Genomic DNA, 57,671 nt, shown 5'->3' with positions numbered 1-57,671 from the left:
ATTCAGCCCCGTGAATCCGGGGCTTTTTCATTCAGCATAGATGAATATATCTTTATGGAATGTATAGCTGTAAATGATATTTCCTACGGGCGAGAGGCTGAAATATGGCCGCGGGATTATTCTATGCTTGCTCGTCGAGTTCAATTTCTACGTTTTAATGATATCCATGTTCGATTGGTGAGTAATAATGCCCGGATAATCATAGGCTACATTGCGAAGTTTAATCCGAGGGAAAATTTGATTCTGGCTTCGGATAAACCTAAAGGAAATAAGCGAATTGAAGTTAAATTAGAGTCTCTGGCAATACTTGAAGAATTATCAGGTAATGACGTTTTTAATCTTTCGCTGGTGCCGGCTGACGAATTTAATCTTCAGCAATATACTCCATCAAGAAGAGATTATTTCTCGATTTGCAATAAGTGCTATAAACAGGGAGTCGGTATCAAAATCTATATGAAGTATGGACAGGTTTTGACTGGCAAAACGACAGGCGTAAATGCGTGTCAGGTTGGTGTGAGGACATCCAATGGCAATCATATGCAAGTTATGTTTGACTGGGTGAGCAGGATCACGTCTTCGGATTATGCTGAATAACGCATACGGTAATAAAAAATTCCGTGAGAAAATATTGCTCCTGGAGGAACAGAGACCATTCGACAGCGCATAGATAGTTTCGCCGCTGCTCGTGCCACTACGGCCAGGACGCTTAAAGCAGCTGACAGAAAAGAATTGATCATTAAAGCTTCGCAAAGAAGGTCTGCTGAATCTTCGCAAATCTATGGATACCGTAGCCCAACATCCTGGCGTCTCACGGGCAACTGCTTATCTTTATGCTCGACAGTCTGACTGCGAGCTTTGTCCCAGCCAGGCAGGACTCTCAGTGAGTGTTCTATTTTCTTTGACTCTCGTATTCCAATTCTTTCGGGAGTTATTGGTGAGACTTTTGGCGTTTTGCCCTGTCACCCATCGCGTCATTTGACGTCAATGCCCGTGAGGCTCTCTACAATCCTCACCAGGCGGCAATAGATGTAAAAAAGCCCGCAGAGCTTGTGCTGTGCGGGCTTAGTGAACTTCATTGAACGTCAATGTATCAATATTTGGTGGAGCTGGCGGAGTCTGAATTGGTTTTATAACTATTTGTTTTATATGTGCTAATAATCAATTCAATTTTCATTTTGGTCCCATTGTTGGTCCTAAAAGAAAATGTCAGGTTTTTTGCAAGGGAGGGGAGAGGAGGTTACAGCAGGAGGCTCTTTGTCTACGAGATTAGCATTTTGCTTTCCTTTAGTCTGCTCTGTATTTAAGCGTTTATTTCACGTCAGTTTTTAGCAAGCCAGTAGAGCGTCTTGCTTGCAAAATATCCACTACGGAAAGATACGGGCTCTGTTCTTGCCATGAAAATCCCTTTCGGTCGATACGGACAAGCCCGTATTTTTCGACAAGAAAGTTCACCGCATCGCTGAGCGATACTCCAGCATTAATATATTCCTGAATAACTGTTTTATCACTGAACGGCGTGTCGTTTAGCGTCAGGCCATAGTGTTGATCCAACAGGCGTGTCAGTAACATTTGCCAGACAGCCACGGGCGACAGACAGGGCTTCGTCGCCCGCGAAATTGTAGCAGGTAGAGTTTTCATGTTTGCTCTCGTGAAATTCGTTAGCGTTGAGTGGGATAGACGGCGATGTATACATAGCCGCAACTGCCAAGAGTGTCGGCTTCGCAGGTGAAACCGTTGTGATACAGGATGACGCAGTGGGCATGGCGGGGATTCATTTCACCAGTGGTCAGCATCGATTCCATCTGGCTGATAAAGTGCGGGAATGTTTCATCCAGCCTCCGGCATTCGGCGTCACTGAATTTACCGGTGATACTGGCCCGGTCAGCCAAATAATGCAGTTGGTTCCCCTCCTGTACCAGACGGGCTCCCAGACGCGGCGTGGTATCCCGCTGCAGGCCCCATGTAATGTTGCTCATTTATAACCACCTTTATTGTCAGTTCAGAGTGATACTCATCAGACAGGCATAGGGCTCGTTGCGGTCCTGGCGGCGTTCGGCGTATACCGCCAGCACGCCGGGAATGTCAGGAACGGCCAGACCGGTGTAATGACAGACACTGCCGTGCCACTGATATCTGCCGGTGCAGTATCGAAAAATGCGTGAGGCCGGATGCTGACGGTAAATTGTCATCGCCCGGCGTTTACTGATAATTTTCATGTAATACCTCAAAGCAGACCATGTTCAGCGAACGACAATATCTGCGTACCACCGACGATAAGGTGGTCAGGCACACGGATATCAACGAGCTGAAGCGCCTGTACCAGACGCTGCGTTATGGTCTTATCTGCCTGGCTGGGCGAGGTGTCGCCGGAGGGATGGTTATGAGCCAATATCACTGCTGCCGCATTGAAGTACAGGGCGCGTTTGACCACCTCACGGGGATGTACCTCGGTACTGCTAATGGAACCGGCAAACAGGGTTTCGTGGGCAATCAACTGGTTCTGCTGGTTCAGATACAGCGCCATAAACTCTTCGCGCTCCAGCCCCGCCATTTTCAGTTTCAGCCAGTCACGGGCAGCCTGAGTGGAAGTGAATGCCACGCCTGTTTCGCGCAGGTGTCGATCAAGCAGCGTTAAGGCGCGTTTTACCGTGCGTTGTGCGGTTAGTGGTAGTGCCGGAGTCAGTGGGATAAGTGACTGTTCCATCATAAGTATCCTTAATCAATAATGCGCAGAATGGCGCTAGATTCAGGGTGCTGCAGGGCGTAATCTCTCAGCAGGTAATAGTGTTCAGTCATGGCATCGCATTCGGTGCGACAGGCGTGCTGGCTGTATTCAATCAGGCAGACAGCGATACCTGCGGCTTCCGCGCTCATTTCCGCACCATTGCCGTTCATGCCGTTGAACAGATGCCATTTATCGTCACCTTCAGCATCAGGAGCCATAAATGCGCCGCCATTGCTGAGCGTATAAAAGGACCAGATACCACCGCTGTACTCATCACAAAAGCGCTCCATCCAGGCGAAAATACGCGGTTCCAGCGTTATCCATTGCGGAATAGCGCCAAAGTATAGCGGCCAGAAATCGAGGCGCTGTTCGTCAGGTACTGGTGTTGCAGTGAGGTCAAATTGAGGTTCATTAGCGGACATCAATTCGCATTGAGTTTGTATCGTCATGGATATTCTCCGTCAATAAAAACGCCAGCAACGATGGCTGGCTTATGGGAAATAAAGGACATACAGGGATGATGAATGGGTGTGGTCAGGAGGAGGCTCTGAGGATGCCTGACTTGTGGATATAACGGTTAAGCCCTTCACCGGCATCCGGTTCAAAGCACCACGCCCGCCAGATCATTCGACCCTCAGAGTCGCGAACCACCAGGCGGAAATGACTGCGCTGGTCATCTTCAATAGCGATGTTTTGATACCGGCGGGTAACAGCTTCAGCCTGCTGTCGCGTGAAAGCTCCCGGTGGCAGCATGTGAGAACGAAAGCGCAGAGGTTCACGTGTACAGTCCGCAACATTGCTGACCGGCGACACTTCACCGGCAAACAGGGCATTGCACAGCGACGATTTTCCCGCCCCTGTTTTCCCCATAATGCCGATAACTGGCTCGTAGTTTGTGAGCTGACGAATTTGCTGCATGACCCGTTCTGAGGCCCATTCAGGTAAGCCCTTAAGTGAGCCCTGCAAGGGCTGCAACCCTCCCAGATTATTCATGATATCTCCTGAAACAAAGAAAATAAAAACGGCGAATCCTTATGGATTCGCCGTTATAGTGATATGTTCAAGATAATGATATATATTTGAAAAGTTTTGGAATGCGTTCTCTTTGCGAACGGTATAAAATTTCTGGCGTTCCCTTTCATAATCACATTTTTTAGGATCAGGCAGGCACAATCTATGCAATGTCTGAGATAACTACATCCATTTTTACTTGACTACCACCAACAAAAATTTAGTGGTGCAGGAGAAAACGTGAAGTATCAGATAGTAGGTGGTGCAGGCCTGCACCGCAGCGAAACCAAAACAGTTGATATGATGGTTAAGCAGTTACCAGATAGTTGGTTTGGCTATGCTGGCTTGGTTGTTACTGATAGCCAAGGATCGATGGAAATCGATACGCTAATTATTACTGCTGACCGGTTGCTATTAGTCGAGCTTAAAGAGTGGAATGGTAACATCACATACGAAGGGGGGAAGTGGCTGCAAAATGGTAAGCCACGAGGCAAAAGTCCCTATCAGATCAAGCGTGAGCATGCACTGCGACTAAAAGATTTGTTGCAGGAAGAGCTATCTCGTAAGTTGGGTTACTTTTTGCATGTTGAGGCTCATGTAGTGCTGTGTGGCACTGCAGGTCCTGAGAACTTGCCGTCAAGTGAGAGTCGCTATGTTCATACTCGTGATGAATTCTTGACTATAGGCAACCCCAAAAATTACGAAAAGCTGGTGCAAGACACTAACTTTTCTCACCTTTTTGAGGGGGGGAAGCCTCGGCCAAATTCAGATGAGGCATTACCGATCATTAAGTCCTTCTTTGAAGGCCCAAAAGTCAGGCCTTTACCACTTAAAGAAAGCGGTTATCTTGCGAACGATAAGCCATTCTTTAGTCACCCTCACATGGTCTACAACGAATTCAGGGCTACCCACAAAGATAATAGTCAACACAGAGGTCTGCTACGTCAGTGGAACTTTGATGCCTTGGGTGTAGCAAACGCAATGCAAACATTGTGGACTGAGATAGCTCTGCGTGAGACCCGAGTAGGTCGCTTAGTTCGTCATGGCAGTGCAACTATGCAGGATTATATGTTGCGTGCGGTAAGGGAACTATCCGAGGAGGATATAACTGATGATGCCCGTGAGCTGTATGAGTTACGCCGTAGTTTTAGCCGATTGGATGAGATACTAGATAGCGAAGCTGACGGATGGAGTAAGTCTGATCGTATTGATCGCGTTCGTGCATTATTGGCTCCATTTTCTGAATTACATAGCCTAGGTATCGGCCATTGTGATATTGACCCGCACAATCTATGGTACGCAGGGGATCAAAAGAGCATTGTCGTTACTGGTTTTGGCGCAGCCTCGCTGGAGGGACATAATAGCCTGGAGGCATTACGTCCGACATTGCAAAGTGCTCCATATACTTTGCCCGAAGATGCTTTTGAAGAGGCAGTTGAGCCCTATCGCCTAGATGTATTCATGTTGGCTGTAATTGCTTATCGTATTTGTTTTGCAGGCGAATCATTACTAACTCCTGGACAGATGCCTGAATGGCGAGCTCCATTAACTGATCCTTTTAGCGGTATTTTAAATAGCTGGTTTGAACAAGCTCTTAACCTTGAGCCAAGTAAACGCTTTCCACGTGCGGACATAATGCTCAATGAGTTTAATGCGGCTACTAAGGAACATAGCCAAGAATTTGATGAAGCTAACCAGATTTATCAAGAGTTAAAGCAAAACAAATTCTTTCGCGAAGGGATGAACAGCGTTGGCGTGTTAATTGAGTTTCCTCCGCTTCCTGAACAGTTGTCTATGGTTTACCCTGCTCTTGCTGCTATTGCTACGACTGGCAGCATCAGTTATCACTGTGAACAAGGTGGGAAAGCCCTGCAGGTAAAATTGTGGGATGGCGTGATTTTGAATCCTCAGCAACCTGGTGTTAACCGCCGTATCCACGCTTTTAAGCAGAGAATCGATAAGATTACGCATATAAATCTGCCAACTCCTAAGGTGCAGTCCTGTGGACTATTAGGACAAGGCGGCTTGTATGTAGTGAGCGAGTATGTGGATGGTCTACCGTGGTCACAGTTTATTGCTGAGAACGTGTTAGAACAATCCCAACGTTTCACAATTGCGGAGACTTTGATCAACACCATTCATGCTTTTCATGAAAAGCAGTTACCTCATGGAGATCTTTGCCCAGAGAAACTGCTGGTACAAGTCGGGGAGCAGACAGCAATTACCCTGATTGGATTGCTTGAATTCAGTGATGAATTAACTGCAGATAATCGCTACCAGCCAGATAATCCTGAAAGTACTGATGCTTTTGGGCGAGATTGCTTTGCAGTATATCGTATGGTGGAGGAGCTATTTAGTGATGATATGCCAGTACTGGTGCAAGCTGAGTTAGAACGTGCAAAGCAAACCGTTGACGGTATACCTATCGCGCTCGATCCTTTGCTGCAGTCACTTCGAGCACCGGAACAAGCTGATATTAAGCAAGTTGTGGAGTCTGAGTCACAGGATAAGGTAATTCCTGTTTGCTGGGGCGCAGATGATTGGCCGCAAGAAGTGAAGCTTCTAGAACAAAATGATGGGATCTATCATTTTCAATGTAACTGGTCAGCTAACCCACGCTTTGCGCATGAATTGCGTTGTTACATCACTGGCCTAGGTGAGCGGCTATTGGTAGACTTGGATCCTGATAATCGCACTATTAATAGAATAGTGTATGAAAAAGGATTATCGATCGAAGAAAGTATAAAGGCTGGAAAATATTCCCAAGCTAAAATTAATACTCAACTTTCATTACAGCGTGGCTCACTTAATCAGCGTAATACTTTTATTGAACTACTGTTTAATCTCGAGCCAGTAATTGACGCCATCATTGAGCGAGCTAATCCTAATCAAGAGATGGATGAAGATGACTTCGATAGCAGTGAGTCAAGTCCAGTTGAGTTGTGGCAGGCATTGTCTGACACAGAAGTAGACCTACGAGATATAGTCAACATCGATTCAACTGACTTTCAGGAATCACCAAGTGGTTGCTTACTCTACCCATATACTACGGAATCCGGTGCTGACCTCAGCTTTGAACTTGATGATAAGATCATTGTTTATATTAAAGATAAGCGTGAATCAGTGCAGTTAGGGGAATTGCGGCTAAGTGAGACTACGCCGAATCTATTGGCTATTCGCTTTGATTTCGATGCTGCTCGTAAGCGAATTAGTAGCGGCAGCCAGCTACAATTGGAGTCGATCCGTGACAAATCATCAAGAGAGTTGCGTCAAAGAGCCCTTCAACGAGTAATTGAAAACAAAGCAGAGATCCCGCATCTGCCACAGTATTTTGATTACCACCAGAAACCCTGTATGCAGCAAATGCAACCGCGGCCATCCGCGGAGACATTACGCGAGCTTTATGATCAGCCTGGACAACGTTTTAATGAACAGCAGCTCATGGCGTTTCAACAGTTGGTCGAGTTGGGACCTGTTGGAGTTCTCCAAGGACCGCCGGGTACAGGTAAAACAACCTTTATTTCAAAATTTATTCACTATCTGTATCAACATTGCGGTGTGAATAATATTCTTCTGGTCGGCCAATCCCATGCGTCTGTTGATAATGTAGCCATCAAGGCTCGAGAGCTCTGCCATACAAAAGGAATGGAACTGGATACAGTACGTATTGGTAATGAACTTATGATTGATGAGGGTATGCTAAGTGTTGCAACTAAAGCTCTTCAGCGACAGATTCAGCATAAATTTCACCGTGAATATGACCTGCGAGTTAGCTCCCTAGGAAAGCGTCTAGGGATGGCTCCATTATTAGTCAAACAGTTATGTCAGTTACATCGTACGCTGAATCCCTTGATGGTGACATATGGCCAATATAGCCGTGAGCTGGATAAAGTAGACCAGACAAAGAGCAGTAGTATTAGTCATCAAGAGCGACTGACTGAATTATTAGAACAAAGCAATCAGCTTAAACTGCGAACACAAGAAATTATTAACTCAATATTCGATGACAGCTTGCTGAAAACTCTTGTCTATGATGAGACCTTGATAAGACAGTTGGCTGAGCAAATTGCCATACAATGCAGTTATAACAATCCAGAGAACCTTGAACGTTTTATGCAGTTATTGGAAATGAGCCAAGAGTGGATGGATGTATTACGCGGCGGCGAGGCTGGATTTGATCGATTTATGTTCAAAAGTAAGCGATTAGTTTGCGGAACTCTTGTTGGTGTTGGGAATCGTCGATTAGAGCTAGCTGAGTCCAGTTTTGATTGGGTAATAGTTGATGAGGCTGGCCGAGCACAAGCTGCTGAATTGATGGTCGCGCTGCAATCAGGCAAGCGAGTGTTGCTGGTAGGGGATCATAAACAATTGCCACCATTCTATCATCAACAGCATCTTAAGTTAGCCTCTAAGAAGTTAGAACTCGGGAAAGGGATCTTTTACGAGTCTGATTTTGAACGTGCTTTTAAAGCAACAGGCGGCGTAACACTCGATACTCAATATCGAATGGTAGAACCAATTGGCGAGTTAGTATCGGAGTGCTTTTACGCTCAAGATATCGGTAAACTGCATTCATCGAGGAAAGTCTCGCCAGATTGGTATTCCGAGTTACCAAGTCCTTGGAACAAAACTGTTACTTGGATCGATAGTTCGAGCCCTAATGAAGCAGGTGCAGAAGAGCAAAAGGGTAATGGCCGTTACTATAATCAACGAGAAGTCCGGCTACTGTTAGAGGCTTTGCAGTCATTGTCGAGCGATGACTGCATTGCACAGCTTGAGCAAACTATTACCACAGAGCAGCCATATCCTATTGGTATAATCACAATGTATCGTCAGCAAAAAGAGGAAATTGACAATGCTATCAGTCGGGCTGAATGGGCAGCATTGTTACGTGGTTTGATTAAGATCGATACCGTTGATTCATATCAGGGCCAGGAGAACAAGATAATTATTCTCAGTCTGGTTCGCGATAATCCCAACAAACTACAAGGTTTCCTGCGCGATGCGCCGCGAATAAACGTTGCTATTTCGCGAGCTCAAGAAAGGTTATTGATTCTGGGAGCTAGGCGTATGTGGTCAAAGACCAATAATGATTCAGCACTTGGAAACGTTCATGAATTTATTAGTAAACAGGTTGCCGTAGATGAACCCAACTACCAAATCCTGTGTGGTCAAAGTCTGCTTGGAGATAACAACTAATGTCAGAACCACGTCTGGGTAATCTGATTACCGTTTTACTACCTGCGCGTAGTTACAAGATCAACTGCGCTTTGACCACTGAAAAACTGATGCCTGGAATTGAACAGTTTGCATGTCGCTTGCTGCTGATTTTTGATCAGCTCTATCCCAGCGAGTTACAGAATTACTTTGGTCTAACCGATCGTGAGCGAGAGGTATTGCTTGATGGCTTGCTGGCTAACAGACTGATCAACATTAACCCTGATGGGCATATTGAGGCTAGCTCATTTCTACGTAAGCATGCAGCTAGTAATGGTGGGAAGCCAAGTTTAGTTAAGTATCAAGAACGTACGGAGGAAGTGGCATTCGATCTACTAACTCTTTCGATATGTAAACCGCAACCGAATCGTCGTTTTACTTCTGGACTGCCAGAGCTATTGCCTCGGCATCAGATCGGGGGAGATGCTGCTGCGGTAACTGAGGCTTTTAGTTCACAGTTTCGCCACCATCTTTTGCTCAGCCGCAACAGCGAGTATGAGCGTCAAAGGACTAGATTATATAAGATAATGGGCTGTAGTTCGCATGAGATGGTGCAGCTCCCAATAGAGATAGAGGTTAGCTACGATGCTTCTGCTGGTAGCATTGAGCCGCAGAAGTTTACTCGCTCCTATGAATATCTAGGTAACACCCGGCTGCCGCTTTCAAACGAGCTGGAGGCTCATATCGCAGATTTTTTGGGAGAACATAAGCTAGATGAATTTGGTATCGACTGTGAAGATTTCTGTAAACTAGCAAATGATAAGGTATTGTCACAATTTGCTAATGGTTATAAGTTCGACTATTCCGGCTGGATAGAGGCTCGCGAACAACGGAAAACTGGCTACGGTACTTCATTGACTACCGGTATGTTAGGGGCTGTTTATTTACCGCACAACTCTAAGCTGTTCATTAGTATGTTGCATAATGCATTACGTGATTATGTAGGTAAAACAGCTCCAAAAGCGCTGTGGTATAGCAGTAAAGTACCACTGTGGGGAGCTAATGGCAGTCAACTTTCGCGTTTTACTCGCGATCTAGGCGATATACTTGGCAATTATTCCGATGATAAGATTGCTCGCATTTCGCTTTTACATCCAAGTGCTGATGAAGGTGAGAAACGTCAAGAACGTAAGCGACACTTAGGTCGTTTTCCTACCGGTATTGGCCTTACTTCAGAGGCTAAGTTTGATCGTTTGGAGATCCTCTTAATTCCTGATGTGATTGCTTTGGTGCAATACCACGGTCAACCTAATTCTGATAGTGCATTAACCATGCCGATTGGTTATGTAACCGTTGAGCCCGAGCGTTTAGAATTACTTAAAAACCTAATGATTAAGCGAATTGAGGGGGTTGTTGCAACCATCAATTGGTCTGAATCAAAAATTGAAAATTTAACTTCGCTATTACCTGTTGAGTTTCTGATTAAACTGAATAAGAAAAGTGGTGAAGATGTGGATGCTGCAATACAAAAAATACAAATTGCTAACCGTGCTGAAACCGCACGCGCAATTTTATCGCTACGCAAGTAGCATTTATATTGCAGTGAATGAATTTTTCTAGGTTGCTATGAACTAGATAAAGGACAACAAATAGGTGAGCGGCGTTATTCATGTCAAATGAGATAATGCTAAATTGATAGGACTTTATATCCCTCCGACCATTTTTAATGGTCGGAGTTCATAAAGTTTCTTCTTAAATTTTAATTCTAAGGGCTAACAATAACTCTTATATCCGATCCGGAAATACTTTTAATATACGAATAACTAGTTCCAAGCACTGCTAACTTGTAAGTATCCCGCATAATCGTGCCATTCACATTTAGAGATCCTCCGGCATAATCAATCTGCCAACAAAGGAGATCGCTATGCGTAAAGCCCGTTTTACTGAGCATCAGATCATTGCCGTAATTAAATCGGTTGAAGCCGGACGAACCGTTAAAGATGTCTGCCGGGAGGCCGGTATATCTGAAGCCACCTGGTACAACTGGAAGTCCAGATACGGTGGCATGGAGGCTTCTGATATTAAAAAGATCAAGGATCTTGAGGACGAGAATCGGCGTCTCAAACAGATGTTTGCCAACCTGAGCCTTGAGAACCGGGCGCTGAAAGACGTTATCGAAAAAAAGCTTTAAAACCAGCCTTTAAGCGTGAGCTGGTCACTCATCTGATAACGACATTTGGACTCAGTATCCGTCAGGTCTGCCGGAGTCTGAACCTGAGTAGAACGGTTTACCATTACCGTCCGGATACCACGCGTGACGAACCCGTTATTGTCGCGTTGCAGGCAGTGGCAGAGCGATACCCACGGTACGGTTTTCCAAAACTTTTCCAGGTTCTGCGGCGGCAGGGATACCCGTGGAATCACAAAAGGATCCATCGTATTTATTGTCTGCTGAAGCTGAATTTTCGCCGTAAAGGCAAACAACGGTTGCCGGTGCGTAATCCCTCGCCACTGGCCACACCGGAAGCGCTTAACCAGAGCTGGTCTGTCGATTTTATGCATGATGCTCTGGTCTGTGGCCGTCGTTTTCGCACGTTCAATGTCGTTGATGACTTTAACCTTGAGGCATTGTCGATTGAAATCGATCTGAATCTGCCAGCCTTGCGCGTGGTCCGTGTACTCGACAGGGTCGCGGCAAATCGCGGTAAATCGCAGCAAATCGTAGCAAATCGTAGCAAACCGCAGCAAATCGCGGCTATACGGTCATGCTACGCATGGATAATGGTCCGGAATTTATCTCACTTGCACTGGCTGAATGGGCAGAGCAACATGCAGTAAAACTGGAATTTATTCAGCCGGGTAAGCCGACGCAGAACGCTTTTATTGAGCGCTTTAACCGAACATACCGTACAGAAATACTCGATTTTTATCTGTTCAGAACGCTGAATGAAGTGCGGGAAATCACGGAAAGATGGGTGTCAGAATATAACTGTGAATGCCCTCATGAATCACTGAACAATATGACGCCGGAGGAATATCGGCAACACAATCATTTGGCCGGGATCTCAAAAAATGCCTGGAACTAAAACGGGTCTATTTACGGCCCCTTAAGAGGGCAGGCGTGGCGGGGAGAGCATTGCGCGCTGTTCTTGGATGTTGTTTTTTTTATTTTTACGAATCTGGCAGTGGAACCAATGAGCATTATCCGTGGGGAAATAATATTCCCATTTTGAATAATGAGTTGTATTTTTATTTCCTTTGGCTATTAGATGGTGTGCGTTAAGACATAGTTTTTCCTAAGCCTTTAATGTATATATGATTCTTTCACGAAATAAGGGAACAAAGATAAAAATGGCAAGGGCAAAAAAATTAACTTACGGGGCTGTGAATATAACCATGCACCCCCACTCGCCAGAAAAGTATGTCGAGTTATTCAGGATGGCAAGAAAAAATGCGAGCAATGTTAATTTAAGAGGAGACTCATTCGCAACTTTATCATATTTTTACCCTTATAAGAAAGGTCAGGTAATTAGTGAACCTTTTGAGGGGGAAATTCTAAAGTATACAGATATTGACGTTAATGGCGACTGGTTCGATATCGTAAAGAAAGATATAGCTTCAGATGAGGAAAAGGAAAGAATAAATATACCTGATAATTTAAAACCAAATGTAGCTAGATTCTCTTTTGTTTTTCTACCCGCAAGTCATCTTTTAGTTTACGAAATGCAGGACAAGAGCCGGCATCTTACATCAAGACAAATAGAAAGCTTTCTGAATGGGATATTTTCTCATGAGAGAATTATAGAGAAATTTGGAAAGGTTAATGTTACAATATTGACTGAGCCAGATAGTGTAGAACGTATGCTTTCTTTAAAAGGTATTACGTGTATAAATATGGTCACTCGACGTCCTAACCCGGATGATCTCGCTTCTGCAGAAAGTGTTATGCAAAAGCGTTTCAAGCGTATTGGGGTTATTGAAGAGGATAAAACATATAAGTCTGAGCGAGGTCAGGAAATTAAACCTGATGGTGGGTTAAAACAGGATGCTCTTATTGCTTCGAGAAATGGTGAAGTTAGTATACGCAGGATTAATGAGGCAGGATTAGTAGAGATTCATGCCTCAAGTGACGTACCACTTCAAAGGGTTGAACCATATGATTCTGACGTAACATCGGTTTCTGAACTATTGTTATTAAGGGCAAAATCATTAGCAGATGAATTTAAGAGGCTTCTGAGAAAGTAATGAGTGAAGAAAAAGAATCAACCAGTGCATTGGCTAGATACTGGAAAATCTATGGTGGCGCTGGGGCTGTGTTTAAAAGTCGCTATTTTTGGTGTGCTTTTTTAATGACAGTGATTCTTTATCCATCTTGGTCTCATCAGGGGTGGTGGAATGATATCCTGTCATTGATGCCGAACCTTCTGGGCTTTTCATTAGGTGGTTTTGCTATGTGGATAGCTATTGGTGATGAGGCCTTTAAAAAAATAATAACTGGTGATGAAAAAAGTGAAAGTGGAGAAGTAGAATATTCTCCTTATATGTCAGTCAATGCAACTTTTGTCCATTTTATATTGTTGCAATTACTAACTATTATTACGGCCTTGGTTACCAAGGCCTATAGTAGTATTCTCATAAATAATGCTTTTATGTATTATTATTTAGGTGTTTTCTATAAGTATGCGTTATTAACATTTAGTTTTTTTGCTTACTTTATATTTATTTACTCGGTGTTCTCTGCATTAGCAGCTGTTCTTGCTATATTCCGTGTTTCTAGTTGGTATAATACCTTTATGACTTTTCAAAATAAACAGGATGCTGATAATTCGAAAGATAATGCAGGAAAATAAAAGCTCATAGGAATGAGCTTTTATTTTTTTTTAAGTTTTTATTATAAACTTTTTCACCCCACCATTCCATCATGCCTATTCTTTGCTTTAAATAGATAGAGCGGTTATATGCTCTTCTTACCTCATTTTTATCTGTATGAGCTAATGCCGCTTCTATCACATCTGAATTAAAGCCCGCTTCATTCAATGTAGTGCTTGCAATAGATCGTAAACCGTGTGCAACTAATTTTCCTCCATATCCTATACGCTTCAAAGCTGCATTAGCTGTTTGGCTATTCATGGATTGTTTTGGATCATTCCTACTGGGAAAACATGCTCACGATGTGCACTAATAGGTTTCATCACTTCGAGAATCTCTAATGCCTGAGTTGAGAGAGGAACTATGTGCTCACGTTTCGCTTTCATCCGTTCGGCTGGAATAGTCCAAAGCTTTGCATCGAGATCGATTTCTGCCCAACGAGCACCGGAGGCCTCAGAAGGGCGCACAAGCGTCAGGAGTTGCCATTCAATGAGACAGCGAGTCGGAACAGACAGATTTGACATCACTAAAGAACGCATCAGCTTCGGCAATTCTTCCGGACGCAGTGTCGGCATGTTTTGTTTTTTGGGCTTCTCAAAGGCCATCCCAACACCTGATGCTGGATTAGCATCAATCAGGCCAGTGTTTACGGCATAAATCATTATCTCGTTAATGCGCTGCACCAGTCGACGTACAGTCTCAAGCGCCCCACGAGCTTTGATTGGCTCAAGAGCTTCAATCAATGTTCGGGCTTTGATTTGCTGAACAGGGATCTCACCGATGGCAGGGAATACATCTTTTTCCAGTGAACGCCAAATGTCTTTTGCGTAATCAGGGGTAACGCTTTTGCTTTTGAGCTGGAACCAGTTAGCGGCGACCGTTGAAAAAATACTGTCCAGTGCGATTTGCTGCTGTTCCTCTGCAACTTCAGCTTGAATTTGCGGGTCGATTCCGTTGGCTAATAAGGCAAGGTAATCAGCTCTTAACCCTCGGGCATCAGCAAGCGAAAGTGAAGGGAAAGCACCGAGCCCCATCATTGTTCGCTGCTTTGTTGCCGGGCGTTGATAACGGAAACGCCAGAGCCTTTTCCCGCTGGTTTTCACTATCAGGAAAAGTCCATCGCCATCATGTAGCGTTAGATCCTTCTCTAACGCTTTAGCGCGCAGAACTTCGGTGTTGGTCAGGGGGCGTGTTGTCCGTGCCACTGTGGCCGCTCCTTCATGAATTGGTATACGCTTTTAGGTATACATCCTACCGTATACCTAAACGTATACCAATAATCACCGGATTTAGCCGGATGTTCTCGGACAAGGACAGGCACAAAAAAGCCCGCATGGCTTGCGCCGTGCGGGCTCTTAGGACTTCATCGGATGACTCTGGTAATCACCGATGGAGAATTTTGGTGGAGCTGGCGGGAGTTGAACCCGCGTCCGAAATTCCTACATCCTCGGTACTACATGCTTAGTCAGTCTTTACATTCGCCTGGCACCTGCGGACGGACACGCCACTACCAGACTAGCCTGATTCGTTTTAACGCTTCAACCCCAGGCAGGGCATCCGCGCGATCTCTTTTGGGTTTGACCTCTCTTGATCCCCGTCCTAAGAGCGGAGGCTAGGGAGAGAGGGCTCTAAGCAGGTTATTAAGCTGCTAAAGCGTAGTTTTCGTCGTTTGCGACTATTTTTTTGCGGCTTTTTACGAGGCCAACCGCCCCTCGGCATGCACCTTGGGTTTCGCAAATCCCGTCGAATCCAGAATCAGCCCCAATGTGTAAGGTAAGTATAACAGACTTGTGACACGCGTGACCAGCCCCCGTATCTTCTTATCTTCAACGATTTACCGCTCGCGCAGCGCTTCTTTCGCGCGATTAAACGGTTTGATTAAATAGTCGACAATGGTTTTTTCACCGGTTTTGATATCCACCGTGGCGATCATGCCTGGAACAATCGAAAAACGGCGTCCTGATTTATTTTGTAGATAGTCCTGGTGGGTGCGGATAAACACGCGATAGTAGAAAATTTCCGGTTTCACTTTATCCTGAATGGTGTCCGGTGAAATGGTCTCCACCACGCCGTCAAGCCCGCCGTAAATGGCGTAATCGTAAGCAGTAATTTTAACCAATGCGCGTTGGCCGGGATGAATAAAGGCGATATCACGCGGCGAAAGGCGGGTTTCAATCAGCAGACGATCGTCTACCGGCACTATCTCCATCATCTCGCCGTTAGGCGGGATCACGCCGCCAATCGTCGTGACCTGGATATTTTTAACAATGCCGCGTACCGGCGAACGCACGGTAAGGCGGGTGACGGAATCCTCGCGTCCTTTTAAAATGGCGGAGAGCATATCGACCTCAGCGTTCGCTTTTGATAACGCTTCGCGTGCCTGCACATAATATTGTGAGCGCAGATCGGTAATTTTTAAGCCTAAATCGCTTTTTTGTCGTTGCAGTCGTAGCACTTCAACATGACTGGCCGCGCCGCTTTTCTCCAGCCGCTGGGTAATGGTCAGCTCTTTATTAACCGACGCCAGCGCATCCCGTAGCTCGGCTTCGGTATCGGCCAGCTGTGCGCGGCGGCTTTTATAGAGACGCGTCTCTGCGGCAATCAGATCCGGCCAGCCGTTCAGCTCAGCGGGGAAGGCGAGAGGTAAGTCGCTGACTTCCGCGGTTAACCGTGCGCTGGAGGCGAGTGAAGCGCGATATTTTGCCGCACTTTCACCAACACTGGACGCCAGACGCGTCGGATCAAGCCGGGCGACAATCTGGTTAGCCTGAACTCTGTCGCCTTCCCGCACCGTCAACTGCGCCAGAATGCCGCCATCCAGCGACTGCAGAACCTGTTCGCGTGAACTGGGGATCACTTTCCCGTTGCCGGTGGAAACCTCATCCAGTCGGCCAAACCACGCCCAGATGCCGAGAATGAGAAATAACAGTGAGCAGATCAGAACAATACGACCCGCGCCGGAAAACGCCCGTTCACGCTGAATATCGAAATCGTCCATCGCGGCATCATGCTGACTGATTTTCATTTTTCCACTCCCGACGGTGACTTTGCATCCGATCCGCGTTAAGCGCCTGCGCTTTTGGCGCATCCATCACCAGTTGTCCTTCTTTCAGGACAATGACACGCTCAACCAGCTCCAGTATTGGTACCCGGTGCGTCGCAACGACCAGGGTACGATTGCCAAGCCACTGATGTAACCGCTGAATAAACTCTCGCTCCGTATGCTCGTCCAGCGAGGCGCTGGGTTCGTCAAGTAGCACAATATTGGGGGAGCGCAGCAGCATTCTCGCCAGCAACAGGGACTGACGCTGCCCGCCGGACAGGCCGTTACCACCCTCCATAATGGGATGATCCAACCCTTTTGCCAGCCGCCTGACGAAGACGGCGCCGCCGCTGACTTCGAGCGCGTCAAAAATCTGTTCATCGTTGGCGTGCGGCGCGCCGAGCGTCAGGTTCTCTCGTAGGGTGCCGAAGAAAAGCCGCGCGTTCTGGCTAAGAAAGCCGATGTTGCGGCGTAAATCCGCCATATCGATGTGCAACAAGCTGAGATTATCAAGCCGGGCATCTCCCTGAATCATCTCCAGGCCACCCGCCATCGCCTGTAAAAGTGTGGATTTACCCGCACCGTTACGCCCCAGTATCGCAATCCGCTCGCCTGGCATGATCTCCAGACGCACGAGGCGCAACGGTATGCGTTGATCGTCGTTATGGTAACGAAACTGAGCGTTTTCAAAGAGGTAATGCCCGTGGAGGATGTCGTGGTGTATCAGGCTGTCATCATGCTGTGTCTCGGTGGGCAGTTGCATAATGTTGTCGAGACCCATCTTCGCCGCTTTCACCTGCTGCCAGCGCGCCAGCACGCCGCACAGGTTAGCCATTGGCGCGATCATCCGCGAGCCGAGCATCGACGCGGCGACCACGGCGCCGGTAGTCATACTGCCTTCAATGACCATCGGCGCGCCGAACATAATCACTGCGGCATACACCAGACTTTGTACCGACATCCCCCAACTAATAAGCCCTTGCGTGAGTTTGCGGGTGCGTAGACCCGACTCGCCGGTAATACGGATATAGCTATTCCACTGCTGAAGAAAGCGGTTCTCCGCCTGCATCAGTTTAATATCTTCCAGCCCCTGAACGCTTTCGACCAAGACTGCATTGCGTAGCGTCGCTTCGTGGGCGGCCTGGTTGGCGAGGACAGCCAGTTTTTTTTGCAGTGCCACGCCCGGCAGGATCATCAGCAGAGCCGCCACGGGCGCTATCCATGCCAGCGGTGGGGCAATAATCGCCAGGACTATCATAAACAGGAAAAAGAAAGGCAGATCGACAATGGTCGCCAGCGTTGAAGAGGTAATCATCTCGCGGATCTGCTCCAGTTCGCGTAACTGCGAGATAAAACTGCCGGTGGAACGGGGGATAGCGCTGTTGCGCAGCCTTAACGCATGACCGAATACCCGATCGGAAATGCGCATATCGGCGCGTTTACCGAGCACGTCCATAATGTGCGTACGCGCTTCACGCAGCAGAAAACCGAACAGCACCGCTACCAGCACGCCGAAGGAGAGCACGTACAGGGTAGGATATGACTGAGCGGGGATCACCCGATCGTAAACCTGCATAGAGAACACAATCCCGGCCAGAGACAGCACGTTAATCAGAAAGGCGGCGACCATTACCGGTAAATAAGGGCGAATATCCTGCAGAACCAGCTCGCGCATCCAGTCAGGTTTAAAGCGGGAGATATAGCGGTCGACGCGGCTATCCTTGAGCGCCGATAGCGGGCGTAGCGCGGCAACATAGAGGATCTCCGGCAATAACTCGCTGAGCGTCAGGCGGTTACGCTGACTCTCTTCTTCAATCACAAAAACGTCTACCGCATCTTCGTCATTAACATGTTCGATGACCAATAACTGCCCGTCCCGGAGCTCGACAACCAACGGCAATCGCCACTGACTAAATGCCGTTTTGTCTATGTCCGGCGCATGAAAGGATAAACCCGCCTGCCGCGCGAGCTGCGTTAAGGCGGTCGTTCTGCTTTTACCCCTAAACCACGGGGCGTTGGCCTGAATTGAACCGGGAGAACAGGCAATGCGATAATGGCTGGCGACATAGCTGATGGCCTGCGCCCATTGGCTTAGCGCGCGCTCACTGAGTACCTCTTCTACATCGGGGACGGCGCGGGTCATGGCTGGATCTCCACGGATTGAATGCTGCGATGATTTAACGCGAACGCCTGACGAAGCGCGCCGGTGTTATACAGACAGTTCAGTTGCAACTGATGCAACTGGCTTTCCGTTTGCAGTTCGGCAAAACGCGCCTGGTAAACTTCCTGCTCCGCATTAAGCACGTCGAGCAGCGGGCGGGAACCGAGGTCAAGGTATTGCTGCTGATACAGTTCGCGCGTGCGTTCGCTAAGCTGCTGTTGCCGACGAAGGATTTGTAACGCGCTGGCAAGACTCATTGCCTGGCTGCGCGCCTCCATCAGTTTCTGGCGGACATCAAGCCGGGTGCGCTGAATGGTCGACTGAGCCGCGTCTACCGCATGGCTGGCGGCGTTGCGTCGGGCAGTCAGCCCTCCGCCCTGATAAAGCGGCATCTCAACTTTTACCCAGGTGGAATACTGGGTTTTATCCAGCACTTCATGACTGGGATATTTATCATTAAGATAATGTTGTACAGAAGGTTCGAGCGAAATCGTCGGCGTCATTTGCGCGCTGGCATAGTCCAGATTCGCCCGCGCAACGTTGGCCTGCGCCCAGGCGGCCAGTACCGCGGGCACCAGCCGATCGTCGGGAGTCGCCGTCTCACAGCTGCGAGCGAGTTTCGCCGGGAAGTCATTATTGATGCCGTTAAGCGAATTCCAGCCCAGCCAGCTCATCAGTGAGGCTTTCGCACTGTCGAGATTGGCCTGATACTGCGCCAGTTGCGAGCGGGCGGATTCGATTCTGGCTTCGGTTTGCACTACGTCAGATAGCGACGTAGCGCCTTCATCGCTGCGCTGCCGGATAAGTTTACCGATGCTGTCCAGCGCGACGAGCTGTTCTTCCGCCGCTTCTACCATTTGCTGCCAGCTCTGCGTTTGTACAATGGCGTTGGCGGTTTCGTGCGCGACGGTATCAATACTGAGCAACACATTGGCCTGTTGCTGCGCTGCGCCTGCGGTTTCGGCGCGAACCTGGCTTGCCACTTTGCCGAAGTCATAAAGCATTTGCGATACCGACAGCACCAGCGAGGGGCTATACCCGTGATCGGTGTAGGTATTGCTGTACCCATTGTTCACGCCAGCGCTGACTTGCGGATAATATTTCGATTTGGCGACCTCTATTTGTTCATTCTGTGCGAGCAGTTTGCCGACGGCTTCGCGAATAGAAGGATGCCAGTTAACGGCGCGATTGACCGCGTCATTGAGCGTCAGGTTGCCCGGCGCGGCGGCGCTGAGCGGCAACTCAGCGGCGGAGCCATCCAGCGAAGGAAGCATCTGGTCCGTTGCTAATCCTTCGGATGTAATCATTGGCGGCGCTTCTGCGCCCCGGGGCTGGTGATGAAACAAAGCAAATGCCAGTACGATGGCGACAGGCGCGACTCTTCCCATAGTTTATCCCTTTTAAATATCACCGCTTGTTGCCCCGAACGTCGTGGCGTTAGGGGCTTTTTTATCAACCGCCGGTTATCAGGTGGTTGTTCTGCAACAGATCATTTAGCGTGAGCTGCACATTCTCCAGAGTGACAAGGTCGGTTGATTTAAACGCGCTGCCGGCGCCGTCGCGATCGACGGATATCACCGTATTGGCGCCGCTGGTATGAACCTGAACAAAGTTACCCAGCGTCGCCGCCTGATGATCCCAGCCGGTCAGCAGTTCGTGGATATCGATCTTGTCGCCCTGCGCGGTAGAGAAGTTTTGCCAGCGATCGGCGCCATTGCCGCCGGTCGCGTCCGCGCCGTTTAACAGGTGGTAAATCAGCGTATCGCCATAGGCGGAGCCGATGAGAACATCGTTTTGGTTGGTACTGACGATTTGCGGCGCCATATCAATGGTCAATGTGGCGCTATCCGTATGACCCATCTTGTCATCCAGTTGATAGGTAAAGACCTCTTTACTGGTGATGGACGACATCGCGACGCCATTATTCAGGGTGTAGGTGTAAGCGCCATCGAGGTTAATTTGCAATGTGCCGTAATGTCCCTGAATCGTGGCGCTGGTGGTATTCGCCGCGGCGTCCAGCGTGGCGGCGCTGCCGTTATACCCGCTAATGCTCAGGCGGGTATTCACCGTATTAAGCTGATCCATCGCCCCCGCCGCATCGCTGCCGTCAAAAATATTGCCGAGAACGGTATGCGTTCCGGACGTTTCAAAATTATCCAGATCGACGGTGGTGCCGATGACGCGTGGCGTGATCGTCGCCGCCCCGGCCAGGGTATTGGTGCCGGTAAAGTTAAGCGTGTACGTTCCGGCATCCAGCTCCAGGCCGCTCAGGTTGACGGTCACCGTCGCGCTGCCCAGCGTGATATTCGCCACCGGAACGGTTCCGTTGCGTATGACGGTCCCGTTCTCCTGAATGGCCCAGCTAATATTCAGATTGCCCAGCGTAATGAGCGTGGAGACATCAAAGACCAGTGACGCGCCTTTAAGTACGGTACCTGTTGCAACGTCAAAGGTGCCGCTCCCGCTGCCCGATTTGCCGAGTAGCCCCCAACTGGCGCTGCCGACGCTGGAGTCCAGCCAGGCAGAGGTATCCTGAAGCGTGGCGACGCTAAGGGTATCGCTGACATCATTAATCGCATCCAGCGCCCTGGCGGTTGGCGTGATATTGAGCGAGGCCGTATCGGTATCGCCGTTTGGCGCTTTGACCGTATAGATAAAGCTGTCCGGCGTTTTAATGCTGTCGGCGCCGACGCCGTTCTTCAGCGTGTAGGTATAGTTGCCTCTTGCGTCAATGATGAGCGAGCCATACAGTCCGTTTACCTCCGTCGTGCCGGTCGCCGCAATCGCCACGCCGTTTACTTCAGTGAGGAGGGCGTCCGTAGGGGCGACATCATTGGTCAGTACGTTGCCGGTGGTGTTGGCGGTGATACTGTCAACGGCATAGGTGTGGTCCTGGGAAATCGCCAGCGTATAGCCAGTGAGGACGCTAATGCCGCTGGCGGTATTCAGCACGAACAGGTATTCGCCGCCAGGCAACGTCAGGGTCAGCGGCTGAGACTGTCCGGCTAACAGCAGGGTGTTAATCCAGCCCTTTTGCACCCGGAACTGCTCATATTGCTGAATGGCATCGTTGAAGCGATAAACGTACAGATCGAACGTGGAAACCAGTGAGACGCCGCCGACGGTTCCCTGTAACGTCATGGTTCGCGTAGCGCCTTCTTCAACGTTAAAGATGATCGGATTAGTCATATCATCAAGCAGATTCGCGTTCAGTACATTACCAAGTCCGACGCTTAATACCGTGACGCCGCTTTGTGTCGAGGGACCGTTGTTGACGTAGCTAACGTGAGTATCAAAGACCAGAGAGGCGTTATTGTCTGTCGCTATCACGCTGCCCGGTACCGGCGCGGGACCCAGATTGATAACCAGTTGCGCGGCGCTGCTACCGACGCCATTCTGGGTGATGGTGTAGGTGAAGCTCTCTTTATGTCCGTATCCCGCCGTGGGCTTAGTCAGCGTGTAGGTGTAACTGCCATCCTGATTAATGTGCAGCGTGCCGTATTGCCCCAGGATATCCACGCCGCCCGCGCCGACCGGCGTACTGACGCCGTTGGCGTTGGTGATGGCGGTGACCGTGGTGCCCGTCGGCGCGGTATCATCAGCCATGACGTTGCCGGTACTGATGGTTGGCCCGCTAATAATACCTGCGCTGGTCTGGTGTACATCGACATCCAGGCTGGTATATGACCCGGTGGCGAGCAGACTGGTGTTATAAGTGAGTACCCGGTACTGGCCTTCGCCCAGGCCGCTCAGGTTCAGGGTAACGCCGCTCCCGGTCAGGGTAAGCAAATTCGCGAAGTCGCCAACGGCGGTGTTGACGATCGTCGTCCAGGCGCCGAGGCTGGTGTCATAACGCTGTACCACAATCTCCTGAGTACTGAGCAGCGAAAGCACGATTCCCGTTGCGGCGGCATCGATGGTGACGTCGCCCGTACCACCTTCAGCAATGGTGAACTCAACCTGAGCGGTATCGTTACCCAAAACCGAGGCGACATCGCCAAGCGCGCCAACCAGCAGCAGGCCGTAATCCGAATAGTTTTGCGTGCTGGTGACGGCGGTCGAGGTCAGATCAAGACTGGTGATGTTATCCCTTGCCGCCAGCGGCAGAACCGGCGCGGTAATGCCTAACGCGCCGGAGGCATTACCCGCAGCGTCAGTGGCCGTCACGTTAATGAGCTGACCTTCAATTTGTTTTGTCGGCAAGGTGAGAGACCATGCGCCGTTGCTGCCGGCGGTGGTGGTGAGCGTCACGCCGCCCGCCAGCGTGACGGTTACGGTGCTGTTTGCCTCTGCCTGTCCGGAAAGTGAACCGCCATCGGCGCTGAGCGTACCTGACGGCGTACCGGGCGCCAGCGTATCGACAATCACCGTCGCGGCGCTGGAGACGCTGCCTGTTCCGTTGGCGTTAGTCGCGGTGGCGGTGAAGGCGTGGCTGCCTTCGGTCAAATTACCTGTCGGGGTAAAGCTCCAGTTTCCGCTGGCGTTCGCCGTGGTGGTGCCGAGCAGCGCCCCGTTGTTATAAATGCTCACCGTGGCGCCCGCCTGAGCGGTACCATTCAATGTGGGTTGTGCGTCATTAGTGACCTGACCGTTGGCGATAGCGCCGGTATAAATACCCACATCATCCACTACGTTGGTGATGATCGGTGCCTCCGGCACGCGCGTATCGGGCGCGGTAAATCCGGCGGCAATGCCGGTGTTGCCTGCTTTATCCTGGGCAAATGCCAGTAGCGGCTGACCATTGGTCTGCGCGGGCGTGAGTGTGGCGGTGAAGCTACCTGTACCGTCGGCGGTGGCGGTTCCCAGTACCACACCAGTCTCAGAGGTAATCGTCACTGTACTGCCTGCTTCCGCGGTGCCCGTCACGCGATTACCGGTAGCATTGATGACCAGGTTGCCGGGCGCGCCGGGCGCAATGGTATCCACGATAATCGTTGTCGATGGCGAAGCGGCGCTAACGTTGCCAGCCGCATCGGCGGCGCTAACGCTATAGGCGTGACTTCCCTGGCTGAGCGCGGCGGTTGGCGTCCAGCTCCAGTTGCCGCTGGCATTGGCGTTCACGGTCGCGACCAGCGCGCCATTATCGAAGATGCTTACCGCGCTGTTGGCTTCCGCGGTACCGTTGAGCGTCGGCTGTGTGTCGTTGGTCGATTGTCCATTGCCAATGGCGCCGGTATTGTTCGGGACATCATCAACGATGCTGGTTATAAGCGGAACCGTTGGCGCAAGGGTATCGACCACGATAGTAAAACCGCTGGTGGCCGGGCTAACGTTGCCTGCCGGGTCGGTGGCGGTCACTGTTAATGTGCGCGTGCCGTCGTTTAACCCTGTCGTTGGCGTGAAGCTCCACGCGCCGCCCGCGTTAGCCGAGGTGACGCCAAGCAGAGTGTTGCCATCATAGATACTGATCACGCTGCCCGCTTCGGCAGTGCCGTTCAGCGTGGGGCGGTTATCATTGGTTATCTGACCATTAGCGAGATTTCCTGTGACCCCGCTCGCGACGTCATCCACTACGGACGTCAGGATCGGCGTTTGCGGCGCGGTGGTATCGACCGTCAGGGTGAAAGCCGTACTGTTCGGGCTGCTGTTTCCTGCGGCATCGGTGGCGACGGCGGTGATGACGTGCGTTCCGCTTGCCAGCGTTGAGGTGGAGATGCTCCACGCGCCGTCAGGCTGAGCCGTTGTCGTGCCAATGACCGTACCATTTTCATAGAGCGTGATCGTGGCGCCGGCTTCTGCGGTGCCGCTGAAGGTTGGCGTAGGATCGTTGGTATTTTGGCCGTTCGCGATCGTGCCGAGGCCTGGCGCCTGATCGTCACTGACTGATGTGATTACCGGCGTCAGCGGCGGCGTGGTATCGACGACGAAATTAACGCTGTCTGAAACGGGACTGGCGTTGCCTGCGGCATCAACGGCAATGACGGTAATTACATGGTTGCCCGTCGCCAGAGAGGCATCGGGCGTGTAGCGCCAGCTACTGCTATTGTCGGCGGGAATTTCAGCCAGCAGCGTGCCGTTATCGTAGAGACGAATAGTTGTGTTGGCTTCACGGGTGCCGCTAATGACAGGGCGCGCCTCGTCTGTGATCTGCCCTGAACTCAGATTGCCGGTAATGGGGCCGGTACCGTCGTAGACCGTATCAATAACAGGCGCGGCGGGAGCCGTGGTATCAATAGTAAACGAGCGTATTTCGGACGCGGCGCTGGTATTGCCTGCCGCATCGGTTGCTGTCGCCGTCAGGTTCCAGACGCCCGCGCCCAGCGAGGTAGACGGCGTAAAGCTCCAGCTACCGTTGGCCTGAACTTGCGCCGTGCCGACCAGCGCGCTGCCATTATAAATCGAGATGGTTGTACCCGCCTCACCGGTACCCGAGAGTGTTGGTCGGGTTTCGTTCGTCGAGCCGCCGTTGGGGACGATGCCCGTCACCGGCGCCGTATTGTCTGCCACGCTGGCGATAACCGGCGCGGCGGGCGGTGTGGCGTCAATCGTCAGCACAAATCCGCTGGACACCGCGCTGCTATTACCCGCCGGATCGGTGGCGCTAAGGGTGAACGTGTGGCTACCGCTTGCAAGCGGCGTCTGCGGCGTGAAACTCCACGTGCCGTCGCTATTCACCGTCGTGGTACCGATGGACGCGGGATTACCGTCAAGATAGACATTAATCGTCGCGCCTGCCTCTCCGCGCCCGTTCAGGGTGGGCGTCGCATCGTTCGTTAGCTGCCCGCTTACCAGGTTGCCGGTAATACCGGGCTGGTCATCCACGACGGAGGTGAGAACCGGGATCGCCGGAGGCGTAATATCGACCACGATCGTCCACGGCGCGGAGACCGCGCTGGTATTGCCCGCCGGATCGGTAGCGCTAACCGTCAGATTATGGCTTCCCTCTGACAAATTGCGGGGCACCGGGAAGGTCCAGCTACCGTTTTCGCCTACTTGAGCCGTGCCAAGCGGCGTACCGTTATCAAAAATGGTGATTGTTACGCCAGGTTCGCCAGTTCCGTTCAGTATTGGCTGCCGATCGTCGGTGGATTGCCCCGGTAACACCGGAACGGTCGGTTGATTGTTATCGTCAATCACGGACGTGATAACCGGCACATCTGGCGCCTGCGCGTCAATGTTCAGCGTAAAGCCGTCCGAAGGCTGGCCGCTATTGCCGGCGGGATCGGTCGCCACGGCGGTAAAGATGTGTGCGATGCTCTCCAGCGGCGCGTTTGGGGTGAAGCGCCAGTTGCCGCTTTGATCTACCGTGGCGGAACCGATTTCTACGCCGTTATCCAGAATGCGGATGGTGGCGCCTGCTTCTCCCGTTCCGTTGAGCGTCGGGCGTGAATCATTGGTGAGCGCGCCGTTATCCAGCGTACCGGTCATGCCGGGGACATCATCCGTTGCGCTGGTAATAACCGGTTGCGCCGGCGCGCTAAGATCGACAGTGATCCCGACCGGTGCGGATAGGCCGCCCGGGCCATTCGCATTGGTTGCCTGGACGGTGAAGTAATGTGTGCTTTCGCTTAATGGCGTCGCGATCTCAAAGATCCAGTTCCCGCTGGCGTCAACGGTGGCAAAGCCTGCCGAATCGCCATCAATGAAAACTTCAACGGTAGAGCCGATATCCGTGGTGCCGCGCAGCGTCGGCGTGGTGTCGTCCGTGGCGCCGCCCGCCGCAATATTCCCCTGTACGCTCCCGACATTATCTTCAATCGCCGTGATGGCCGGGACGGCGGGCAGACCGCTGTCGGAAGCGGGAAAATTCGTAGCCGGGCCGTTATTCCCCGCGCGATCGATAGCAATTGCCGTCAGCGTACCGCCATCGGTTTGCGCCGGACTGAGCGTAACGACGAATTCACCGGTGCCATTAGCGACAGCGCTGCCGACCAGGGTGCCATCGGCATGGTGAATTTCAACGGTAGCGTAAGGATCGGCAAGTCCGGCGACGCGCGTGCCATCGTCGTCCACCGTCTGGATCGTTGGCGCGGGCGGGGCAGTGATATCCACGGTAATAGTGATCGGCTGGGTTTGCGCCGTGGTATTTCCAGCATCGTCAGTCGCGCTGAAGGTTAGCGCATGGCTGGCTTCTGATAATTCGGGCGTATTGAATGTCCAGACCCCGTCGGTGACGAGCGCCGTCCCGATTGCCACGCCATTGTCGTAAATCGTGACGGTGCTGCCGTTTTCGCCGCTGCCGTTAATAGTCAGCGTCCGATCGTTAGTAAAGGCGCCATCGGTTAATGGCCCGGTCACTGGTGCAACATCGTCGAGGATCTCATTGACGACGGGCGGCTGCAACGGAACGGTGTCGACGGTGAAGGTAAAGCTGTTCGATACGCCGCTGCTGTTTCCGGCTGCATCGGCGGCAATGGCGGTCAGGGTGTAGACGCCATCCGGCAACGCGCTGGTCACCGGCAGCGTCCAGGTACCGGTCTCATCGACGGTGACTACGCCCACGACACTACTGCCGTTATAGAGCGTGATCACGCTGCCGATGTCGCCAGTGCCGTGAATGACCGGCGTATTGTCGTCAGTGGTTGCGCCGCTGACAATAGTATCCTGGACTTCGCCGACGTTATCTTCGGCAAAAGTGATAACCGGATTGGCGGGCGCAGTGGTGTCTAGCGTAAAAGTGACTGAGGCGGAAGGTGGACTGATATTGCCCGCTATATCGGTTTCCGTGACGGTAATGGTATAGGTTTCTGGCGTCAGTGCCGCAGGCGTAAAGTTCCAGCTACCGTTATCGCCTACCGTTGTGCGACCAATTTCACTGCCATTATTGTAGAGAATTATCGTGCTGCCGATCTCTCCCGTGCCGCTGAAGGTCGGCGTGGTATCGTTCGTTGCGCCATTATTGCCGATGTTGCCGATAACCGGCGCGACGTTATCGCTGATTAGCGGCGCGTCAGGCTGCGCTGGAGGCTGGGTATCAAGGGTAACGGAGAAAACGCCGGAGGTGGGGCTACTATTGCCTGCGGCATCCGTGGCGGTGGCCGTCAGGATGTTTAACCCTTCGCTCAGATTACGGGGTAGCGGATAGGTCCAGCTACCCTGTGGATTGACCTGGACGGTAGCCAGTTCTACGCCGTTATTGTACAGGGTGATGATGGCGCCGGGTTCGCCGGTGCCGCTGAGGGTCGGCATACGCTGATTGGTAATACTGCCGTTTGCCAGTAGCACCTCGCCTTCTCCGCCGGTGATGGCGGCTGACACGATCTGCGGCGCATCCGGCGCCTGGGTATCAATGCGTAGGGTAAAGCTGATGGATTCGGGACTTTCGTTCCCCGCCGGATCGTTGGCGCGAGCGGTCAGAAGGTGGTCGCCGTCGCCCAGCGCGGCAGACGGCGTAAACTGCCAGCGCCCGTCCGTGCCGACCAGCGCCTGACCTATGGCATTGCCATTATCGTAAAGGATGATTGTGTCGCCTGCGGTGCCGCTACCGCTCAACCGAGGCTGGGATTCCTGGGTAATCTGATTGGTATCAATCGTATTTCCGTCGCCGTCAGCTACGCCGATAACGCCGGGAGCGGCAGGGGCCTGGGTATCAATGGTAATCGTAAAATCGGTCGAAAAAGGCGTGGTGTTGCCGTTACTGTCGCTGGCCGTCACGGTAAAGGTGTAGGTGTCGTCCGCCAGTGGCGAGGCCGTGGTGTAGGCGTAGCTCCAGACGCCGGAATTACCGACGATAATATCTGCTATCCGGGCGCCATTCTGATACAGGTGTACTGTGGAACCCGGTTCACCTGTACCGTTAATCGTTGGCGTGCTGTCGTTAGTGAGCCCCAGATGCGCGACGCTACCGAGAATACCCGGCGCATCATCTGTAATGAAGGTGATTACCGGTTGCTGCGGCGATTGCGTATCGACCACCAGGTCGAATGACGCGGCCGGACTGGCATTGCCTTTAGCGTCGGTTGCGATTACGGTCAGTCGATGCGCGCCTTCACCTAAATTTTGCGACGGCGTAAACGTCCAGGTGCCGTTGGGCTGTAGCGTGGCGAGTCCCAGCGAAACACCGTTATCAAAAATTTCGACACGCGCGCCAGCCTCCGCCGTACCGCTAAGGGTGGGGCGGTTGTCATTGGTGGTTTGTCCGTTAACCAGCGGCCCGGTGAAGCTTTCAACATCGTCCAGCACCTGAGTGATAATGGGCTTATCCGGGGCGGTGATATCGGGCGCTTGCGCTGTAGTTGGCGGGCTGACATTGTTGGCGCTGTCGGTGGCGGTGACGGTAACCTGTTCGCCGTTGGTCTGTGCGGGGACGAGGGGAAGGGTAAAATGACCTTCGCCATCTGCTTTGCCGCTGCCAAGCGGCTTGCCGTCCGGCGTGGCGATCGTGATGGCGCTACCCGGTTCGGCGGTGCCGCTGATACTGGTGCCATCCTCACTAATTACCACGTTTTTTGGCATTTCCGGCGCGGTACTGTCCGGCGCGATAACCGTCGCGGCGGCGCTTTCGTTTTTCGCGACATCGGTGGCGGTAGCGATAAGCGCCTGGCCGTTAGTCTGCGCCGTATTCAGCGGAACGATAAATTGTCCGTTGCCATTAGCGACGGCGCTGCCAAGTACGGTGTTGCTACTGTCGCGGATAGTTACCGTTGCCCCGGCTTCCGCCTGACCGCTTACGGACAGACCGTCGGTCGCCACGATAAGACCGTCCGGTGCCGCAGGCGCAGTTTTATCCGGCGCGTTCAGCGTTTCTACCGGACCGCTATTCGCGGCTTTATCGGTAACGCTAATGCTTAATGTTTCGCCGTTAATTTTCGCCGGGCTAATACCTATTGAGAAGGTACCGTCGTCGCCTGCCGTTCCACTCCCGAGCGTATTTCCCAGGCTGTCTTTGATAACCACAGTACTGCCAGCTTCCGTAGTGCCGGTGAGTCTGTCGCCGACGTCGCTAACCGCCAGGCCTTCCAGCACCGGCGGCTGCGTGTCGATATCAATGGTAAAGGAGACGGACTGCCCGCTGGTGCCGCGATCGTTGGTCGCGGTAGCGGTAAAGACATGGTCGCCATCGGCAAGTGCCAGCGAGGGGGTAAAGCTCCATTTGCCGTCAGCGTCAGCGACAATGGGCGGAAAGGTCAGTACAGGAAAGCCATTATCGTTAATCGATATCGTACTGCCTGGTTCGGCAATACCGCTGAGGGTTGGGCGGTTATCATCTGTGGCATCGCCATTTTTCAGCAGCCCGGTAACGGCGCCAGCGTCATCCGTCACGGTAAGGATAGTCGGCTGGGCAGGATACTGTGAGTCAGAAGCGGTAAACTCCGTGGCGGGGCCGATGTTACCAACGGCGTCCTGAATACGCGCTTCCAGACGCTCGCCGTGGGTCTGAGCCGGATTCAGCGTGATGCTGAATTGGTTATTTTCTCCGGTAATCGTGGAGCCCAGGTAATTTCCCGCCGGGTCATAGATCGACACGGTACTGCCAGCTTCAGCGGTACCGCTAACGGTTGTGCCGTCTTTCGCGACATTATCAATGATAGCGGCGTCCGGCGGCGTGGTGTCCACAATGATAGTAGGCGTTGTCGTCACGCGGCTCGTGTTTCCGGCATTGTCGCTTTGTTCGACGGTAAAGGTATGTTCGCCATCGCTTAACGGCGTAGTTGGCGTAAAGGTCCAGCGTCCATTTTCGTCTACGGTAGCGCTGCCGATAACGGTTGAACCCTCTTTAATCGTGATGGTATTGCCTGCCTCTCCCTGCCCGGAAAATAGCGGTTTTGCCTCGTCAGTTCGGTCATTATTCTGTAGCGGCCCGGTGAGCAAACCGGTGTTATCGGCAATCAGTTCAACGCGTGGGGCATCGGGGCTGAGTGTGTCGATAGTCAGTGTAAAGCGGGCTGATTCGCTACTTTCGCCTTTAACGTTAGTCGCAATGGCGGTGAAATGATTTTCCCCATCCGCCAGCGCGCTGGTAATGGCAAAATGCCAGTTTCCGCTGGCATCAACCGTTGTGGAGCCTATTTCCTGACCATTGGCGTAAATATGGATGACTGTGCCTGCGCTGCCGGTTCCCTCCAGCGTGGGGGTATTGTCGTTCGTAAACTGATTATTGCTCAGCGTGCCGGTGAGGGGAGCGGCATCATCGATAGCGGCGGTGATAGCTGGTGTATCGGGGAGAGGAATGTTGGGCGCATCAATGGTTGCGGATGGGCCGGTATTGCCGGCATCGTCAGTCGCGGTCACGGTAAGTTGTTCGCCGCTAAGCTGTGGCGCTGTCAGATCAATACTAAATTTACCGTCGCTATCCGCTTTGCCCTCGCCAACGACGTTGCCTGAAGGATCTTTGATGGTAATGGTACTGCCCGCTTCGGCCTCGCCGCTCACCGTTTTTCCGTCCGCTGAAATCAACAATTTGCCGGGAGCGAGAGGCGGGGTAGTATCTACAGGATTACTGCTACCTGGAGTATTGCCGTTAGGGTTACTGCCGCCGGGATTGCTGTTATCAAGGGGATTACCGTCAGGATTGGTGTTATCGGGGGGCGGATTATCGCCATCCGAATGATGGTGGGAATCGCCGCCGCCGGAAGACGCGATAGCGGCAATGCCGCCAGCCGCCACCGCGCCAGCCAGTACCCACGGCCAAACGGCGCCGCCTGCTTCATGGGAAGCGCCAGAAGTGACCAGCAGCTCATTAATATCAGCGATTTGTTCAAAATGTAGCCCGGCTTGCGGATTTTCTACCCACCATAACGTGCCATCGTTTTCCGCCAGTACCAGCTGGCTTGCGCCCAGATCGTTGGTAACGTAAAAGTTTTTAATCGTGATCGTTTCGCCGGAATGGAGCGTCACCACCAGATCCTGATTAATGCGCGTAAGTTGACTAATTTCCTCCCGGGCCACTGATAATTTAACAATTGACGGGGCGTTAAGAGTGACCGCTGAGGATTCCACAGTGGTGGAGACGCCAGTCAATTTCGAAACCACGGCGAGTAGACGCATAAATTAGCTCCTGATGGATTTGCTCTGTGTATTAATTAACGGGCACGACGTTCAGGGCAAAATGCGTAGACGAGCCTTCCCGTTCATCGTGAGAGATGAATTTCCGTAGCCATATTCTTTTTTATGAGCGTAGGTGAAGGTCTGGTTTTCTCGCCGAATAACCCTTTGTTTTTTGTGCCTGACTAGTGCTTTCGTATTAGATGATATAGTCAGAAAAAAATCTTTCTGCAAATTAAGATCTATTGATAAAGGTGTTAGTGCGTCTGAAATATAACGGAGTTTGTGTTAAGGAGAGGTGGGGTAGGCTAACAACGCATGATGGTTTTTTATTTATCTTTATGTTTTATAATGAGTTTTAATTTAATCTTCTTTTTCTTTTTTAACATAAAAACAATACCTTTTGTGAAGGTATTCAGCAATATTAAATTTTATAAAAATCATTTGAAGTATTGTGTTATTAGGCTATAAAAATTTTTTAAACAAAGAATATATTCTTGTTGTGGTATTTATTGCTATTGATAAGCGTCAGACACAGAGAATATATTTTCGAGGCATGCATGAGATATGAATATTGACCAGCTTCATACTGAGAAGCTGGTCACAAAAAATGTCTATTATCGGCCTGCATTTTTCATAATGCGTGCTTTATCCAGTTGCCACTCACGTTCTTTAAGATCGGAACGTTTATCATGTTGTTTTTTACCTTTCGCCACGCCGATCTTTACTTTGCACCAGGCATTTTTCCAGTACAGAGAAAGCGCGACGACAGTATAACCTTCACGATTAATACGGCCATACAGCGAATCAAGCTCACGCTGATTTAACAACAGTTTGCGGGTTCGGGTTGGGTCGCATACAACATGTGTCGAGGCGACCGCCATCGGCGTAAAGTTTGCGCCAAACAGCCAGGCCTCGCCATCTTTGAGGATAACGTAACTGTCGCCGATATTGGCTTTTCCTGCGCGCAGAGATTTTACTTCCCAGCCTTGCAGGGCGAGACCAGCCTCGAACTCTTCTTCGATAAAGTATTCGTGCCGGGCGCGCTTATTCAGCGCGATGGTGGCTGAGCCCGGTTTATGTGCTTTTTTCTTCGTCATAAGTGTCGTGAATTCATAGGTAATCTGATATCGAAAACACCCCATTACGTCCTGATGAGGTGCAAAAATCTATCTTAGCATGAGTTGGGCTATGCACGCACAATTAAGGCATGACGGTTGGGGACAGCATTTTTTTTACTCGCTGATAAGTGGTATTATTTACACGATTTATGTTGATGGGAATTGCTATGCCTCAGATTAGTCGGACTGCTTTAGTCCCCTACAGTGCGGAACAGATGTATCAGTTAGTGAATGACGTGCAATCGTATCCCCAGTTTTTGCCTGGGTGTGTTGGTAGTCGCGTCCTGGAGTCATCGCCAGCACAGATGACGGCGGCTGTTGACGTGTCGAAGGCGGGTATCAGCAAGACGTTTACGACGCGTAATCAGCTAACGCGTAACCAGAGCATTCTGATGCATCTGGTGGATGGCCCCTTTAAAAAGCTGATCGGCGGCTGGAAATTTACCCCGCTCAGCCCCGAGGCGTGCCGCATTGAGTTTCAGCTTGATTTTGAGTTTACCAATAAACTCATTGAGCTGGCGTTTGGTCGTATATTCAAAGAGTTAGCGTCCAACATGGTGCAGGCGTTTACGGTTCGCGCCAAAGAGGTTTACCGTGCCGGATAAACTTGTGGTTGAAGTGGCTTATGCGCTGCCGGAAAAGCAGTATTTGCAGCGCGTAACGCTGGAGGAGGGCGCGACGGTCGAAGAGGCGATTCGCGCTTCCGGCTTGCTGGAATTGCGCACGGATATCGATCTGGCGAAAAATAAAGTAGGTATCTACAGTCGTCCGGTAAAACTCACCGATACGGTGCAGGATGGCGATCGGGTTGAAATTTACCGTCCCTTAATCGCCGATCCAAAAGCGTTACGCCGCCAGCGTGCCGAAAAATCGGCTGGCAGATAATTAGCCTCTTTTGCCGGATAACGGTGTGAAAGCCGTACCACACCTGAAGCACAGGCGTGCCTGTAAGCCAGATAAACGTAGCGCCATCAGGCAAATTCGTACCAAATGGCGGGGGAGAGGTTTGCAGGCCTGATGAACGTAACCTCATCAGGCGGTATCACAAAATTACTTCGTCAACGCCGGTTTGTTATCAATATTGGTTAACACGCCGCTGCTGTTAAAGGTGAGCGTCAGAGTCTGCTGCGTCACGTTCTCATGTCCTGGCTGCTGGCGGAAGACATAAAACCAGGTGTTCGTACCAAAAGGATCGGTCATCATCGGCGTGCCTAAAGCATACGCAACCTGTTGTTGCGTCATACCAACACGCACTTTGGCGACATCCGTAGGTGTAAGATAGTTCCCCTGATTGATGTCAGGTCGGTAAACCACTCGCTCCAGAGTGGAACAGCCTGCGGTCAACATCAGGAGTACTGCTGCGGCAGCAGTCAGCGTTTTACAGCGCATAGTGATTGGGTTCCTTTTCGGGCCTGAGCAGTACGTGGCTCATATTAATATGCCGATGATAATAGACCTTTCATCACTTTAAAACCTTTTGCTGTCGGGTCTTACGGCGTTTTTGTTGTGAACTCAGACCTTCGGGAGATAAAAAAGTTTACGCCGCCAGCAGTTCTTTTGCGTTTGCCAGCGTATTACGCGTAACTTCACTTCCTCCCAACAGGCGGGCCAGTTCTTGTAAACGCGCACGTTTATCCAAAGGTTGCATATGGGTTTCGGTCATTGCCCCGTCTGTTTCTTTACTGACAAAGAAGTGCTGGTGACCGCACCCGGCTACCTGTGGCAGGTGAGTGACGCACATCACCTGAGTGGATTCGCCAAGCTGACGCAGGAGTTTACCGACCACGGCGGCGGTTGGGCCGCTGATGCCAACATCGACCTCGTCAAAAATCAGTGCCGGCGTTTCCATTTTGCGCGCGGTAATCACCTGAATAGCCAGCGCAATGCGCGACAGTTCACCGCCAGACGCGACTTTAGCGATAGGCTGCAGCGGCTGACCTGGGTTTGTCGTCACTTTAAACTCCACGCGATCGGCGCCGTCGTTGCTCAGATGATGCTCATCAAATTTCACGTCGATAGTAAACAGACCGTGCGGCATCGAAAGTAAATGCATACTTTCAGTGATCAACTGCCCCAGCTCCTGGGCGTAAAACTGACGCTGTTGATGCAGTGCTTGCGCCGTTTCCAGCGCTTGTTGGTGATGCTTATTAACCGCCAGCGTTAGCGTTTCCAGCGAATCGGCCTGATCGTCGAGCTGCTGCTGTTCTTCGAGCAGTGACTGATAAAGCTGCGGCAGCGCTTCCGGGCTGACGTGATGTTTTCGCGCCAGCGAAATTTGTTTAGCGATGCGCTGTTCAAGCTCAAACAGGCGATTGGGGTCTAAATCCAGACGCTCGCAATAGTGGCGTAATTCATCGCTGGCTTCGGTGAGTTGGATAGTGGCTTCTTCCAGCATATCCAGGATGCCGGAAAGCTTGCTGTCCATACCTACCAGCTCGCTAACCAGTTGTTTTGCGCTATATAACTGGCTTTGCAGGTTAACGTCTTCGCCGTCCGCGAGTAGCGCCAGAGCGTTCTGGCTGGTCGTAAGCAACTGCCCGCTGTTGGCCAGCCGTTTGTACTCTTCGTCAATTTGCTCGAATTCGCCGGCCTGCGGATTAAAGTCGTTCAACTCTTTTAACTGATATTGCAGCAGTTCCGCGCGCGCGGCGCGTTCCTGGCTTTGTTGCTGGTGATGGGCGAGATCGCGGCAGCTTTGATGCCATAATTGGTAGCGAGCAGCCATCTGCTGCGCTAAAGCGGCTTCGTTGGCATAGCTATCCAGCAGCGATTTTTGCTGTTCGGGTTTGGTAAGCTGCTGGTGCGCATGTTGACCGTGAATTTGAATCAGCAACTGACCGAGCTCGCGCAATTGAGACAGGGGCACAGCGGTGCCGTTAATAAAGCCCCGTGAGCGACCATCGCTGCTGATAACGCGGCGAAGTAAGCATTCGCGACCTTCTTCAAGCTGGTTTTCTTCCAGCCAGCGCAATGCCGCAGGCGTGTCTTTCAGCGCAAAGCGGGCACACAAATCGGCGCGGGTCGCTCCGGTACGGACCATATCGGCCTCAGCGCGACCGCCCAGACACAGACCCAGGGCATCAATCGCAATAGATTTACCCGCGCCGGTTTCACCAGTAATGACGGTCATTCCGCTCTGAAAATCGATCTCAAGCTCACGAACGATAGCAAAATTGCTGATGGTCAGTTGCGCCAACATAGCTGTTTTCCTGTATGAAAAACCATGACTGTAATTAAATACAGTATAAACTGGTTTTTTATACAGTAAAGAGGCTAACGTAAAATTAGAATAATTTTTTTGACCAACCGAGTTTTGTGCTTAATGTATTGAAATAGCTATAGTCTTTGGGATGTATGAGGTTGAGATGGTAATCGCAGCGGCGAATCAGCACATCTTCTCCTTCCTGAATAGGCAGCGCTATCTGGCTGTCGCAGCTAATTTCCAGATCGCTACGGCGATGCGAAAAACGCAGACGAATCGTGCTACTGCTGTTAATGACTAACGGGCGCGCCGACAAGGTATGCGGGAACATCGGCACCAGGGTGATTGCATCCAGTGAAGGGGTCAGAATAGGGCCGCCTGCGGAGAGCGAATAGGCGGTGGAGCCGGTCGGCGTAGAAATGATCAGACCATCAGACCGCTGTGAAAAAGCGAAGGTTTCATCAATATAAACCTCGAATTCGATCATATGCGCCACTTTTCCCGGATGCAGCACCACTTCATTAATGGCTGTGCTGATACGCTTCTGGCGGTCCTGTTGGCAGACCTGCGCTTCCAGCAGAAAACGTTTTTCGGAGATATAGCGCCCTTCCAGCACATCAGATAATTGTTGCAGGGCGTTGTCCGGATCGAGATCGGTCAGGAAGCCAAGATTACCGCGGTTAATGCCAATCACATTGATGTCATAACGCGCCAGCGTACGCGCTGCGCCAAGCATATTGCCGTCGCCGCCCACGACTACCGCCAGATCCGCCTGTTGACCAATTTCCGCCAGCGTGCCGGTTGGCACATTTTTTAGCTGTAATTCGTGGGCGATTTGTTGCTCCACAATGACCTCATAACCCTGATCGCATAGCCAACGGTAGAGCATTTCATGTGTCGTGAGTGCGGTGGGATGACGCGGATGCCCCACAATGCCGATACACTTGAAATGATTATTCATTTTTCTGAGGTCCTTGTAGCGAAGATTGATGACAATGTGAGTACTTCCCTTGAAACCCTGAATCTGATCCCCATAATAAGCGAAGTTAGCGAGATGAATGCGAAAAAAAACGCGGAGAAATTCATGAGTAGTAAAGAACAGAAAACGCCTGAGGGGCAAGCCCCGGAAGAAATTATCATGGATCAGCACGAAGAGGTTGAGGCAGTTGAACCAAACGATTCTGCTGAGCAGGTGGATCCGCGCGATGAAAAAATTGCGAATCTGGAAGTTCAGCTTGCAGAAGCCCAGACTCGCGAACGCGACACCGTGTTGCGCATCAAAGCGGAAATGGAAAACCTGCGCCGTCGTACTGAACAGGATATCGAAAAAGCGCATAAATTCGCTCTCGAGAAGTTCGTCAACGAATTGCTGCCGGTAATCGATAGCCTGGATCGCGCGCTGGAAGTTGCAGACAAAGCCAATCCGGATATGGCGGCAATGGTCGAAGGGATTGAGCTGACGCTGAAGTCTATGCTGGATGTGGTGCGTAAGTTCGGCGTGGAAGTGATTGCTGAGACCAACGTGCCGCTGGACCCGAACGTGCATCAGGCGATTGCGATGGTGGAGTCGGAAGAGGTTCCGGCAGGCAATGTGCTGGGTATTATGCAGAAAGGCTATACGCTGAACGGTCGTACCATTCGCGCGGCGATGGTGACTGTAGCGAAGGCGAAGTAAAAGTCTGATGGCCGATGTAAAGTCGGCCATTTTTTTAGCTTAAAAAATCCTGCACTTCCAGCCACGGCGTGTTGAAGTCCTCTATTTTTTTATATTCGCTCATTGGCAGAACGACCACATTATAGGTGTCAGATCCTTCATTCAGATCAAAAATCTGGAAGCCCCTCTTATTGAGTTCGGTCTGGATGCGTTCAAAGATCTCGTCAAGGTAACGGTCCCCGGCTTCACAGACATCGGAGATTTCATCCTCTTGGGTTATTTCGACAAGAAGATTTCTTAATTCCTCAGAATCCGTCAGGTTTTTTGTGAGTTCATAAAAGCGATCTGCGGCAAAATTAGCCAGTTCGCCTTCTTCATCTTCACCTTTCCAGTCAACGAGGTGAATAAATCCTTCGCCGCGTAGAACTTGTAAAAATGCCTGTGCCAGCTCGTTATTTCCGAGATCGCCACCGCTACAATCCAGGACGTCCTGCAACCCATATTCGTCTTCATCTTCGTCTTCAAAGATTTCAGGTTGCGTCGAAAGTTGAGAGAAAATAGTGGGCCATAAGGTTGGGTTGTGCGATAAAAAAACGTTAGCGACGACGTTGAGGTCGTCTGCAAAATTCTTATCCCATTCAATTACATAATCTTCTGACATAACATCAATATCCTTTCTGAATGCCTGAAAAGACATTATTGCATTGTTAAGTAAATGGCAGGAATTGATGGAATCTTAAAAGACGGCGATAAAAAAGGCGAACCGGAGTTCGCCATTGGGTTACTCCGCCACACTCTCGCGCAGCGGTTTTACCGGTACAACCTTTACCTGCTTAATCATATTTTCCTGTACATCGAGAATATCGATATCGTACTGCTCAATGCGCACGCGCGTGCCAGCAACCGGAATTTCCTCCAGCGCCTCCAGAATCACCCCGTTGACGGTGCGCGCGTCATCTTCCGGCAGGTGCCAGTTAAACGCTTTATTGATTTCCCGGACGTTGGCGGTACCGTCAATAATGACCGAACCGTCGTTTTGCGGCGTGACCTCTTCCGCCAGTGTCGGCGACATCGATGTGGTGAAGTCGCCAACGATCTCCTCGAGAATATCTTCCACGGTGACCAGCCCCTGGATATCGCCATATTCGTTGACGACCAGTCCGACTTTCTTTTTATTGCGCTGAAATTTAATCAGTTGTGTACTGAGCGGCGTACCTTCCGGGACGTAATAGATTTCATCGGCGGCGCGCAGCATCATCTCTTTGGTGAACTCTTTTTTCTCGGCCATTAACCGCCAGGCTTCACGCACGCGCAGCATACTGATGGCGTCATCCAGCGAATCGCGATAGAGCACAATGCGTCCGTGCGGCGAGTGGGTAAGCTGCCGCTCGATAGACTTCCAGTCGTCATTGATATCGATTCCGATAATTTCATTACGCGGCACCATGATGTCATCCACGCTGACCTTTTCCAGGTCGAGAACCGACAGCAGCATATCCTGATTGCGGCGAGAGATTTGCGAACGGGATTCATGCACGATAGTGCGTAATTCCTCTTTGCTTAACGACCCGCTGACCACGATGTCCGTTTTAATTCCCATCAGACGCATCAGCAGGCGGGTGATGGTGTTAAGTAACCACACCAGCGGCATCATCAGTATCTGTAACGGCGCCAGCAGGAAGCTGCTGGGATAGGCCACTTTTTCCGGATAGAGCGCGGCGATAGTTTTGGGCAGGACTTCGGCAAAAACTAACACGACAAACGTCAGTACCCCGGTGGCGATAGCCACGCCGGCGTCGCCGTAAAGCCGCATACCCACAATCGTGCCGAGCGCCGAGGCAAGAATGTTGACCAGGTTATTGCCGATCAGCACCAGGCTTATCAGTCGATCGGGTTTACGCAATAATTTTTCTACCCGTTTTGCCGAGCGATTACCTTGCTTCGCCATATGGCGTAAACGGTAACGGTTTAGCGTCATCATTCCAGTTTCGGAACCGGAAAAATAGGCCGAGATGACCACCATGATGATTAATATGATAATCAGCGTGGTGGTGGAGATGTGTTCCAGGGGAAACTCCTTTAAAAGCTTAGCTTACAAATTGCTGTAATATGCGGCTACCAAAATAGGCCAGCGTCAGAATACCCGCGCCTGCGACGTTAAACCACACGACCCGCCGACCCCGCCAGCCTTCATGGTAATGCCCCCACAGCAGAACGATATAGACAAACCATGCCACGATAGAGAGCACGGCTTTATCAATATTTTCAGTACTGAACAGGTTATGCATGTAAAACAGGCCGGTACACAGAGTAAGGGTCAGCAGTACGACGCCAATCTGCGTGATATGAAACATTTTGCGCTCAATGCTCATCAATGGCGGCATTTCATTACTAAACGCCAGCTTTTTGTTCTTCAACTGATAGTCGATCCACGCCAGTTGTAGCGCATACAGCGCGGCGATTATCAGCGTCGCGTAAGAGAAAAGCGACAGACCGATGTGCACCATCATGCCTGGGGTCGCTTCCAGATGCGTAATATATTCATTAGGCATGAACGTGGCGAAGGCCAGGTTAATCAGCGCAAAAGCATAGACAATGGGCAGAAGTAACCAGCCGCGATTACGCGACGCGACAATGGTCATCACCGTGCAGATCATCAGGCTGACCAGCGAACCGACATTCAGCAGGCTCAGGTTTTGTCCACTGTCGCCGCCGGGCAGAATACGCGATTCCAGCGCGACAGCATGGCACACCAGCGCGATGACCGCAGAAAGAATAGCCATACGCCGCCAGCCGCTGTTCTTTTGCAACAGTCCGGGAACGATCAGCGCGAGGCTGAAGGAGTAGGCGACAAGGGCAAGTAAAGCAAAAACGGGCATAGTTGTGTCGACAGTTGACCAGTGAGAAAGAGAAGCAGTATAGCGTTACGTGACCGCAGCTCCAACCGTTGCATAACAACAAAGACGGCTTCATGGTATACTGTGGCGAAATTCTGTAACTGTGTCGCTGCGGCGACCAACCGTTTCCACCCCAGGCGAGAGACAATGTTTGATAATTTAACCGATCGTTTGTCGCGCACGCTGCGCAATATCAGTGGCCGTGGGCGCCTTACTGAAGACAACGTTAAAGAGACGCTGCGCGAAGTGCGCATGGCGCTGCTGGAGGCTGACGTTGCGCTGCCGGTAGTGCGTGAGTTCATCAATCGCGTAAAAGAGAAAGCGGTTGGTCATGAAGTTAACAAGAGCCTGACCCCAGGGCAGGAGTTCGTCAAGATTGTCCGTAGCGAACTGGTTGCGGCGATGGGCGAAGAAAACCAGACCCTGAATCTGGCTGCGCAGCCGCCAGCCGTAGTATTGATGGCGGGTCTGCAGGGGGCGGGTAAAACCACCAGCGTCGGTAAGTTGGGTAAATTCTTGCGCGAGAAGCACAAGAAGAAAGTGCTGGTCGTCTCTGCCGACGTCTATCGCCCGGCGGCGATCAAACAGCTCGAAACGCTGGCTGAGCAGGTTGGCGTGGATTTCTTCCCGTCTGATGTCGGCCAGAAACCGGTTGATATCGTCAACGCCGCGCTGAAAGAAGCGAAGCTCAAATTCTACGACGTGCTGCTGGTGGATACCGCCGGTCGTCTGCACGTTGACGAAGCGATGATGGACGAAATCAAACAGGTCCACGCTTCTATTAAGCCAGTAGAAACGCTGTTTGTCGTCGATGCGATGACCGGTCAGGATGCGGCGAATACCGCAAAAGCCTTTAACGAAGCGCTGCCGTTAACCGGCGTGGTGCTGACCAAAGTTGACGGCGACGCTCGCGGCGGCGCGGCGTTATCTATTCGTCATATTACCGGTAAGCCGATTAAATTCCTCGGTGTCGGCGAGAAAACCGACGCGCTGGAGCCGTTCTACCCGGATCGTATCGCCTCGCGTATTCTCGGCATGGGCGACGTACTGTCTCTTATCGAAGATATCGAAAGTAAAGTTGACCGCGCGCAGGCTGAGAAGCTGGCGACCAAACTGAAGAAAGGCGACGGTTTCGACCTGAACGACTTCCTGGAGCAGCTCAAACAGATGAAAAACATGGGCGGTATGGCCAGTCTGATGGGCAAATTACCGGGCATGGGGCAGATTCCGGACAACGTTAAATCGCAGATGGATGACAAAGTGCTGGTGCGTATGGAAGCGATCATCAATTCGATGACGCTGAAAGAGCGCGCGAAGCCGGAAATCATCAAAGGTTCCCGCAAGCGTCGTATCGCGCAGGGCTGTGGGATGCAGGTGCAGGACGTTAACCGCCTTCTGAAACAGTTCGACGACATGCAGCGCATGATGAAGAAGATGAAGAAGGGCGGGATGGCGAAGATGATGCGGAGTATGAAGGGGATGATGCCGCCAGGCTTCCCGGGTCGCTAATTTCCCGGCCTGGCTCACTTGCTATTTCGGCACCGGGGTGTGCTCGCCATCCTCACGTACTGCGTGTACGCTGCGGTGGCTGCGCGCACGCCGGTACCGAACTCGCTGCGCCGCCGACGGCCTTCTACAGCAGAGTTATTAACTGTTGATTGCAATTCTCCCAGAAATCAGTAAAATTTTCGGGCTTTTAATATGACGCCGGGCTCCGTTCCTCGATGGGGCCCGGTTGTTTTATTCACACAAGAGGATGTTATGGTAACTATTCGTTTAGCTCGTCACGGCGCTAAAAAGCGTCCGTTCTACCAGGTTGTTGTCACCGACAGCCGTAATGCACGCAACGGTCGCTTCATTGAGCGCGTTGGTTTCTTCAACCCAATCGCTAGCGAAAAAGAAGAAGGCACCCGCCTGGATCTGGATCGCATCGCTCACTGGGTTGGCCAGGGCGCAACCATTTCCGATCGCGTTGCGGCGCTGATCAAAGAAGTAAAAAAAGCAGCTTAATCTGTCACGGTGGTCATGATGAGCAAGCAACTCGCCGCACAAGTACCCGCTGAACCGGTTGTACTGGGGAAAATGGGTTCTTCATACGGTATCCGTGGTTGGCTCAGAGTGTTTTCCTCCACTGAAGACGCCGAAAGCATTTTTGACTATCAGCCCTGGTTTATCCAGAAGGCGGGTCAGTGGCAGCAGGTACAGCTGGAAAGCTGGAAGCACCACAATCAGGATCTGATCATCAAGCTGAAAGGCGTTGACGATCGAGATGCCGCGAATCTTCTGACCAATTGCGAAATTGTCGTGGATTCCTCGCAACTTCCTGCGCTTGAGGAGGGAGACTACTACTGGAAAGACCTGATGGGTTGCCAGGTAGTCACCGCTGAAGGCTACGATCTCGGTAAAGTTATCGACATGATGGAAACCGGGTCGAATGACGTTCTCGTCATTAAGGCGAACCTGAAAGATGCATTTGGTATCAAGGAACGACTAGTACCGTTCCTCGATGGGCAGGTTATCAAGAAAGTCGATCTCGCTACTCGTACTATCGAAGTAGACTGGGATCCTGGTTTTTAAACCACCGAATAAACGGTAATAAATGGCGTTATGGGGATTGGCTTGTGTTTATTGGCATAGTTAGCCTGTTTCCTGAAATGTTCCGCGCAATTACCGATTACGGGGTAACTGGCCGGGCAGTAAAAAATGGCCTGCTGAACATCCAGAGCTGGAGTCCTCGCGACTTCACGCATGACCGGCACCGTACCGTGGACGATCGTCCTTACGGCGGCGGACCAGGGATGTTAATGATGGTGCAACCCTTGCGGGACGCCATTCATGCAGCAAAAGCCGCGGCAGGTGAAGGCGCTAAAGTGATTTATCTGTCGCCTCAGGGACGCAAGCTTGATCAAGCGGGCGTTAGCGAGCTGGCCACGAATCAGAAGCTTATTCTGGTGTGTGGTCGCTACGAAGGCGTAGATGAGCGCGTAATTCAGACCGAAATTGACGAAGAATGGTCAATTGGCGATTACGTTCTCAGCGGTGGCGAACTACCGGCAATGACGCTGATTGACTCCGTCGCCCGGTTTATACCGGGGGTTCTGGGGCATGAGGCATCAGCGATCGAAGATTCGTTTGCTGATGGGTTGCTGGATTGTCCGCACTATACGCGCCCTGAAGTGTTAGAGGGGATGGAAGTACCGCCAGTATTGCTGTCGGGAAACCATGCTGAGATACGTCGCTGGCGTTTGAAACAGTCGCTGGGCCGAACCTGGCTTAGAAGACCTGAACTTCTGGAAAACCTGGCTCTGACTGAAGAGCAAGCAAGGTTGCTGGCGGAGTTCAAAACAGAACACGCACAACAGCAGCATAAACATGATGGGATGGCATAGGCCCCCGAATATCAGTTTACCCAGGATAAGAGATTAAATTATGAGCAACATTATTAAGCAACTTGAACAAGAGCAGATGAAGCAGAACGTACCTTCCTTCCGTCCGGGCGATACCGTGGAAGTGAAAGTATGGGTTGTTGAAGGTACCAAGAAACGTCTGCAGGCATTCGAGGGCGTGGTTATCGCTATTCGTAACCGCGGTCTGCACTCTGCATTCACTGTTCGTAAAATTTCCAACGGCGAAGGCGTTGAGCGTGTCTTCCAGACTCACTCTCCGGTAGTTGACAGCATTGCTGTTAAACGTCGTGGTGCTGTTCGTAAAGCTAAACTGTACTACCTGCGTGAGCGTACTGGTAAAGCGGCTCGTATCAAAGAGCGTCTTAACTAAGAACGCGCTTTCGCAACATCCGAAAGCTTGTAGAAAAGAAGGGGCTGGCATTACGCTGGCCCCTTTTTTATGGGTTTGCTCCACGCCATAGACGGTTGCATGATTAGGTTGGGTCTGTGGTCTCAACGCTGAGTCAGAAACGGCCAGGCCCGTTCCTTAGTTTAGCGAGCGCTCCGCACGCCGGTGTTTAGCCTGATACATATTTCGATCGGCCAGTTCTTGTAGTTTTTCGGCAGTGGCATGTTCCCATGTCAGCGCAAAGCCAATACTCAGGGTCATCGTTATCCGCTGGCCGTTATGCAGTTCAAAAGGTCGATTAAACGCCTGGGATAGCGCTGCGCAAATACGTTGTACTTCATATTCCGAATGTACATCGTAAAGCACCATCGCAAATTCATCGCCGCCGAGTCGGTAAGTCTGATAACGGCTACCACCGAATTCCGCTAATCTTTTGGCAACCTCTATAAGTACGCGGTCGCCTGCCGCATGTCCCCAGGTATCATTAATATATTTAAAGTTATCGCCATCCAGAAATAACAATGCCGAACTGCTACGAGCGGAATTGTCCTTCATCAGCGCGTTAATACAGCTGCGAAATGCCGCGCGATTGGCAAGCCCCGTCAGCGGATCGTGCAGCGCGGTACGTAGTAACTGGGCATTTTTAGCCTGAAGCCGTAGCTGCCATTCTTCCATCTCATCCAGAAGGCTATTGAAATCCTGCGCAAACAGGTGAAATTCCGCAATACGCTCATCAGGTACCCGGCGTGAAAAATTTCGGTTAGTGCGAACGTCGTGTACAACTTCAGTAATATTTTGCAGCGCATCCACAACGCCATTGTGTAAATAACGCGTGAGCAGCAGGGCAATGCCGGATGCCAGCAGAATACATCCTGTCAGCACTGCCAGCGATAGCCAGATAAAATGACCAATAAGGCTGTCGCGGGCGACAAGCCGTACTTCGCCGATGGCCCTGCCGTTGTGCCAGACGGGTTGCGATACCGGCAATGGAAAAAGCCAGTGGCTAATTAAGCCGATGAGCTTATCGTCTGCGGCTCGCGCATCATAGCGCCATGAGGCGATAGCACGGCCATTTTTATCGCGGACCTCCGCCGCTGAAAATTGTCCCTGGCGTCCCAGTGTGGCGAGCGTTTCCGCTGCGGCCGCGTTATCGGAAAATACCAGTGCCGCTTCAAGGCTATGGGCCATTGTGGCGGCGGTCAAATCGAGATTTTTTTGCGCATACTGTTTGAGCGTAAGGACAGACGCAACGCAAATTAATAGCCAGATCAATGTCATTGTAAGCAGCACGCTGATTATACTAATCCGCCGTAGTGTGCGTTTAAATGTTGGCCTGGACAGAGAAAATTCCTTATTCATGCTTTTGATTCCGTGCAAGCATTAATACTTCTGGATTCACTCTCACGCCGCTATGCGAGAGGGAGTCCAGGTTGACGGAAAATTTGACTTCATCATTGTTAATGATCAGACAAAATGCGCTGCCAATAATACATTCAGTATTTTGCTCGGCAATTAATAACAAAGCATTAACTGGATAATGACGCGTTAACTCCACCTGATAAGCTGGCGATTCATTGCCAAAGTAAAAACCATCACAGCGGGCGCTCAGGGCTTCTTGTGTGGTACGGATGACAAGCGGTTGATAAGGGAAAGCCCAGTTAGCCTCTTCGCTAAGTACCCTGACAAAACGCGCAGATGAAAATATGCATAGCCTTGGCGGCCCGGATAACGCCGGCCAGTGTGTATAACTGACGATACCGGAGACGATGGCGCGTACGGATTTCTCTTCTTCCGTGACGCGTTGAGCATACAGAGGCAAGCTTGCTAATAATAGCGATAACAGAAGGATAAATCGGTGAGAAAAACGCATTAACAAGTCCCCACCATCTTCATTCGTAAAGCATTAAAATACATCCGTGATTGTTTGTAGCAAAATAACATTATTTTGCCATATCGTCATTATGTCTTATTGATAATATGAATAATTTAATTGGCGTCCCTGATATTAAATTCTTGTGATTATGGTATTAATCACCCTATATCAGAAAGTAAAAATATGTGTGCGGAGAAAAAATAATCAAAAAATAGCGAGCATCGCTCATTTTACCGCTTTTCTGAGGCTGGGAATAAAATAATTCACTTGTTGTGTAAAGTTTTTGATACAAAATGAAGGGGTTTAATCGACTATTTCGCATGGTGTAAAGTTTATTTTACGTAATATGGATTGAAATCTTTACTTTTTGTGGTATGGTTTAAACATCCTCGTGGAGGATCAACTATCGCAAACAAGAAAAGACAGGATCGCCATCATGCAAAAAGACGCGCTGAATAACGTACGTATCACCGATGAACAGGTATTAATGACGCCGGAGCAGCTTAAAGCGGCCTTTCCGTTGAGTCTGGCGCAGGAAGCGCAGATAGCGCAGTCCCGGGGAATCATTTCTGACATTATTGCCGGGCGCGATCCGCGTCTGTTGGTGGTATGCGGTCCTTGTTCTATTCACGATCCTGAAACCGCTCTGGAATATGCCCGTCGATTTAAAGCCCTTGCCGCAGAGGTCAGCGATAGCCTCTATCTGGTAATGCGCGTCTATTTTGAAAAGCCGCGGACTACCGTCGGCTGGAAAGGGCTGATTAACGATCCTCACATGGATGGCTCATTTGATGTGGAAGCCGGGTTGAAAATAGCGCGTCAGCTACTGGTGGAACTGGTGAATATGGGGTTGCCATTGGCGACCGAAGCGTTGGATCCGAACAGCCCGCAATACCTGGGCGATCTGTTTAGCTGGTCGGCGATAGGCGCGCGCACAACCGAATCGCAAACCCACCGCGAAATGGCGTCTGGTCTTTCTATGCCGGTCGGCTTTAAAAACGGTACGGATGGCAGCCTGGCGACAGCGATTAACGCCATGCGCGCCGCTGCGCAACCTCATCGTTTTGTTGGCATTAACCAGGCCGGTCAGGTTGCGTTATTGCAAACCCAGGGAAATCCGCATGGTCATGTGATTCTGCGTGGCGGCAAAGCGCCAAACTATAGCCCGGCAGATGTCGCTCAGTGTGAAAAAGAGATGGAACAGGCGGGACTACGTCCTTCGCTGATGGTAGATTGCAGTCATGGTAACTCCAATAAAGATTATCGCCGCCAGCCAGCCGTTGCCGAATCTGTGGTTGCGCAGATTAAAGATGGCAATCGTTCAATCATTGGCTTAATGATTGAAAGTAATATTCATGAGGGTAATCAGTCTTCCGAGCAGCCGCGCAGCGAAATGAAGTATGGCGTTTCCGTCACCGATGCTTGTATTAGCTGGGAGATGACCGATGCCCTGTTACGTGAAATTCATAAAGATTTGAGCGGCCAGCTGGCGGTGCGCGTCGCATAAGAGGTTGTTATGGTTGCTGAATTGACCGCGTTACGCGATCAAATAGATGATGTCGATAAAGCGTTGTTGAATTTACTGGCTAAGCGCCTGGAACTGGTTGCCAAAGTCGGCGAGGTGAAAAGCCGTTTTGGCCTGCCTATTTACGTGCCGGAGCGTGAGGCCTCTATGCTGGCTTCACGACGGGCGGAAGCAGAAGCGATCGGTGTCCCGCCCGATCTCATTGAAGATGTCCTGCGCCGGGTAATGCGTGAATCTTACTCCAGCGAAAATGATAAGGGGTTCAAAACGCTTTGTCCTTCTCTGCGTCCGGTCGTCATTGTGGGCGGCGGCGGACAGATGGGGCGTCTGTTTGAAAAAATGCTCACGCTGTCGGGCTATCAGGTCCGTATTCTGGAACAGCAGGACTGGCCGCGCGCCAGGGCCATTGTCGCCGATGCCGGAATGGTGATCGTCAGCGTGCCGATTCATGTTACTGAACAGGTCATAGCGCAACTGCCGCCCCTGCCGTCCGACTGTATTCTGGTCGATCTGGCATCGGTGAAAAGCGGTCCGTTGCAGGCAATGTTGGCGGCCCATGATGGCCCCGTGTTGGGCTTGCATCCGATGTTTGGTCCGGACAGCGGGAGCCTGGCGAAGCAGGTGGTGGTCTGGTGTGATGGGCGTCAACCGGAAGCGTATCAGTGGTTCCTTGAGCAAATCCAGGTGTGGGGCGCGCGGTTGCATCGAATTAGCGCTGTCGAGCACGATCAGAACATGGCTTTTATCCAGGCGTTGCGCCATTTTGCTACCTTCGCTTATGGGCTGCATCTGGCGGAAGAGAACGTCCAGCTTGAGCAGCTTCTGGCGCTATCATCGCCGATTTATCGACTGGAGCTGGCGATGGTCGGGCGTCTGTTCGCCCAGGACCCGCAACTGTATGCGGACATTATTATGTCGTCGGAGCGCAATCTGGCGCTTATCAAGCGTTACTATAAACGTTTTGGCGATGCTATCGGGTTACTGGAACAGGGTGATAAGCAGGCTTTTATCGACAGTTTTCGCAAAGTTGAACACTGGTTTGGCGATTATGCCAGACGCTTCCAGAATGAAAGCCGTGTGTTATTGCGTCAGGCGAATGACAGCCGACCATAATGATGACATCTATACTAAAAGCCAGCTTTGCTGGCTTTTTTCGTTTAAGGAACCGTTATGACTACGCCGCACGTTTTATTTGATTATGTCGGACATCTACCAGAATGCCCCACATGGAGCGAGGATGAAAGCGCGCTGTATTGGACCGATATCCTGGAACAGGAGATCCATCGTTACCATCCGGCGAGCGGGACGCATAGCGTGCTGGCGTTTCCGGAAGAGGTGGGCTGTTTTGCCTTGCGTGAGCAGGGCGGATTTATTGTGGCCATGCGTCATGCTATCTGGCTGGCCGATAAAAATGGATTATTGCAGCGTAAGGTTTGCGACAATCCCTCTAATACGAAACTGGCGCGTTTCAACGATGGCGGCACTGATGGCGATGGACGTTTTTATGCCGGAACGTTCTGGGCGCCAGGTGACTATAATGGCGCGTTGCTGATGCGGATCGATCATGACCTGACGGCAAAAGTGATCCAGTGCGATATCCAGGGACACAACGGCCTGGCGTTCAGCCCGAATAACCAGTGGATGTATACCTCCGATACGCCGAATGGCGTGATATACCGCACGTTACTTGATAAGCATGGCGAACCGGGCAAGCGCGAACTTTTTCGCCATTTTGGCGAAGGAGAAGGACTTCCCGACGGCGCGGCGATGGATAGCGAAGGGTGCTACTGGAGCGCGATGTTTGACGGCTGGCGCGTGGCGCGTTTCTCACCGCAAGGAGAGCAGCTGGAAGAGTACCGGTTGCCGGTACGTTGTCCGACGATGGTTTGCTTTGGCGGCGCAGATATGAAAACGCTGTTTATTACAACTACCAGAGAAAATATGTCTGCTCAGGAAGTGGCGGATTATCCGCTCTCCGGCGCCATCTTCACCCTGCAGGTAGCCGTCGCAGGGATGAAGAAAAGCCGTTTTATTGAACGTCAGGCAGGTTCTACCGGCACGACGTTTTCGCTGGGATAGCAGCCAAGCACTTTCATTGAGCGCGTGATCTCGCCCAGCTCTTTTAGCGCGCTTTGCATTACCTGCGACTCCAGGTTCGCCTGAATATCGAGATAAAACATCTCTTCCCACGGATTGCCGTGAATGGGGCGCGACTCCAGTTTCGTCATGATGAGATTGTGGTTACGCAGCACCAGCAGCGCTTCGACCAGCGCGCCAGCTTGCTGCCCGGTGGCTATTAACAGAGTGGTTTTTGCCGGAACCTGATCGGAAACATTAATGGCTTTGCGCGCCAGTACCAGAAAGCGGGTGATATTCTGCGTCTGGTTTGCGGCGATGCGTTCCAGCACCTGTAAACCGTGCAACATGCCGCCTGCCTCGCTGCCGAGCGCCGCGACGCGCGGAGAGCTTGCCTGCGCGACTTTTTCCATCGCTGCCGACGTACTCTCGGTATAGTCAATTTTCCAGTGCGGATAGCGGCTCAAAAATTTACTGCACTGCTGGAACGGCTGCGGATGGCTGTACACCGTTTCGATGGTATTCAGATCCGTAGCGCCGGAAACCAGTACGCAGTGATCGATAGTGACGGTCATCTCACCGACAATCGACAGACTGGTGTGTTGCAATAAGTCGTACACATCGTTGATAGCGCCGGAGCTGGTGTTCTCTATCGGAACCACGGCGTAATCGGCCTGGCCGGTTTCGACCTGATGAAAAATATCGGTGAATTTTGCGCAACCGCTCTCGATAAATTGCTCAAAATGGCGTGCAGCATACTGGCGCGCCGCGAGATGAGAATAGGAGCCTTTCGGCCCAAGAAACGCAATACGTGCCGAATGAGGGTGAGTATTATTCAGATGTTGTTGCAGCAGCGCCTGCTGAGTAAGCACGGAGTCTTCAATGATAAGCTGGAACAGACGGGTAATGTAGTGTGCGTCGAGATGGTGGGCTTTACCGAGATGGATGAGCCTGTCCAGCAGCGCTCGTTCACGATCGATATCCCGAACCGGACGATGCGACAGTAGTTTTGCTTGTCCCACTTCAATCGCCAGCGCGCGTCGTTTTGCCAGTAAGGCCAGTAACTCTTCGTCTAAAGCGCTGATTTTATCTCGCAGCGCCAGTAATGGGTTTTCCGATGTCATAGTGTTGCCTTTTTTGTTATCAATAAAAAAGGCCTCCCGGTGGGGGAGGCCTTCTTGTTCGTCTTCGCATTCTTTATCACATGACGAAACGCCTCCCGGTCAGGGGAAGATAAAAAAGAATGCGAAGAAAAACCGGGTGAGTTTCATAACTGTTTCCTTTGTGTACGTAAGTACAGTACCCGTACTGTTTTAATCCTGTCAACAAAAAACGCGCCCGAAGGCGCGTTGGCGATACACTCAATGTAAGGGACTACTCTTCTTCTGCTTCGACGAAGCTGGCATCTTTCACCGATGCGGTGGCACGACGGGCTTCGCCTTTGTGCTGCACTTTATTGAGCTGCCGTTCCAGCTTGTTGATCAATTCATTAATAGCGGTGTACATATCTTCGTGTTTTGCGCTGGCGACCAGATGTCCGTTCGGTGTATTAATGGTGGCGTCAGCAATAAAGCCCTGTGGCTCTTTAGACAGAATGATATGAGGATTAATCAGGTGAGTTTGCCATTTTTCCAGTTTGGCGAGACGGTCTGCGACATGTTGGCGGATTGCCGGAGTAATTTCCATTTGTTTACTGGTAATGTTCATTGTCATAAATTTTACCTCTTGTCTTTCCCGTCTTGGTGATTCCAGCATACCGTTCTTAATGTCAAAATGTGTGATGTAAATCACATTATTTTGTCACTTTTTGTCAAGGCGAACTTTTTGTGAGGCATCGCAGGAAGAAGCGATCTTTTACTTGAGGAATGGCTGAAAGCAGGCCATATTTGACTGGATGCGTTGCAGTGAAATCATTTCTGTTGCATCAGATATCGAATAAAAAAACGGCAGCCGGAAGGCTGCCGTTTTGCTTGTCTGTATTGCTTCAGGTGTTTTTGCTGTTAGCAGCAATAATTTTCGCGACTTTGTCAGCCTGCGCATTCAGCTGCATCTGACGATAGGCGTTTTCCATCAGCGGCAACGCATCGCGCGTGGCCTGCGTATCAGGATAATTGCGTAGCATACCTTCTACCCGGTTTACGACCGCAACCCATGCGCCGCGCGCGGTATAGTACTCTGCGACGGAATATTCATATTTCGCCAGACGGTCTTTCAGGAATACCAGACGCTTAGTGGCGTCGGTGGTGTACTGGCTATTAGGATAGCTGCGTACCAGTTTCGAAAAGTCATTGAACGCCGCCCGCGCATGTTGCGGATCGCGATCGCTGCGATCGACGCCAAAGAAACCCTGCAGCGCGCTATCATCCAGCGCCATGTTCGTCAGGCCGCGCATGTACATGACATAGTCAATATTAGGGTGCGTTGGATTAAGACGCATAAAACGATCGATAGCGGCCTGCGCTAGCGGCAAATCGGCGTTTTTGTAATAGGCGTAGATAAGATCCAACTGCACCTGCTGAGAATACGGTCCGAATGGATAACGATTATCTAATGCTTCCAATTGCGTTATTGCCTGTTTCCAGTTACCGTCCTGCAGCTTTTGCTGAGCAGTCGCGTAGATTTCATTCGGCGGATTATCGGGCACCTCTTCCTTTGAACCCGAGCAACCCGCCAGAAACAGGCTCAACGTGGCTGCTGCCACCAGATATTTCATGCGCGTCATGACGTTTTGACTTTCCTCAAAATGTTTTACGGGAGATTCTCTGTTCCTGCTCCCGGTTAAGACCAGCTACAATAGCACACTATATTAAACGGCAAAGCCGTAAAACCCAACGTTAAACGAAGAAGCTGTATATGGCACAACGAGTACAACTCACCGCAACGGTCTCCGAAAACCAACTCGGTCAACGCTTAGATCAGGCTTTGGCCGAAATGTTCCCGGATTATTCACGTTCGCGTATAAAAGAATGGATTTTGAATCAGCGCGTGTTGGTCAATGGTCAACTTTGCGATAAGCCAAAAGAAAAAGTGTTAGGCGGCGAGCGGGTGGCTATTGATGCGGAGATCGACGAAGAGATTCGTTTTGAAGCGCAGGATATCCCGTTAGATATTGTTTATGAAGATGACGATATTCTGGTTATCAACAAACCACGCGATCTGGTGGTACATCCTGGCGCGGGTAACCCGGACGGTACGGTACTGAACGCGTTGCTACATTATTATCCGCCGATTGCGGATGTTCCGCGCGCGGGCATTGTGCATCGTCTGGATAAGGACACGACGGGGCTGATGGTGGTGGCCAAAACCGTTCCGGCGCAAACGCGCCTGGTGGAGTCTTTGCAGCTGCGCGAGATCACCCGCGAATATGAAGCGGTCGCGATCGGACATATGACGGCGGGAGGAACGGTGAATGAACCCATCAGTCGTCACCCGACCAAACGTACCCATATGTCGGTGCATCCCATGGGCAAACCGGCGGTGACCCACTACCGCATTATGGAACATTTCCGTGTGCACACGCGTCTTAGGTTGCGTCTGGAGACCGGGCGTACGCACCAGATCCGCGTGCATATGGCGCATATTACGCACCCGTTAGTGGGCGATCAGGTCTACGGTGGTCGTCCACGTCCACCGAAAGGCGCATCGGAAGAGTTTATTTCCACGTTGCGTAAGTTTGACCGCCAGGCGCTTCATGCAACGATGCTGCGTCTCTACCATCCTGTATCGGGTATCGAAATGGAGTGGCACGCGCCGATTCCACAGGATATGGTGGACCTTATTGATGCGATGCGCGTCGATTTCGAAGATCATAAAGATGATGTGGACTGGTTATGAATGCACTGATTGTCCCGCAGTGGCCGCTGCCGAAAGGCGTCGCAGCCTGTAGTTCTACCCGTATTGGCGGGGTGAGTTTACCGCCTTACGATTCGTTGAATCTGGGCGCGCATTGCGGCGATAACCCGGAGCATGTTGAAGAGAACCGCAAGCGTCTGTTTGCGGCGGGCAATCTGCCTTCGAAACCTGTCTGGCTTGAACAGGTTCACGGTAAAAATGTGTTGAGGCTTACCGGAGAACCTTATGCCTCCAAACGTGCGGATGCGTCTTACAGCAATACGCCAGGAACCGTCTGCGCGGTAATGACGGCAGACTGCCTGCCTGTGCTATTCTGTAACCGTGAGGGAACAGAAGTGGCGGCGGCTCATGCGGGCTGGCGCGGATTATGTGAAGGCGTACTGGAGGAAACTGTCACCTGCTTTGCTGACAAACCAGAAAATATCATCGCCTGGTTAGGTCCGGCGATCGGCCCGACCGCGTTTGAAGTGGGGCCGGAAGTGCGTGAGGCATTTTTAGCAAAAGATGCGCAAGCCGATAGCGCATTTTTGCCGCACGGGGAAAAATTTCTGGCGGATATTTATCAGCTTGCACGCCAACGTCTGGCGAATACCGGCGTTGAACATGTCTATGGCGGGGATCGCTGCACCTTTAGCGAAAGTGAGACTTTCTTCTCTTATCGTCGCGACAAGACGACAGGTCGTATGGCAAGTTTTATTTGGCTGATATAACCTAAAGAATCAAGACGATCCGGTACGGGTAACTTTCTTTTCACATAATTCAGGTCATTCACCTTGAATAATTGAGGGATGACCTCATTTAATCTCCAGTAGCAATTTTGACCTGTTATGGGAGGAGTTATGCGTCTGGATCGTCTTACTAACAAATTCCAGCTTGCTCTTGCCGATGCCCAGTCGCTCGCGCTGGGGCACGACAACCAATTCATCGAACCTCTTCATTTAATGAGCGCCTTGCTGAACCAGGAAGGGGGATCGATACGTCCTTTATTAACCTCCGCCGGCATTAATGCTGGCCAGTTGCGCACCGCTATCGATCAGGCGCTGAGCCGTTTACCGCAGGTGGAAGGCACCGGCGGCGACGTACAGCCTTCTTCGGAACTGGTACGCGTACTGAACCTTTGCGACAAGCTGGCGCAAAAACGGGGGGACAATTTTATTTCGTCAGAGCTGTTTGTTCTGGCGGCGCTTGAGTCTCGCGGCACGTTAACCGATCTGCTGAAATCAGCCGGTGCGACCACGGCCAATATCACTCAGGCAATTGAACAGATGCGCGGAGGTGAAAGCGTGAACGATCAAGGGGCTGAAGACCAACGTCAGGCCTTGAAAAAATATACCGTCGATCTGACCGAGCGGGCTGAACAAGGTAAGCTTGACCCGGTAATTGGTCGTGATGAAGAAATTCGCCGTACCATTCAGGTACTGCAACGTCGTACTAAAAACAACCCGGTGTTAATCGGTGAGCCAGGGGTCGGTAAAACGGCAATTGTTGAAGGACTGGCGCAGCGCATTATTAACGGTGAAGTCCCTGAAGGCTTAAAAGGTCGCCGCGTACTGGCGCTGGATATGGGCGCGCTGGTGGCCGGGGCGAAATATCGCGGCGAATTTGAAGAGCGTCTGAAAGGCGTGCTGAACGATCTGGCAAAACAGGAAGGCAACGTCATCCTGTTTATTGACGAGCTGCACACCATGGTTGGCGCAGGTAAGGCTGATGGCGCCATGGACGCCGGGAATATGCTGAAACCGGCGCTGGCGCGTGGTGAACTGCACTGTGTGGGCGCCACCACGCTGGATGAATACCGTCAGTACATTGAAAAAGACGCGGCGCTGGAACGTCGTTTTCAAAAAGTGTTTGTCGCAGAACCTTCAGTGGAAGACACCATCGCTATTCTGCGTGGCCTGAAAGAACGTTACGAGCTGCACCACCATGTGCAGATCACTGACCCGGCGATTGTGGCGGCGGCAACATTATCTCACCGCTATATCGCTGACCGTCAGTTGCCGGATAAAGCTATCGACCTCATCGATGAAGCGGCATCCAGCATTCGTATGCAGATTGACTCTAAGCCGGAGGAGCTGGACAGACTCGACCGCCGCATTATTCAGCTCAAACTGGAACAGCAGGCGTTGATGAAAGAGTCTGACGAGGCGAGTAAAAAACGTCTCGATATGCTCAACGAAGAACTGGACGACAAAGAGCGCCAGTATTCTGAGCTGGAAGAAGAGTGGAAAGCGGAAAAAGCGTCGCTCTCTGGTACGCAAACTATTAAAGCGGAGCTGGAGCAGGCGAAGATTGCCATCGAGCAGGCGCGTCGCGTTGGCGACCTGGCGCGAATGTCTGAATTGCAGTACGGCAAAATTCCGGAGCTGGAAAAACAGTTGGAAGCCGCGACCCAGTCGGAAGGTAAAACCATGCGTCTGTTACGTAACAAAGTAACGGATGCGGAAATTGCCGAAGTGCTGGCGCGCTGGACCGGTATTCCGGTTGCCAGAATGCTGGAAGGCGAACGTGAAAAACTGTTGCGTATGGAACAAGAGTTACACAGCCGTGTGATCGGGCAGAATGAAGCCGTTGAAGCAGTATCGAACGCCATACGTCGTAGCCGTGCAGGGCTGTCCGATCCGAACCGTCCGATTGGTTCCTTCCTGTTCCTTGGGCCGACGGGGGTCGGTAAAACCGAACTGTGTAAAGCGCTGGCTAACTTTATGTTCGACAGCGACGACGCGATGGTGCGTATCGACATGTCTGAGTTTATGGAGAAACACTCCGTGTCTCGTTTGGTCGGGGCGCCTCCGGGATATGTCGGCTATGAAGAAGGCGGTTATTTGACGGAAGCGGTGCGCCGTCGTCCTTATTCCGTCATCTTGTTGGATGAAGTAGAAAAAGCGCATCCGGATGTATTCAACATTCTGTTGCAGGTGCTGGACGACGGTCGGCTGACTGACGGGCAGGGGAGAACGGTCGACTTCCGTAATACGGTGGTCATTATGACTTCTAACCTCGGTTCCGATCTCATTCAGGAGCGCTTTGGCGAACTGGATTACGGTCGAATGAAAGAGATGGTGCTGGGTGTGGTTAGCCAAAACTTCCGTCCGGAATTTATCAACCGTATTGATGAAGTTGTGGTATTCCATCCGTTAGGTGAGCAACACATCGCTTCTATTGCTCAGATCCAGCTGCAGCGTCTGTACAAACGTCTGGAAGAACGTGGTTATGAAATCCATATCTCCGACGAGGCGCTGAAACTGTTGAGCGCCAACGGTTACGATCCGGTCTACGGGGCGCGTCCGTTAAAACGTGCTATTCAACAGCAGATCGAAAACCCACTGGCGCAGCAAATCCTGTCTGGTGAACTGGTTCCTGGCAAAGTGATTCGCCTTGAAGCCAATGATGATCGTATTGTGGCAGTGCAGTAAGTCACAAATTTGAATAAAACGGGCCCTGACGGGCTCGTTTTTGTTTAAAAACCAGGCGAAAATAGGCTTTTGGTTCAAATATTGTTTGAAAAGTGAACGGTTGAGCTTTTTTTTGCATTTAGGTCTTGTCAGGCTCTAATAACTCCCTATAATGCGCCACCACTGACACGGAACAACGGCATACAGGCCGCCGGGTCAGAAAGGCTTCGTTAAGAAGTGTGTGAGGAAAGCGAAAATAAAGGCTTGACTCAAAAAGAGGAAAGCGTAATATACGCCACCTCGCGACGGTGAGCTGAAAGCCGCGTCGCACCTGCTCTTTAACAATTTATCAGACAATCTGTGTGGGCACTCGAAGATACGGATTCTTAACGTC

Annotated in this window: 42 protein-coding genes, 1 other RNA gene, 4 pseudogenes and 1 other annotated feature; of the genes and pseudogenes, 21 read left to right on the top strand and 26 right to left on the bottom strand. The window is 51.2% G+C overall.

All coding sequences use genetic code 11. The features are described 5' to 3' along the window. Positions 1-54 precede the first annotated feature (54 nt). Both fljA and ACLJPQ_RS15500 read left to right on the top strand, forming a co-directional pair. Positions 55-594 carry a phase 1 flagellin gene repressor FljA gene (fljA, locus tag ACLJPQ_RS15505; protein ID WP_000388869.1) on the top strand — a complete coding sequence of 180 codons (540 nt, stop codon included), beginning with the start codon at positions 55-57 and terminating at the stop codon, positions 592-594. Positions 595-621: 27 nt separating this feature from the next. Then, positions 622-844: pseudogene (locus tag ACLJPQ_RS15500) on the top strand (helix-turn-helix domain-containing protein); the annotation flags it as partial. 464 nt (positions 845-1,308) lie between these two features. Here ACLJPQ_RS15500 and ACLJPQ_RS15495 read toward each other — a convergent pair. The 7 genes and pseudogenes from ACLJPQ_RS15495 to ACLJPQ_RS15465 form a co-directional block, all read right to left on the bottom strand. Further along, positions 1,309-1,638: a TA system toxin CbtA family protein gene (locus ACLJPQ_RS15495; protein ID WP_023139840.1), complete on the bottom strand. Its 330-nt coding sequence runs from the start codon at positions 1,636-1,638 to the stop codon at positions 1,309-1,311. Between the two features lie 20 nt (positions 1,639-1,658). Next, entirely contained in the window at positions 1,659-1,976 is a 318-nt protein-coding gene (locus tag ACLJPQ_RS15490; protein ID WP_000065828.1) for a type IV toxin-antitoxin system YeeU family antitoxin, read from the bottom strand. Positions 1,977-1,994: 18 nt separating this feature from the next. After that, positions 1,995-2,216 carry a DUF987 domain-containing protein gene (locus tag ACLJPQ_RS15485; RefSeq protein ID WP_000691990.1) on the bottom strand — a complete coding sequence of 74 codons (222 nt, stop codon included), beginning with the start codon at positions 2,214-2,216 and terminating at the stop codon, positions 1,995-1,997. A gap of 8 nt (positions 2,217-2,224) precedes the next feature. Continuing rightward, positions 2,225-2,707, bottom strand: coding sequence for a RadC family protein (locus tag ACLJPQ_RS15480; protein WP_001518223.1), 483 nt, complete (start codon positions 2,705-2,707; stop codon positions 2,225-2,227). 8 nt (positions 2,708-2,715) lie between these two features. Next, positions 2,716-3,174, bottom strand: coding sequence for an antirestriction protein (locus ACLJPQ_RS15475; RefSeq protein WP_000155322.1), 459 nt, complete (start codon positions 3,172-3,174; stop codon positions 2,716-2,718). A gap of 85 nt (positions 3,175-3,259) precedes the next feature. Continuing rightward, positions 3,260-3,478, bottom strand: a complete 219-nt coding sequence (locus tag ACLJPQ_RS15470; RefSeq protein ID WP_031225670.1) for a DUF905 domain-containing protein — start codon at positions 3,476-3,478, stop codon at positions 3,260-3,262. A gap of 6 nt (positions 3,479-3,484) precedes the next feature. After that, positions 3,485-3,718 (bottom strand): annotated as a pseudogene (locus ACLJPQ_RS15465) (GTPase); the annotation flags it as partial. 258 nt (positions 3,719-3,976) lie between these two features. Here ACLJPQ_RS15465 and ACLJPQ_RS15460 point away from each other — a divergent pair. The 5 genes and pseudogenes from ACLJPQ_RS15460 to ACLJPQ_RS15440 all read left to right on the top strand — a co-directional run bounded on the left by ACLJPQ_RS15460 (position 3,977) and on the right by ACLJPQ_RS15440 (position 13,743). Beyond that, positions 3,977-8,935, top strand: a complete 4,959-nt coding sequence (locus tag ACLJPQ_RS15460) for an AAA domain-containing protein (protein WP_000877068.1) — start codon at positions 3,977-3,979, stop codon at positions 8,933-8,935. Next, complete coding sequence (locus tag ACLJPQ_RS15455; protein WP_001294845.1) at positions 8,935-10,482, top strand: hypothetical protein; 1,548 nt, start codon at positions 8,935-8,937, stop codon at positions 10,480-10,482. Before ACLJPQ_RS15460 ends, ACLJPQ_RS15455 begins: the two co-directional genes overlap by 1 nt. Before the next feature lie 335 nt (positions 10,483-10,817). Then, a pseudogene (locus ACLJPQ_RS15450) lies at positions 10,818-11,979 on the top strand (IS3 family transposase). Between the two features lie 265 nt (positions 11,980-12,244). After that, positions 12,245-13,138: a DUF4747 family protein gene (locus ACLJPQ_RS15445; protein WP_000090058.1), complete on the top strand. Its 894-nt coding sequence runs from the start codon at positions 12,245-12,247 to the stop codon at positions 13,136-13,138. Then, positions 13,138-13,743: a hypothetical protein gene (locus ACLJPQ_RS15440; RefSeq protein WP_001288034.1), complete on the top strand. Its 606-nt coding sequence runs from the start codon at positions 13,138-13,140 to the stop codon at positions 13,741-13,743. The genes ACLJPQ_RS15445 and ACLJPQ_RS15440 overlap by 1 nt, the downstream gene beginning before the upstream one ends. A 4-nt stretch (positions 13,744-13,747) precedes the next feature. Here ACLJPQ_RS15440 and ACLJPQ_RS15435 read toward each other — a convergent pair. The 7 genes and pseudogenes from ACLJPQ_RS15435 to smpB all read right to left on the bottom strand — a co-directional run bounded on the left by ACLJPQ_RS15435 (position 13,748) and on the right by smpB (position 32,990). Then, positions 13,748-14,967 (bottom strand): annotated as a pseudogene (locus ACLJPQ_RS15435) (integrase domain-containing protein). Between the two features lie 195 nt (positions 14,968-15,162). After that, positions 15,163-15,525, bottom strand: a transfer-messenger RNA (tmRNA) gene (gene ssrA / locus ACLJPQ_RS15430). A 71-nt stretch (positions 15,526-15,596) separates the two neighbouring features. Next, entirely contained in the window at positions 15,597-16,760 is a 1,164-nt protein-coding gene (locus ACLJPQ_RS15425) for an HlyD family type I secretion periplasmic adaptor subunit (protein WP_072100476.1), read from the bottom strand. 7 nt (positions 16,761-16,767) lie between these two features. Next, positions 16,768-18,948 (bottom strand): type I secretion system permease/ATPase, encoded by a 2,181-nt coding sequence (locus tag ACLJPQ_RS15420; protein WP_080185171.1) that lies wholly within the window; start codon positions 18,946-18,948, stop codon positions 16,768-16,770. Further along, positions 18,945-20,354, bottom strand: a complete 1,410-nt coding sequence (locus tag ACLJPQ_RS15415) for a TolC family outer membrane protein (RefSeq protein WP_000533867.1) — start codon at positions 20,352-20,354, stop codon at positions 18,945-18,947. The genes ACLJPQ_RS15420 and ACLJPQ_RS15415 overlap by 4 nt, the downstream gene beginning before the upstream one ends. A gap of 64 nt (positions 20,355-20,418) precedes the next feature. Then, positions 20,419-31,893 (bottom strand): biofilm-associated protein BapA, encoded by an 11,475-nt coding sequence (bapA, locus tag ACLJPQ_RS15410; protein WP_080185172.1) that lies wholly within the window; start codon positions 31,891-31,893, stop codon positions 20,419-20,421. Positions 31,894-32,507: 614 nt separating this feature from the next. After that, a complete protein-coding gene (smpB, locus tag ACLJPQ_RS15405) occupies positions 32,508-32,990 on the bottom strand; it encodes an SsrA-binding protein SmpB (protein ID WP_001518569.1) in 483 nt (160 codons plus the stop codon). 188 nt (positions 32,991-33,178) lie between these two features. On the opposite strand from smpB, the gene ACLJPQ_RS15400 reads away from it, so the two are divergent. Further along, positions 33,179-33,616 (top strand): type II toxin-antitoxin system RatA family toxin, encoded by a 438-nt coding sequence (locus tag ACLJPQ_RS15400; RefSeq protein WP_001537508.1) that lies wholly within the window; start codon positions 33,179-33,181, stop codon positions 33,614-33,616. Beyond that, entirely contained in the window at positions 33,606-33,896 is a 291-nt protein-coding gene (locus ACLJPQ_RS15395) for an RnfH family protein (protein WP_001112990.1), read from the top strand. Before ACLJPQ_RS15400 ends, ACLJPQ_RS15395 begins: the two co-directional genes overlap by 11 nt. Before the next feature lie 165 nt (positions 33,897-34,061). Here the strand turns inward: ACLJPQ_RS15395 and bamE are convergent, their stop codons facing one another. From bamE to nadK, 3 genes are all read right to left on the bottom strand, one after another. Next, positions 34,062-34,400, bottom strand: a complete 339-nt coding sequence (gene bamE, locus ACLJPQ_RS15390; protein WP_001203445.1) for an outer membrane protein assembly factor BamE — start codon at positions 34,398-34,400, stop codon at positions 34,062-34,064. Positions 34,401-34,548: 148 nt separating this feature from the next. Then, positions 34,549-36,210: a DNA repair protein RecN gene (gene recN / locus ACLJPQ_RS15385; RefSeq protein WP_000880965.1), complete on the bottom strand. Its 1,662-nt coding sequence runs from the start codon at positions 36,208-36,210 to the stop codon at positions 34,549-34,551. Positions 36,211-36,295: 85 nt separating this feature from the next. Further along, positions 36,296-37,174: an NAD(+) kinase gene (gene nadK, locus ACLJPQ_RS15380; RefSeq protein WP_001059155.1), complete on the bottom strand. Its 879-nt coding sequence runs from the start codon at positions 37,172-37,174 to the stop codon at positions 36,296-36,298. A 123-nt stretch (positions 37,175-37,297) separates the two neighbouring features. Between nadK and grpE the strand changes: the two genes are divergently transcribed. Continuing rightward, positions 37,298-37,888: a nucleotide exchange factor GrpE gene (gene grpE, locus ACLJPQ_RS15375; protein WP_001518875.1), complete on the top strand. Its 591-nt coding sequence runs from the start codon at positions 37,298-37,300 to the stop codon at positions 37,886-37,888. A gap of 34 nt (positions 37,889-37,922) precedes the next feature. On the opposite strand, the gene ACLJPQ_RS15370 is transcribed toward grpE, so the two are convergent. From ACLJPQ_RS15370 to ACLJPQ_RS15360, 3 genes are all read right to left on the bottom strand, one after another. After that, entirely contained in the window at positions 37,923-38,528 is a 606-nt protein-coding gene (locus tag ACLJPQ_RS15370; RefSeq protein ID WP_001287923.1) for a hypothetical protein, read from the bottom strand. Positions 38,529-38,648: 120 nt separating this feature from the next. Beyond that, positions 38,649-39,935, bottom strand: coding sequence for an HlyC/CorC family transporter (locus ACLJPQ_RS15365; RefSeq protein WP_127172650.1), 1,287 nt, complete (start codon positions 39,933-39,935; stop codon positions 38,649-38,651). A gap of 19 nt (positions 39,936-39,954) precedes the next feature. Then, complete coding sequence (locus ACLJPQ_RS15360; protein ID WP_001537507.1) at positions 39,955-40,746, bottom strand: inner membrane protein YpjD; 792 nt, start codon at positions 40,744-40,746, stop codon at positions 39,955-39,957. A gap of 165 nt (positions 40,747-40,911) precedes the next feature. Between ACLJPQ_RS15360 and ffh the strand changes: the two genes are divergently transcribed. The 5 genes from ffh (at position 40,912) to rplS (ending at position 44,541) form a co-directional block, all read left to right on the top strand. Next, positions 40,912-42,273 carry a signal recognition particle protein gene (ffh, locus tag ACLJPQ_RS15355; protein WP_080185173.1) on the top strand — a complete coding sequence of 454 codons (1,362 nt, stop codon included), beginning with the start codon at positions 40,912-40,914 and terminating at the stop codon, positions 42,271-42,273. Between the two features lie 252 nt (positions 42,274-42,525). Continuing rightward, a complete protein-coding gene (gene rpsP / locus ACLJPQ_RS15350) occupies positions 42,526-42,774 on the top strand; it encodes a 30S ribosomal protein S16 (RefSeq protein ID WP_000256453.1) in 249 nt (82 codons plus the stop codon). Positions 42,775-42,792: 18 nt separating this feature from the next. Next, complete coding sequence (rimM, locus tag ACLJPQ_RS15345) at positions 42,793-43,341, top strand: ribosome maturation factor RimM (protein ID WP_000043266.1); 549 nt, start codon at positions 42,793-42,795, stop codon at positions 43,339-43,341. Positions 43,342-43,385: 44 nt separating this feature from the next. Further along, positions 43,386-44,153, top strand: coding sequence for a tRNA (guanosine(37)-N1)-methyltransferase TrmD (gene trmD, locus ACLJPQ_RS15340; protein WP_000469813.1), 768 nt, complete (start codon positions 43,386-43,388; stop codon positions 44,151-44,153). Between the two features lie 40 nt (positions 44,154-44,193). Beyond that, the gene (rplS, locus tag ACLJPQ_RS15335) at positions 44,194-44,541 is read left to right on the top strand and encodes a 50S ribosomal protein L19 (RefSeq protein ID WP_000065257.1); all 348 of its coding nucleotides are present in this window, start codon (positions 44,194-44,196) and stop codon (positions 44,539-44,541) included. 156 nt (positions 44,542-44,697) lie between these two features. Here rplS and dgcN read toward each other — a convergent pair whose 3' ends face one another. Together dgcN and ACLJPQ_RS15325 are read right to left on the bottom strand one after the other, a co-directional pair. Then, entirely contained in the window at positions 44,698-45,918 is a 1,221-nt protein-coding gene (gene dgcN / locus ACLJPQ_RS15330) for a diguanylate cyclase DgcN (RefSeq protein WP_001030981.1), read from the bottom strand. After that, entirely contained in the window at positions 45,911-46,429 is a 519-nt protein-coding gene (locus ACLJPQ_RS15325) for a YfiR family protein (RefSeq protein ID WP_079944007.1), read from the bottom strand. The genes dgcN and ACLJPQ_RS15325 overlap by 8 nt, the downstream gene beginning before the upstream one ends. A gap of 439 nt (positions 46,430-46,868) precedes the next feature. Here ACLJPQ_RS15325 and aroF point away from each other — a divergent pair, with 439 nt between their 5' ends. From aroF to ACLJPQ_RS15310, 3 genes are read left to right on the top strand one after another with little or no spacing between them, the layout of a single operon-like run. Further along, the gene (gene aroF, locus ACLJPQ_RS15320; RefSeq protein WP_001168062.1) at positions 46,869-47,939 is read left to right on the top strand and encodes a 3-deoxy-7-phosphoheptulonate synthase AroF; all 1,071 of its coding nucleotides are present in this window, start codon (positions 46,869-46,871) and stop codon (positions 47,937-47,939) included. Positions 47,940-47,948: 9 nt separating this feature from the next. Further along, a complete protein-coding gene (gene tyrA, locus ACLJPQ_RS15315; RefSeq protein WP_076936962.1) occupies positions 47,949-49,070 on the top strand; it encodes a bifunctional chorismate mutase/prephenate dehydrogenase in 1,122 nt (373 codons plus the stop codon). A 57-nt stretch (positions 49,071-49,127) separates the two neighbouring features. After that, the gene (locus tag ACLJPQ_RS15310; protein WP_000210993.1) at positions 49,128-50,036 is read left to right on the top strand and encodes an SMP-30/gluconolactonase/LRE family protein; all 909 of its coding nucleotides are present in this window, start codon (positions 49,128-49,130) and stop codon (positions 50,034-50,036) included. Here ACLJPQ_RS15310 and pheA read toward each other — a convergent pair. The 4 genes from pheA to bamD form a co-directional block, all read right to left on the bottom strand. Next, on the bottom strand, positions 49,997-51,157 hold the full coding sequence (gene pheA / locus ACLJPQ_RS15305; protein ID WP_080185174.1) for a bifunctional chorismate mutase/prephenate dehydratase: 1,161 nt from the start codon (positions 51,155-51,157) through the stop codon (positions 49,997-49,999). The genes ACLJPQ_RS15310 and pheA overlap by 40 nt on opposite strands. A 22-nt stretch (positions 51,158-51,179) precedes the next feature. Further along, positions 51,180-51,305, bottom strand: a sequence feature (Phe leader region). Continuing rightward, positions 51,257-51,304 carry a pheA operon leader peptide PheL gene (gene pheL / locus ACLJPQ_RS15300; protein ID WP_010989056.1) on the bottom strand — a complete coding sequence of 16 codons (48 nt, stop codon included), beginning with the start codon at positions 51,302-51,304 and terminating at the stop codon, positions 51,257-51,259. Its footprint overlaps the feature before it by 48 nt. A gap of 102 nt (positions 51,306-51,407) precedes the next feature. Further along, positions 51,408-51,746 (bottom strand): ribosome-associated translation inhibitor RaiA, encoded by a 339-nt coding sequence (gene raiA / locus ACLJPQ_RS15295; protein WP_000178449.1) that lies wholly within the window; start codon positions 51,744-51,746, stop codon positions 51,408-51,410. A gap of 271 nt (positions 51,747-52,017) precedes the next feature. After that, a complete protein-coding gene (gene bamD, locus ACLJPQ_RS15290) occupies positions 52,018-52,755 on the bottom strand; it encodes an outer membrane protein assembly factor BamD (RefSeq protein WP_000197660.1) in 738 nt (245 codons plus the stop codon). Positions 52,756-52,886: 131 nt separating this feature from the next. On the opposite strand from bamD, the gene rluD reads away from it, so the two are divergent. The 3 genes from rluD to clpB all read left to right on the top strand — a co-directional run bounded on the left by rluD (position 52,887) and on the right by clpB (position 57,298). Beyond that, complete coding sequence (gene rluD, locus ACLJPQ_RS15285; RefSeq protein WP_023138905.1) at positions 52,887-53,867, top strand: 23S rRNA pseudouridine(1911/1915/1917) synthase RluD; 981 nt, start codon at positions 52,887-52,889, stop codon at positions 53,865-53,867. Beyond that, complete coding sequence (gene yfiH / locus ACLJPQ_RS15280) at positions 53,864-54,595, top strand: purine nucleoside phosphorylase YfiH (RefSeq protein ID WP_001749367.1); 732 nt, start codon at positions 53,864-53,866, stop codon at positions 54,593-54,595. The genes rluD and yfiH overlap by 4 nt, the downstream gene beginning before the upstream one ends. A 129-nt stretch (positions 54,596-54,724) precedes the next feature. Continuing rightward, positions 54,725-57,298, top strand: coding sequence for an ATP-dependent chaperone ClpB (clpB, locus tag ACLJPQ_RS15275; protein WP_001235092.1), 2,574 nt, complete (start codon positions 54,725-54,727; stop codon positions 57,296-57,298). The last annotated feature ends 373 nt before the right edge of the window (positions 57,299-57,671 follow it).

The sequence above is a fragment of the Salmonella sp. SAL04213 genome, assembly GCF_046550535.1.
GTDB classification, from domain to species: Bacteria; Pseudomonadota; Gammaproteobacteria; order Enterobacterales; family Enterobacteriaceae; genus Salmonella; species Salmonella enterica.
The sequence above is the reverse complement of the archived record's forward strand: the minus strand, read 5'-3'. Positions and strand labels throughout refer to the sequence as shown.

Bases quoted from the DNA above. Each gene is read 5' to 3' on its own strand.
- fljA (WP_000388869.1), top strand. From the start codon at position 55: ATGGAATGTATAGCTGTAAATGATATTTCCTACGGGCGAGAGGCTGAA.
- ACLJPQ_RS15495 (WP_023139840.1), bottom strand. From the start codon at position 1,638: ATGAAAACTCTACCTGCTACAATTTCGCGGGCGACGAAGCCCTGTCTG.
- ACLJPQ_RS15490 (WP_000065828.1), bottom strand. From the start codon at position 1,976: ATGAGCAACATTACATGGGGCCTGCAGCGGGATACCACGCCGCGTCTG.
- ACLJPQ_RS15485 (WP_000691990.1), bottom strand. From the start codon at position 2,216: ATGAAAATTATCAGTAAACGCCGGGCGATGACAATTTACCGTCAGCAT.
- ACLJPQ_RS15480 (WP_001518223.1), bottom strand. From the start codon at position 2,707: ATGATGGAACAGTCACTTATCCCACTGACTCCGGCACTACCACTAACC.
- ACLJPQ_RS15475 (WP_000155322.1), bottom strand. From the start codon at position 3,174: ATGACGATACAAACTCAATGCGAATTGATGTCCGCTAATGAACCTCAA.
- ACLJPQ_RS15470 (WP_031225670.1), bottom strand. From the start codon at position 3,478: ATGCTGCCACCGGGAGCTTTCACGCGACAGCAGGCTGAAGCTGTTACC.
- ACLJPQ_RS15455 (WP_001294845.1), top strand. From the start codon at position 8,935: ATGTCAGAACCACGTCTGGGTAATCTGATTACCGTTTTACTACCTGCG.
- ACLJPQ_RS15445 (WP_000090058.1), top strand. From the start codon at position 12,245: ATGGCAAGGGCAAAAAAATTAACTTACGGGGCTGTGAATATAACCATG.
- ACLJPQ_RS15440 (WP_001288034.1), top strand. From the start codon at position 13,138: ATGAGTGAAGAAAAAGAATCAACCAGTGCATTGGCTAGATACTGGAAA.
- ACLJPQ_RS15425 (WP_072100476.1), bottom strand. From the start codon at position 16,760: ATGGACGATTTCGATATTCAGCGTGAACGGGCGTTTTCCGGCGCGGGT.
- ACLJPQ_RS15420 (WP_080185171.1), bottom strand. From the start codon at position 18,948: ATGACCCGCGCCGTCCCCGATGTAGAAGAGGTACTCAGTGAGCGCGCG.
- ACLJPQ_RS15415 (WP_000533867.1), bottom strand. From the start codon at position 20,354: ATGGGAAGAGTCGCGCCTGTCGCCATCGTACTGGCATTTGCTTTGTTT.
- bapA (WP_080185172.1), bottom strand. From the start codon at position 31,893: ATGCGTCTACTCGCCGTGGTTTCGAAATTGACTGGCGTCTCCACCACT.
- smpB (WP_001518569.1), bottom strand. From the start codon at position 32,990: ATGACGAAGAAAAAAGCACATAAACCGGGCTCAGCCACCATCGCGCTG.
- ACLJPQ_RS15400 (WP_001537508.1), top strand. From the start codon at position 33,179: ATGCCTCAGATTAGTCGGACTGCTTTAGTCCCCTACAGTGCGGAACAG.
- bamE (WP_001203445.1), bottom strand. From the start codon at position 34,400: ATGCGCTGTAAAACGCTGACTGCTGCCGCAGCAGTACTCCTGATGTTG.
- recN (WP_000880965.1), bottom strand. From the start codon at position 36,210: ATGTTGGCGCAACTGACCATCAGCAATTTTGCTATCGTTCGTGAGCTT.
- nadK (WP_001059155.1), bottom strand. From the start codon at position 37,174: ATGAATAATCATTTCAAGTGTATCGGCATTGTGGGGCATCCGCGTCAT.
- grpE (WP_001518875.1), top strand. From the start codon at position 37,298: ATGAGTAGTAAAGAACAGAAAACGCCTGAGGGGCAAGCCCCGGAAGAA.
- ACLJPQ_RS15370 (WP_001287923.1), bottom strand. From the start codon at position 38,528: ATGTCAGAAGATTATGTAATTGAATGGGATAAGAATTTTGCAGACGAC.
- ACLJPQ_RS15360 (WP_001537507.1), bottom strand. From the start codon at position 40,746: ATGCCCGTTTTTGCTTTACTTGCCCTTGTCGCCTACTCCTTCAGCCTC.
- ffh (WP_080185173.1), top strand. From the start codon at position 40,912: ATGTTTGATAATTTAACCGATCGTTTGTCGCGCACGCTGCGCAATATC.
- rpsP (WP_000256453.1), top strand. From the start codon at position 42,526: ATGGTAACTATTCGTTTAGCTCGTCACGGCGCTAAAAAGCGTCCGTTC.
- rimM (WP_000043266.1), top strand. From the start codon at position 42,793: ATGAGCAAGCAACTCGCCGCACAAGTACCCGCTGAACCGGTTGTACTG.
- rplS (WP_000065257.1), top strand. From the start codon at position 44,194: ATGAGCAACATTATTAAGCAACTTGAACAAGAGCAGATGAAGCAGAAC.
- dgcN (WP_001030981.1), bottom strand. From the start codon at position 45,918: ATGAATAAGGAATTTTCTCTGTCCAGGCCAACATTTAAACGCACACTA.
- ACLJPQ_RS15325 (WP_079944007.1), bottom strand. From the start codon at position 46,429: ATGCGTTTTTCTCACCGATTTATCCTTCTGTTATCGCTATTATTAGCA.
- aroF (WP_001168062.1), top strand. From the start codon at position 46,869: ATGCAAAAAGACGCGCTGAATAACGTACGTATCACCGATGAACAGGTA.
- tyrA (WP_076936962.1), top strand. From the start codon at position 47,949: ATGGTTGCTGAATTGACCGCGTTACGCGATCAAATAGATGATGTCGAT.
- ACLJPQ_RS15310 (WP_000210993.1), top strand. From the start codon at position 49,128: ATGACTACGCCGCACGTTTTATTTGATTATGTCGGACATCTACCAGAA.
- pheA (WP_080185174.1), bottom strand. From the start codon at position 51,157: ATGACATCGGAAAACCCATTACTGGCGCTGCGAGATAAAATCAGCGCT.
- raiA (WP_000178449.1), bottom strand. From the start codon at position 51,746: ATGACAATGAACATTACCAGTAAACAAATGGAAATTACTCCGGCAATC.
- bamD (WP_000197660.1), bottom strand. From the start codon at position 52,755: ATGACGCGCATGAAATATCTGGTGGCAGCAGCCACGTTGAGCCTGTTT.
- rluD (WP_023138905.1), top strand. From the start codon at position 52,887: ATGGCACAACGAGTACAACTCACCGCAACGGTCTCCGAAAACCAACTC.
- yfiH (WP_001749367.1), top strand. From the start codon at position 53,864: ATGAATGCACTGATTGTCCCGCAGTGGCCGCTGCCGAAAGGCGTCGCA.
- clpB (WP_001235092.1), top strand. From the start codon at position 54,725: ATGCGTCTGGATCGTCTTACTAACAAATTCCAGCTTGCTCTTGCCGAT.